54 protein-coding genes (2 of these 54 cut by a window edge) are annotated in these 56,204 nt (G+C 63.9%); 35 read left to right on the top strand and 19 right to left on the bottom strand.

The genetic code is table 11. From position 1 onward, the window contains the following. The 5 genes from GR138_RS06350 to olsB all read left to right on the top strand — a co-directional run. A protein-coding gene (locus GR138_RS06350) for a class I SAM-dependent methyltransferase (protein ID WP_420853614.1) crosses the window boundary here: on the top strand, positions 1–183 show its 3' portion. Its footprint begins 1,020 nt before the window's first position; 183 of the gene's 1,203 nt are visible here — the last part of the coding sequence; its start codon lies off the left edge, out of view; the stop codon is at positions 181–183. Beyond that, positions 180–1,034: a TrmH family RNA methyltransferase gene (locus GR138_RS06345; RefSeq protein ID WP_160857772.1), complete on the top strand. Its 855-nt coding sequence runs from the start codon at positions 180–182 to the stop codon at positions 1,032–1,034. Before GR138_RS06350 ends, GR138_RS06345 begins: the two co-directional genes overlap by 4 nt. After that, complete coding sequence (gene lspA, locus GR138_RS06340) at positions 1,031–1,522, top strand: signal peptidase II (protein WP_160857771.1); 492 nt, start codon at positions 1,031–1,033, stop codon at positions 1,520–1,522. The genes GR138_RS06345 and lspA overlap by 4 nt, the downstream gene beginning before the upstream one ends. A gap of 56 nt (positions 1,523–1,578) precedes the next feature. Further along, entirely contained in the window at positions 1,579–3,864 is a 2,286-nt protein-coding gene (locus tag GR138_RS06335) for a hybrid sensor histidine kinase/response regulator (RefSeq protein ID WP_160857770.1), read from the top strand. 105 nt (positions 3,865–3,969) lie between these two features. Then, a complete protein-coding gene (gene olsB / locus GR138_RS06330; RefSeq protein WP_160857769.1) occupies positions 3,970–4,848 on the top strand; it encodes a l-ornithine N(alpha)-acyltransferase in 879 nt (292 codons plus the stop codon). Between the two features lie 129 nt (positions 4,849–4,977). Here the strand turns inward: olsB and GR138_RS06325 are convergent, their stop codons facing one another. Then, positions 4,978–7,260 carry an NADP-dependent malic enzyme gene (locus GR138_RS06325; RefSeq protein ID WP_160857768.1) on the bottom strand — a complete coding sequence of 761 codons (2,283 nt, stop codon included), beginning with the start codon at positions 7,258–7,260 and terminating at the stop codon, positions 4,978–4,980. A 113-nt stretch (positions 7,261–7,373) separates the two neighbouring features. On the opposite strand from GR138_RS06325, the gene mutS reads away from it, so the two are divergent. The 3 genes from mutS (at position 7,374) to murJ (ending at position 14,646) form a co-directional block, all read left to right on the top strand. After that, positions 7,374–10,112, top strand: coding sequence for a DNA mismatch repair protein MutS (mutS, locus tag GR138_RS06320; RefSeq protein WP_338091043.1), 2,739 nt, complete (start codon positions 7,374–7,376; stop codon positions 10,110–10,112). 95 nt (positions 10,113–10,207) lie between these two features. Next, positions 10,208–13,051: a [protein-PII] uridylyltransferase gene (locus GR138_RS06315; RefSeq protein WP_246200313.1), complete on the top strand. Its 2,844-nt coding sequence runs from the start codon at positions 10,208–10,210 to the stop codon at positions 13,049–13,051. Then, positions 13,048–14,646 (top strand): murein biosynthesis integral membrane protein MurJ, encoded by a 1,599-nt coding sequence (gene murJ / locus GR138_RS06310; RefSeq protein WP_160857766.1) that lies wholly within the window; start codon positions 13,048–13,050, stop codon positions 14,644–14,646. The genes GR138_RS06315 and murJ overlap by 4 nt, the downstream gene beginning before the upstream one ends. A 6-nt stretch (positions 14,647–14,652) precedes the next feature. Here murJ and GR138_RS06305 read toward each other — a convergent pair whose 3' ends face one another. After that, positions 14,653–15,129 (bottom strand): YcbK family protein, encoded by a 477-nt coding sequence (locus GR138_RS06305; protein WP_160857765.1) that lies wholly within the window; start codon positions 15,127–15,129, stop codon positions 14,653–14,655. A 289-nt stretch (positions 15,130–15,418) separates the two neighbouring features. Here GR138_RS06305 and trpS point away from each other — a divergent pair, with 289 nt between their 5' ends. The 15 genes from trpS (at position 15,419) to trmB (ending at position 29,007) form a co-directional block, all read left to right on the top strand. Then, positions 15,419–16,486, top strand: coding sequence for a tryptophan--tRNA ligase (trpS, locus tag GR138_RS06300; protein ID WP_160857764.1), 1,068 nt, complete (start codon positions 15,419–15,421; stop codon positions 16,484–16,486). A gap of 89 nt (positions 16,487–16,575) precedes the next feature. Beyond that, on the top strand, positions 16,576–17,067 hold the full coding sequence (locus tag GR138_RS06295) for a universal stress protein (protein WP_069060190.1): 492 nt from the start codon (positions 16,576–16,578) through the stop codon (positions 17,065–17,067). A 159-nt stretch (positions 17,068–17,226) separates the two neighbouring features. Further along, positions 17,227–17,799, top strand: coding sequence for a NifU family protein (locus GR138_RS06290; RefSeq protein ID WP_160857763.1), 573 nt, complete (start codon positions 17,227–17,229; stop codon positions 17,797–17,799). A gap of 30 nt (positions 17,800–17,829) precedes the next feature. Further along, entirely contained in the window at positions 17,830–18,477 is a 648-nt protein-coding gene (gene tsaB, locus GR138_RS06285) for a tRNA (adenosine(37)-N6)-threonylcarbamoyltransferase complex dimerization subunit type 1 TsaB (RefSeq protein WP_160857762.1), read from the top strand. 3 nt (positions 18,478–18,480) lie between these two features. Further along, positions 18,481–18,975, top strand: a complete 495-nt coding sequence (locus tag GR138_RS06280; RefSeq protein WP_202402533.1) for a GNAT family N-acetyltransferase — start codon at positions 18,481–18,483, stop codon at positions 18,973–18,975. Between the two features lie 41 nt (positions 18,976–19,016). Further along, on the top strand, positions 19,017–19,442 hold the full coding sequence (locus GR138_RS06275) for a Fur family transcriptional regulator (RefSeq protein ID WP_160857761.1): 426 nt from the start codon (positions 19,017–19,019) through the stop codon (positions 19,440–19,442). A gap of 40 nt (positions 19,443–19,482) precedes the next feature. Beyond that, positions 19,483–20,271, top strand: a complete 789-nt coding sequence (olsA, locus tag GR138_RS06270) for a lyso-ornithine lipid O-acyltransferase (protein WP_160857760.1) — start codon at positions 19,483–19,485, stop codon at positions 20,269–20,271. 54 nt (positions 20,272–20,325) lie between these two features. Then, positions 20,326–21,714, top strand: coding sequence for a tRNA (N6-isopentenyl adenosine(37)-C2)-methylthiotransferase MiaB (gene miaB, locus GR138_RS06265; protein WP_246200312.1), 1,389 nt, complete (start codon positions 20,326–20,328; stop codon positions 21,712–21,714). Positions 21,715–21,740: 26 nt separating this feature from the next. Further along, the gene (locus GR138_RS06260) at positions 21,741–22,793 is read left to right on the top strand and encodes a PhoH family protein (protein ID WP_160857758.1); all 1,053 of its coding nucleotides are present in this window, start codon (positions 21,741–21,743) and stop codon (positions 22,791–22,793) included. Between the two features lie 18 nt (positions 22,794–22,811). Then, a complete protein-coding gene (ybeY, locus tag GR138_RS06255) occupies positions 22,812–23,321 on the top strand; it encodes an rRNA maturation RNase YbeY (protein ID WP_160857757.1) in 510 nt (169 codons plus the stop codon). 9 nt (positions 23,322–23,330) lie between these two features. Then, entirely contained in the window at positions 23,331–24,497 is a 1,167-nt protein-coding gene (locus GR138_RS06250) for a hemolysin family protein (protein ID WP_160857756.1), read from the top strand. Positions 24,498–24,701: 204 nt separating this feature from the next. Further along, positions 24,702–26,285, top strand: coding sequence for an apolipoprotein N-acyltransferase (gene lnt / locus GR138_RS06245; protein ID WP_160857755.1), 1,584 nt, complete (start codon positions 24,702–24,704; stop codon positions 26,283–26,285). A 149-nt stretch (positions 26,286–26,434) separates the two neighbouring features. Next, positions 26,435–26,854, top strand: a complete 420-nt coding sequence (locus GR138_RS06240; RefSeq protein WP_160857754.1) for a helix-turn-helix domain-containing protein — start codon at positions 26,435–26,437, stop codon at positions 26,852–26,854. 205 nt (positions 26,855–27,059) lie between these two features. Beyond that, complete coding sequence (gene metK / locus GR138_RS06235) at positions 27,060–28,298, top strand: methionine adenosyltransferase (protein ID WP_160857753.1); 1,239 nt, start codon at positions 27,060–27,062, stop codon at positions 28,296–28,298. A gap of 7 nt (positions 28,299–28,305) precedes the next feature. Further along, a complete protein-coding gene (gene trmB, locus GR138_RS06230) occupies positions 28,306–29,007 on the top strand; it encodes a tRNA (guanosine(46)-N7)-methyltransferase TrmB (protein ID WP_160857752.1) in 702 nt (233 codons plus the stop codon). 20 nt (positions 29,008–29,027) lie between these two features. On the opposite strand, the gene GR138_RS06225 is transcribed toward trmB, so the two are convergent. Beyond that, complete coding sequence (locus tag GR138_RS06225; RefSeq protein WP_069061543.1) at positions 29,028–29,285, bottom strand: BQ00720 family protein; 258 nt, start codon at positions 29,283–29,285, stop codon at positions 29,028–29,030. 132 nt (positions 29,286–29,417) lie between these two features. Continuing rightward, positions 29,418–29,849 (bottom strand): Hsp20 family protein, encoded by a 432-nt coding sequence (locus tag GR138_RS06220; RefSeq protein WP_160857751.1) that lies wholly within the window; start codon positions 29,847–29,849, stop codon positions 29,418–29,420. Positions 29,850–30,031: 182 nt separating this feature from the next. On the opposite strand from GR138_RS06220, the gene GR138_RS06215 reads away from it, so the two are divergent. Together GR138_RS06215 and GR138_RS06210 are read left to right on the top strand one after the other, a co-directional pair. Continuing rightward, positions 30,032–30,973, top strand: coding sequence for a nucleoside hydrolase (locus GR138_RS06215; RefSeq protein WP_160857750.1), 942 nt, complete (start codon positions 30,032–30,034; stop codon positions 30,971–30,973). Next, a complete protein-coding gene (locus GR138_RS06210) occupies positions 30,973–31,332 on the top strand; it encodes a hypothetical protein (protein WP_210253447.1) in 360 nt (119 codons plus the stop codon). Before GR138_RS06215 ends, GR138_RS06210 begins: the two co-directional genes overlap by 1 nt. 60 nt (positions 31,333–31,392) lie before the next feature. Here the strand turns inward: GR138_RS06210 and GR138_RS06205 are convergent, their stop codons facing one another. The 3 genes from GR138_RS06205 to GR138_RS06195 all read right to left on the bottom strand — a co-directional run bounded on the left by GR138_RS06205 (position 31,393) and on the right by GR138_RS06195 (position 36,142). After that, positions 31,393–33,723, bottom strand: coding sequence for a methyl-accepting chemotaxis protein (locus tag GR138_RS06205; RefSeq protein WP_160857748.1), 2,331 nt, complete (start codon positions 33,721–33,723; stop codon positions 31,393–31,395). 282 nt (positions 33,724–34,005) lie between these two features. Continuing rightward, positions 34,006–34,905: a ribokinase gene (locus GR138_RS06200; RefSeq protein ID WP_160857747.1), complete on the bottom strand. Its 900-nt coding sequence runs from the start codon at positions 34,903–34,905 to the stop codon at positions 34,006–34,008. 43 nt (positions 34,906–34,948) lie between these two features. Further along, complete coding sequence (locus GR138_RS06195; RefSeq protein ID WP_160857746.1) at positions 34,949–36,142, bottom strand: DNA recombination protein RmuC; 1,194 nt, start codon at positions 36,140–36,142, stop codon at positions 34,949–34,951. A gap of 123 nt (positions 36,143–36,265) precedes the next feature. Here GR138_RS06195 and def point away from each other — a divergent pair, with 123 nt between their 5' ends. Genes def through truA form a run of 3 tightly spaced genes read left to right on the top strand, consistent with a single transcriptional unit; the run spans position 36,266 to position 38,518 of the window. After that, entirely contained in the window at positions 36,266–36,790 is a 525-nt protein-coding gene (gene def, locus GR138_RS06190) for a peptide deformylase (protein WP_160857745.1), read from the top strand. A gap of 40 nt (positions 36,791–36,830) precedes the next feature. After that, positions 36,831–37,775 (top strand): methionyl-tRNA formyltransferase, encoded by a 945-nt coding sequence (gene fmt, locus GR138_RS06185; protein ID WP_160857744.1) that lies wholly within the window; start codon positions 36,831–36,833, stop codon positions 37,773–37,775. Beyond that, a complete protein-coding gene (gene truA / locus GR138_RS06180; RefSeq protein ID WP_160857743.1) occupies positions 37,775–38,518 on the top strand; it encodes a tRNA pseudouridine(38-40) synthase TruA in 744 nt (247 codons plus the stop codon). Before fmt ends, truA begins: the two co-directional genes overlap by 1 nt. 1 nt (position 38,519) lies before the next feature. On the opposite strand, the gene GR138_RS06175 is transcribed toward truA, so the two are convergent. The 4 genes from GR138_RS06175 to dapD all read right to left on the bottom strand — a co-directional run bounded on the left by GR138_RS06175 (position 38,520) and on the right by dapD (position 41,636). After that, positions 38,520–39,116 carry a hypothetical protein gene (locus tag GR138_RS06175; RefSeq protein WP_160857742.1) on the bottom strand — a complete coding sequence of 199 codons (597 nt, stop codon included), beginning with the start codon at positions 39,114–39,116 and terminating at the stop codon, positions 38,520–38,522. Further along, positions 39,103–40,296 (bottom strand): succinyl-diaminopimelate desuccinylase, encoded by a 1,194-nt coding sequence (gene dapE / locus GR138_RS06170; protein ID WP_160857741.1) that lies wholly within the window; start codon positions 40,294–40,296, stop codon positions 39,103–39,105. The genes GR138_RS06175 and dapE overlap by 14 nt, the downstream gene beginning before the upstream one ends. Positions 40,297–40,388: 92 nt before the next feature. After that, positions 40,389–40,775 carry a DUF805 domain-containing protein gene (locus GR138_RS06165; RefSeq protein ID WP_160857740.1) on the bottom strand — a complete coding sequence of 129 codons (387 nt, stop codon included), beginning with the start codon at positions 40,773–40,775 and terminating at the stop codon, positions 40,389–40,391. 3 nt (positions 40,776–40,778) lie between these two features. Further along, positions 40,779–41,636: a 2,3,4,5-tetrahydropyridine-2,6-dicarboxylate N-succinyltransferase gene (dapD, locus tag GR138_RS06160; protein ID WP_160857739.1), complete on the bottom strand. Its 858-nt coding sequence runs from the start codon at positions 41,634–41,636 to the stop codon at positions 40,779–40,781. A gap of 174 nt (positions 41,637–41,810) precedes the next feature. Between dapD and GR138_RS06155 the strand changes: the two genes are divergently transcribed. After that, positions 41,811–42,710: an LOG family protein gene (locus GR138_RS06155; RefSeq protein ID WP_160857738.1), complete on the top strand. Its 900-nt coding sequence runs from the start codon at positions 41,811–41,813 to the stop codon at positions 42,708–42,710. 77 nt (positions 42,711–42,787) lie between these two features. Here the strand turns inward: GR138_RS06155 and GR138_RS06150 are convergent, their stop codons facing one another. After that, positions 42,788–43,744, bottom strand: coding sequence for an EF-hand domain-containing protein (locus GR138_RS06150; RefSeq protein ID WP_160857737.1), 957 nt, complete (start codon positions 43,742–43,744; stop codon positions 42,788–42,790). Between the two features lie 128 nt (positions 43,745–43,872). Next, on the bottom strand, positions 43,873–44,568 hold the full coding sequence (locus tag GR138_RS06145) for a pyrimidine 5'-nucleotidase (protein ID WP_160857736.1): 696 nt from the start codon (positions 44,566–44,568) through the stop codon (positions 43,873–43,875). Between the two features lie 102 nt (positions 44,569–44,670). On the opposite strand from GR138_RS06145, the gene GR138_RS06140 reads away from it, so the two are divergent. After that, complete coding sequence (locus GR138_RS06140) at positions 44,671–45,573, top strand: DMT family transporter (RefSeq protein WP_160857735.1); 903 nt, start codon at positions 44,671–44,673, stop codon at positions 45,571–45,573. A gap of 33 nt (positions 45,574–45,606) precedes the next feature. Here the strand turns inward: GR138_RS06140 and argB are convergent, their stop codons facing one another. After that, complete coding sequence (argB, locus tag GR138_RS06135; RefSeq protein ID WP_160857734.1) at positions 45,607–46,494, bottom strand: acetylglutamate kinase; 888 nt, start codon at positions 46,492–46,494, stop codon at positions 45,607–45,609. Positions 46,495–46,625: 131 nt separating this feature from the next. Here argB and GR138_RS06130 point away from each other — a divergent pair, with 131 nt between their 5' ends. From GR138_RS06130 to GR138_RS06120, 3 genes are all read left to right on the top strand, one after another. Further along, on the top strand, positions 46,626–47,165 hold the full coding sequence (locus GR138_RS06130; RefSeq protein ID WP_160857733.1) for a sigma-70 family RNA polymerase sigma factor: 540 nt from the start codon (positions 46,626–46,628) through the stop codon (positions 47,163–47,165). After that, complete coding sequence (locus GR138_RS06125; RefSeq protein WP_160857732.1) at positions 47,162–47,896, top strand: anti-sigma factor; 735 nt, start codon at positions 47,162–47,164, stop codon at positions 47,894–47,896. The genes GR138_RS06130 and GR138_RS06125 overlap by 4 nt, the downstream gene beginning before the upstream one ends. Positions 47,897–48,082: 186 nt before the next feature. After that, positions 48,083–48,640: a fasciclin domain-containing protein gene (locus GR138_RS06120; protein WP_160857731.1), complete on the top strand. Its 558-nt coding sequence runs from the start codon at positions 48,083–48,085 to the stop codon at positions 48,638–48,640. Positions 48,641–48,722: 82 nt separating this feature from the next. On the opposite strand, the gene yihA is transcribed toward GR138_RS06120, so the two are convergent. The 5 genes from yihA to rpmH form a co-directional block, all read right to left on the bottom strand. Continuing rightward, the gene (gene yihA / locus GR138_RS06115) at positions 48,723–49,376 is read right to left on the bottom strand and encodes a ribosome biogenesis GTP-binding protein YihA/YsxC (RefSeq protein ID WP_160857730.1); all 654 of its coding nucleotides are present in this window, start codon (positions 49,374–49,376) and stop codon (positions 48,723–48,725) included. Positions 49,377–49,427: 51 nt separating this feature from the next. After that, positions 49,428–50,339 carry a DMT family transporter gene (locus GR138_RS06110; RefSeq protein WP_160857729.1) on the bottom strand — a complete coding sequence of 304 codons (912 nt, stop codon included), beginning with the start codon at positions 50,337–50,339 and terminating at the stop codon, positions 49,428–49,430. 165 nt (positions 50,340–50,504) lie between these two features. After that, positions 50,505–52,301, bottom strand: coding sequence for a membrane protein insertase YidC (yidC, locus tag GR138_RS06105; protein WP_160857728.1), 1,797 nt, complete (start codon positions 52,299–52,301; stop codon positions 50,505–50,507). Then, positions 52,301–52,693 (bottom strand): ribonuclease P protein component, encoded by a 393-nt coding sequence (gene rnpA / locus GR138_RS06100; protein ID WP_160857727.1) that lies wholly within the window; start codon positions 52,691–52,693, stop codon positions 52,301–52,303. Before rnpA ends, yidC begins: the two co-directional genes overlap by 1 nt. 33 nt (positions 52,694–52,726) lie before the next feature. Next, a complete protein-coding gene (rpmH, locus tag GR138_RS06095) occupies positions 52,727–52,864 on the bottom strand; it encodes a 50S ribosomal protein L34 (RefSeq protein ID WP_083242913.1) in 138 nt (45 codons plus the stop codon). Positions 52,865–53,287: 423 nt separating this feature from the next. Here rpmH and GR138_RS06090 point away from each other — a divergent pair, with 423 nt between their 5' ends. Together GR138_RS06090 and GR138_RS06085 are read left to right on the top strand one after the other, a co-directional pair. Continuing rightward, positions 53,288–55,294, top strand: a complete 2,007-nt coding sequence (locus GR138_RS06090; protein WP_160857726.1) for a methyl-accepting chemotaxis protein — start codon at positions 53,288–53,290, stop codon at positions 55,292–55,294. 187 nt (positions 55,295–55,481) lie between these two features. Continuing rightward, positions 55,482–56,204, top strand: partial view of a sensor histidine kinase gene (locus tag GR138_RS06085; protein WP_160857725.1) — the beginning only. The gene runs 747 nt beyond the window's last position; 723 of the gene's 1,470 nt are visible here — the first part of the coding sequence; its start codon is at positions 55,482–55,484; its stop codon lies beyond the right edge, outside the window.

Genomic DNA, 56,204 nt, shown 5'->3' with positions numbered 1-56,204 from the left:
CTGACGGCTTATTCGATCCGTGCGAGCTTCTATTCCATCCACGAGCTGATGCGCGAGACGATGCGCGGCGCTGGCGGCACGGTGGAATCGGGCGAACTCGTCATCCGCGAGAGCGGCACGGACGGCCGGCATGTCGGTCGCGCGCTTTCCACCTCCCTTTTCAGCCGATGGATCAGCGCATGAGCCAGGAACACCACGGAACGCGCCGCGTTGGGCAGGTGAAGGAGGTGACGAGCCTCGCAAACCCGATCATCAAGGACATCAAGGCGCTAGCCAACAAGAAGGACCGCGACGAGACGAAGAGTTTCATGGCCGAGGGCCTGAAGCTCGTCATCGATGCGCTGGAACTCGGCTTCGAGATCAAGACGCTCGTCTACGCCAAGAACGTCAAGGACAAGCCGCAGGTCGTGCAGGTCGCCACGAAGACGGTGGCGCGTGGCGGGCTGGTGCTGGAAGTCAGCGAGAAAGTGCTGTCCTCGATCACCCGGCGCGACAATCCGCAAATGGTCGTCGGCATCTTCACGCAGCGCTGGACGAACCTTCGGGATATCAAGCCGAAGACCGGCGAAACCTATATCGCGCTCGACCGCGTGCGTGACCCCGGCAATCTCGGCACGATCATCCGCACCGCGGATGCAGCGGGTGCGAGCGGCGTCATCCTGGTCGGCGAGAGCACCGATCCGTTCTCGATGGAAACCGTGCGCGCCACGATGGGTTCCGTCTTCGCCGTGCCGCTGGTGAAAACGAGCGTTGCCGATTTCCTCGGCTGGAAGAAGACGGCGGGTGTCCAGATCGTCGCGACCCATCTGGCCGGCGCCGTCGATTACCGCACCATCGACTACAAGAAAAAACCCGTCGTGCTGTTGATGGGCAACGAGCAGTCCGGCCTGCCGGAAGAGCTCGCCCGCGAGGCGGACGCCCTTGCCCGCATCCCGCAGACGGGCCGTGCGGATTCGCTGAACCTTGCGATCGCCACCGGCATCATGCTGTTCGAAGCGCGCCGTCACCTGCTGACACTGGACGAGCGCGGATGAACGAACGCATTCCGCTCATGTCCCGGCCGGTGCCGGTGATCGTCGTCATCCTGCTCGCGCTGCTGCTCGATCAGGCGGTGAAATTCGCCGTCGAGATGTGGCTTCCGTTCCAGGAAGCAGTGCATGTCGTGCCCATGCTGGCGCTCTACCGCACCTACAATTATGGCGTCGCCTTCTCCATGCTGTCGGGCATGGAGGGCTGGTTCATCGTGACGCTGCGCCTCTTCGTCGTCGGCTTCGTCGTCTGGCTGTGGCGGCAGACGCCGAAGGCACGGGGTTTTGCTCATGCCGGCTATGCCTTCATCATCGCCGGCGCCTTCGGCAACCTGATCGACCGGGCGCTGTTCGGCTATGTGATCGACTATATCCTGTTCTACACGGAGACCTGGTCGTTTGCGGTGTTCAACCTCGCCGACACGTTCATCACCATCGGCGCGGGCCTCGTCATCCTCGATGAGCTGCTGCTCCTGCGTCGCGCGAAACGTTAAATTTTTAGCGACTTGCTGAAGCCGATTTGAACGGTCCGTGTGTTAAGCGGATCGTCATGAGCGAACCCGTCAAGCTACAGAATCGGCTCAAGGCCGAATTTGCCGAAGCGCCGCAGCGGTCTGCGGGCGACCGTTTTGACGCGACAGACGATATCCACGATATCGATGCGGAGGGTTCGCCACGCCGGCCAGAGCCGGAAAGCCACGCGATGATCCGCAGCGTGATTGCCGGGGTTGGCCTGCTGTGCGGCGCGCTCGTGCTAGCGACCGGCATGGCGACCGGGTTCTATATCGCGGCGATCGGCCTCGGTCTTGCCGGCATCGCGGGGGCCGCTTTCCTCTTCTGGTCGCGGCGGCCGGCGGCCGGCGTCGAAGCGGCACATGACCGCTCCTGGGAACGCAGCGAGACCTCCGAAATCCTTTCCGCCATCCATGACGTGCTCGGCGATATCGTCGTCATGCGCACGCTCGATGGCCGCATCCTGCGCGCCAATGCCGTGCTCGGCGAGTTGACCGGCACCGCCGCTGCCGAAGGCAAGACCTGCGAGGCGCTTGGCCTGACCTTCCGCTCCCAGGCCATGGCGCATCGTTATGATGTCGACGTGGACGGTCCGGCCGGCAAGCGCATCTATTCCTGGCATGACGTGACGGTGCGCGATCCTGCTTCCGGCGATCTCGTGGTGCATTCCATCGCCCGCGACGTGACCGAGGAGCGTCGGGCCGAAGGCGAGCGCGAGCGCGCCCGGCAGCGCGCGGAGGAGGCGAGTGCCGCCAAGTCGCGCCTGCTCGCCACCGTCAGCCACGAAATCCGCACGCCGCTCTCTGGCATTCTCGGCATGTCGCACCTGATCGGCCAGACGCGGCTGACCGCCGAACAGAAGAATTATCTCGCCGGCATCCGCCAGTCCGGCCATGCACTCGTGCAGCTCGTCGACGACCTGCTCGATTTCTCGACCATCGAGGCCGGCCGTTTCCAGCTCCGCCCGTCGGAGGAGCCGGTGCGGCCGATGCTGGAAAGCGTCGTGGAGATGCTCTCGCACCGCGCCCATGAAAAGGGCATCGAGATCGGCTCCTTCGTTTCGCCGGACGTGCCGGGCCTGCTGCTTTACGATGCGCCGCGTTTGCGCCAGGTGCTCTACAATGTCGTCGGCAATGCCGTGAAATTCACCCATACCGGCGGCGTGTCGCTCGAAACCACGATGGATCGCGGCGCCGTCGTCATCCGCGTCACCGACACCGGCCCCGGCATGAATGCCGAGGAGCAGGCGCGCATCTTCCAGGAATTCGAGCAGACGGGAAGTGCTGCGCAGCGCAGCGGCGGCACCGGCCTCGGCCTTGCCATTTCCGCCCGTATTCTCAACGAGGCCGGCGGCGCGCTGACGCTGGAAAGCACGCCCGGCAAGGGCAGCACCTTCACCATCCGCATGCCGGTCGATCGGCGCAAGACGGCGGGGGCAGCCGGCGCGCGCAAGGGCGTGCTGAAGGGCAGCCTGGTCTTTGTGCTGGCGCCGGCCGGTCCGGCATCGAAGGCGCTGGTGCGCACCATCGATGCGCTCGGCGGCGCCTGCCATCTGGCCACATCCATCGATGAGGCGCTCGATCTCGTCCAGGAACTGGCCGGCCGCGGGGTCGAGCCGACCGACATCATCGTCGACAATCGCCTTGCCGGCGCCTTCCGCCGCGAGCTTGCCGACCTCGGCTACCTGCGCGACAGCCGCGCGCGCCGCATCTATCTCGTCAATCCGGAAGAGCGCAGCGGCCGGGCGATCGGCAATGGCGAGGGTTACGATTCCTGGCTCATCCGGCCGTTGCGCGAGCGCTCGCTGGTCGAGGTCTTGCGCGGCCGCATGAAGGGTATCGAGGTGCGTGATGCGATCAACGACAACCGTCCGATCCTGACGGAACTGCCGGACGTTGCCCCCGAGCCGACGCTCGCCGCGCCGACGGGCGCCCGCATCCTGCTTGCGGAGGATGACCCGGTGAACGCCATGCTGGTGCGTTCGGTGCTGGAGCGCGCGGGTCATGTCGTGCGCCATGTGCCGGATTACCCGGCGCTGGTTGCCGCGCTCGCCGGCGCCACGGATGCCGGACCCTTCGCGGCGGATCTGCTTGTCACCGACCTCGGCATGCCGGGCGGGGAGGGCAAGGACATGATCGCCCGCATCGTCCAGCGCGACTATGGCAATGCCCGCCTGCCGGTCGTGGTGCTGACGGCCGACAGCCGGCAGGGGCTGAGCGAGGAACTTCTGGCGATCGGTGCCGATGCGGTTCTGTCAAAACCGGCGGATCCCGTTCATCTGATTGCCGAAATCGCCCGTCTCGCCCGGCGTGCCACGGCCTGATCTTCGACGCTGGCCGCTTTTCGCTGGCCAGACCGGACGTGCGTCATTGTCCTGTTGCAGAATCGTGGTTAAAACCATGAAGTTTCGTTTGACGGATACAGTGCCATGACGCTCGACCTCGCCCAGACCATCGCTCCGGTGGAGATCGCCCAGAAGACGGTTGCGGTCGCGGGCCGTTCGGGAACGGCCGTGCTCGGCCGCATCGGCAATCTCGAGACGCGCATCGCCCGCTCGGTAACGGAAATCGACGCCGCCCAGGCCGTGCGCTACCGCGTCTTCGCCGAAGAGATGAACGCGAAACTTTCGCCCGACGCGGTGCGCCGCAAGCGCGACATCGACGCCTGGGACATGGTCTGCGACCACCTGCTCGTGCTCGACACCTCGATCGAGGGCGATGCCGAGGAGCAGATCGTCGGCACCTATCGCCTGCTGCGCCAGGATGTCGCCGCGGTGTCCGGGGGCTTCTATTCGCAATCCGAATTCGACGTCGACGCGCTGATCGCGCGCCATCCGGAAAAGCGCTTCATGGAGCTTGGCCGCTCCTGCGTGCTGCCGGCCTACCGCACCAAGCGCACGGTGGAACTGCTCTGGCAGGGCAACTGGGCCTATTCCCTGAAGCACGGCATCGACGTGATGTTCGGCTGCGCCTCCTTCCACGGCACCGTGCCGGAGGAACACGCGCTGGCGCTGTCCTTCCTGCACCACAATGTGCTGGCGAAGGACGAGTGGAGCGTTTCTGCCCGCCCGGAACTCTTCCGCACCATGGACCTGATGCCGTCGGAAGGTATCGATGCGCGCAAGGCGCTCTCCGCCATGCCGCCGCTGATCAAGGGGTACCTGCGCTTGGGTGCGACGGTTGGCAACGGCGCCGTCGTCGATCACGGTTTCAACACGACGGACGTACTGATCGTGTTGCCGATCGGCAAGATTTCCGGCCGCTATCTCAACTATTACGGCGCAGATGCCGGGCGTTTCGCCAGCTAAGCAATTCCGGGAAAGCGCGAAGCGGTTTCCCGTTCGGCGTTGCGTAACGCCAAAAGCAAATTACATGAAGGTCAGCATAGCTTGATTTGCCGCCCGTTCCCTCCGGGACGGGCGGCTTTTTATGTGCCGTCAGCCGGCATTGTAGGCGGCAAGGGCCGCCATGTTGACGATATCGGCGTCCTTCGCCCCCATCGAGACGATCTGCACGGACTTGTCGAGACCGACGAGCATCGGGCCGATGACCATCGCGCCGCCGAGTTCCTGCAGCATCTTCGTCGCGATCGAAGCCGAGTGGAACGCTGGCATCACGAGCACGTTGCCGGGGCCGGAAAGGCGGCAGAACGGGTACTGTTCCATGATGCGCGGATTGAGCGCCACATCGGCCGCCATTTCGCCGTCATATTCGAAATCAACGCGGCGCCGGTCGAGGATCTTGACGGCCTCGCGCACGCGCTCCGAGCGTTCGCCCGAGGGATGGCCGAAGGTCGAGTAGGCGAGCATCGCCACGCGCGGGTCGTAGCCGAGGCGGCGGGCGAGGCCGGCTGCTTCTTCCGCAATGTCGGCCAGCTCTTCCGACGACGGCATGTCGTGCACGGCCGTATCGGCAACCAGCACCGTGCGGCCGCGGCAAAGCGCCAGCGACGCGCCTATGACGCGATGGCCGGGCTTGGCGTCGATGCAGCGGCGCACGTCTTCCAGCGCGGTGGAATAGTTGCGGGTGAGGCCCGTCACCATCGCATCCGCATCACCGAGTGCCACCATGCAGGCGGCAAAGTGGTTGCGGTCGTTGTGGATCAGGCGTTGGGCATCGCGGTAGAGGTAACCCTTGCGCTGGATGCGCGCGTAGAGATAGTCGATATAGGCATCGTTGCGCGTCGAAATACGGGCGTTGAGCAGCTCGATGCCCGGCCGGTCGAGATCGATGCCGGCGCGTTCGGCCACTTCACGCATCCGGTCGTCGCGGCCGACGAGGATCGCCGTGCCGAGCTGCTGGTTGGCGTAGGACACGGCGGCGCGCATCATCTGCTCTTCCTCGCCCTCGGCGAAGACGACCCGCTTCGGGTGACGGCGCACGCGGGCGTAGATTTGCTGCAGGGTCGAGGCGATCGGGTCGCGCCGCGCCTTCAGATCGCGGGCATAGGCGTCGAGATCCGGGATGTCCTTGCGTGCGACACCCGTCTCCATCGCCGCCTTGGCAACGGCGACCGGGATGGCCGAGATCAGCCGCGGGTCGAACGGCACGGGGATGATGTACTGCGCGCCGAAACGCGGGCGCACACCCTGATAGGCGGCGGCGACGTCGTCCGGCACGTCTTCCTTGGCGAGATGGGCGAGCGCTTCGGCCGCCGCGATCTTCATCGCATCGTTGATCGTCGAAGCGCGCACATCGAGCGCGCCGCGGAAGATATAGGGGAAGCCGAGCACGTTGTTGACCTGGTTCGGATAGTCCGAACGGCCGGTAGCGACGATCGCGTCGTCACGGATGCGGGCGACCTCTTCCGGCGTGATTTCCGGGTCGGGATTGGCCATGGCGAAGATGATCGGCCGCGGCGCCATGGAGCGGATCATGTCTTCCGAGAAGGCGCCCTTGGCCGACAGGCCGAAGACGACGTCCGCGCCGTCCATGGCTTCGACGAGGGTGCGGCGGTCGGTCTTGACCGCATGCGCCGACTTCCACTGGTTCATGCCCTCTTCGCGGCCCTGGAAGATGACGCCCTTGGTGTCGCAGAGGATGACGTTCTCCGGCGCGAAACCCATCGACTTGATGAGCTCGATGCAGGCGATGGCGGCGGCACCCGCGCCATTGCAGACGAGCTTGGTCGTCTTGAAGTCGCGCCCGGTCAGTGCCAGCGCGTTGATGAGGCCGGCGGCGGCGATGATCGCGGTGCCGTGCTGGTCGTCGTGGAAGACGGGGATGTCCATCAATTCGCGCAGGCGCTGCTCGATGATGAAGCAGTCGGGGGCCTTGATGTCTTCAAGATTGATGCCGCCGAAGGAGGGGCCGAGATAGCGAACGCAGTTGATGAACTCGTCGACATTTTCCGTGTCGACCTCGAGGTCGATCGAATCGACGTCGGCGAAGCGCTTGAAGAGCACCGACTTGCCTTCCATCACGGGCTTGGAGGCGAGTGCGCCGAGATTGCCGAGGCCGAGGATCGCGGTGCCGTTCGAGATGACGGCGACCATGTTGCCACGCGTCGTGTAGTCATACGCCGTCGAGGGGTCTTCGGCGATGGCCTTCACCGGCACGGCGACGCCCGGTGAATAGGCGAGCGACAGGTCGCGCTGTGTCGCCATCGGCTTGGTCGGCGTGATTTCCAGTTTGCCGGGACGCCCGGACGAGTGGAAATCCAGCGCTTCCTTGTCGGTGACGGTTGCCCTCTGGTGATCGGTTTTGTCGGTACCCGGCATATTCCCCCCTTACACTCCTGTGGGCGATAGACCCATAGCTGCTCACAGCTGTTGTTTTCTATATCGCTGCATGGCTAGGGTGGCACCTCTTTTTTGGGAAGAACAGTCAATCCGTGAACGATCAGATCGCCCGCCAGACCGATATCCTGTCGACCGCCGAGCTTGCCAGCGACGAAAGCCGCGCATCGGCGACGCCGATGATGGAACAATATATCGAGATCAAGGCGAACAATCCCGATAGCGTGCTGTTCTATCGCATGGGTGATTTCTACGAGCTGTTCTTCCAGGACGCCGTGGAGACGTCGCGCGCGCTCGGGATCACCTTGACGAAGCGCGGCCAGCATATGGGGCTCGATATCCCGATGTGCGGCGTGCCCGTCCATGCCGCCGATGATTATCTGCAAAGGCTGATCGCGCTTGGCTTTCGCGTCGCGGTCTGCGAGCAGGTCGAGGACCCGGCGGAGGCGAAGAAGCGCGGTTCGAAATCCGTCGTGCGCCGCGATGTCGTACGTCTCGTGACCCCCGGCACGCTGACGGAAGAAAAGCTGCTCTCGCCGTCCGACGCCAACTACCTGATGGCCGTCGCCCGCATCCGTGGCGGCGCGGAACCGGCGATGGCGCTTGCCTGGATCGACATTTCGACCGGCATTTTTCGCCTGTCGGAAACCGCGCAGGGCCAGTTGCTCGCCGATATCCTGCGCATCGACCCGCGCGAACTGATCGTGCCGGACACACTGTTCCACGATCCGGAGTTCCGCCCGGTGCTGGATGTCGTCGGCCGCGTGGCGGTGCCGCAGCCGGCGGTGCTGTTCGACAGCGCAACGGCGGAAGGTCGTATTGCGCGCTATTTCGGCGTTTCGACACTGGACGGTTTCGGCACGTTCTCACGCGCCGAGCTGGCGGCAGCCTCCGCCGCCGTTGCCTATGTGGAAAAGACGCAGATCGCCGAGCGCCCGCCGCTTGGTCGGCCGGAGCGTGAAAGCTCCGCCTCCACGCTGTTCATCGATCCCGCCACGCGCGCCAATCTCGAACTGGTGCGCACGCTTTCCGGCGAACGCAGTGGCACGCTGTTGAAAGCCATCGACCGCACGGTGACGAGCGGCGGTGCGCGGCTTCTGGCCGAGCGCTTGATGTCGCCGCTGACCGATCCCGAGGCGATCAATGCACGGCTCGATTCGATTTCGGCTCTCGCCGAACGGCCTTCCTTTTGCGAAGACTTGCGACGGGCCCTGAAGCGGCTTCCCGACATGCCGCGTGCCCTGTCGCGCATCGCGCTCGGCCGCGGCGGCCCGCGCGATCTCGGCGCGATCTTCCAGGGTCTTTCCAGCTCCGCGGAAATCGCGCAATTGATGGCCGTGGAAGATCTCGACGGCGAGCTTTCCGAGGCCCGCAAGGCCATTGCAGCACTACCGATCGACCTTTCGCACCGCCTTGCCTTCATGCTCGCCGACGAACTGCCGCTTCTCAAGCGCGACGGCGGTTTCATCCGCGAAGGCGCGGATAGTGAACTCGATGAGATGCGCGCGCTGCGTGACCAGTCGCGCCGTGTCATCGCAGGCCTCCAGCTTCAATATGCCGAGGAGACTGGCGTCAAGTCGCTGAAGATCAAGCACAACAATGTGCTCGGCTACTTTATCGAGGTTTCTGCCGGCAACGCTTCGGCACTGACGGATGGCGACGAGGCGAAGGCGCGCTTCATCCACCGCCAGACCATGGCGGGCGCCATGCGGTTCACGACGACCGTGCTCTCCGAGCTGGAAACGAAGATCGCCAACGCCGCCGACCGCGCGCTCGCCATCGAGTTGAAAGCCTTCGACGGCCTCGTCGAGGCGGTCGTCGCCAAAGCCGAGGCCATCAAGGCGGCGGCGCGGGCGCTTGGCGTCGTCGACGTGTCCGTTGGGCTTGCGGCGCTGGCCGAGGAGCAGGCCTATTGCCGGCCGATCGTCGATCATTCCACGATGTTCGCCATCGTCGGCGGGCGGCATCCCGTCGTCGAGCAGGCGTTGCGCCGCCAACAGGGCGCCGCCTTCGTCGCGAACGCCTGCGATCTCTCGCCGGCGGATGGCAAGGGGCACGGCGCGATCTGGCTGCTCACCGGCCCGAACATGGGTGGTAAGTCGACCTTCCTGCGCCAGAACGCCCTGATCGCCATCCTTGCCCAGATGGGCGCCTACGTCCCGGCCGAAAGCGCCCATATCGGCATCGTCGACCGGCTGTTTTCGCGCGTCGGCGCCTCGGACGACCTGGCGCGCGGCCGCTCCACCTTCATGGTCGAGATGGTCGAGACGGCGGCGATCCTCAACCAGGCGACCGACCGGTCGCTTGTCATCCTCGACGAAATCGGCCGCGGCACCGCCACCTTCGACGGCCTGTCCATCGCCTGGGCGGCCGTGGAACATCTGCACGAAGCCAATCGCTGCCGCGGGCTTTTCGCCACGCATTTCCACGAATTGACGGTGCTGTCCGAAAAACTCGGGCGCCTTTCCAACGCCACAATGCGCGTCAAGGAGTGGGATGGCGACGTGATCTTCCTGCACGAGGTCGGGCCGGGTGCCGCGGACCGCTCCTACGGCATCCAGGTCGCGCGGCTTGCGGGTCTGCCGGCCTCCGTTGTGGCGCGCGCGAAAGACGTGCTGGCCAAGCTGGAGGATGCGGACCGCAAGAATCCGGCAAGCCAACTCATCGATGATCTGCCGCTGTTCCAGGTTGCGGTGCGTCGCGAGGAGGCGCGCCGGGATTCGGCCCCCTCCAAGGTCGAGGCGCTGGTCAAGGACATCAACCCGGACGACATGACGCCGCGCGAGGCACTCGATGCCCTTTATGCGCTGAAGAAAGAACTTGGCAATCGCTAGCGCCTAGGATGGCTGTTTTCCGGCGCTGAAAGGGTCTATAGCGCATGCGAACCGAACGGGCGGTGGAAGACAAGCGGGACGCAGGCCGGCATCCGATGGAACATAAGCTTTTGGCACCGGCCGATTCCGGTCTTCTCGATGTGCCGGCGTTGCGCGCCAGATGCGAATTCATCGCCAGCACCAATGCGGACTACCGCGACCGGCTGCGTCGCGAGCTTCTCGCCGAGTTCAAGAAGGTCAATGCGGCCGGCCGCGAGCGGGCGCGCGAACTGCTCTTTGCCGATGGCAGCGGCCTGCAATGCGCCGCCCGCATTTCCTGGCTGCAGGACCAGTTGATCGCCGTTCTGCACGATTTTGCCCTGAACCACGTTTTCAGCGCCGGCCAGGCCTCGCCTGCCAGCCGCATCACGGTCACGGCCGTCGGTGGTTATGGCCGCGGCACGCTGGCGCCGGGCTCGGATATCGACCTGCTGTTCCTGCTGCCGGCAAAACCCGCCGCCTGGAGCGAGCCGGCCATCGAGTTCATGCTCTACATTCTGTGGGATCTCGGCTTCAAGGTCGGCCACGCCACGCGCAATCTGGAAGAGTGCATCCAGCTCTCCAAGGGCGACATGACGATCCGCACCGCGATCCTCGAGGCGCGCTACATCTGCGGTTCGGTCGCGCTGTTCGAGGAGCTCGCCGTTCGCTTCGACCGCGAGATCATGCGCGGCACCGGCCCGGAATTCATCGCGGCGAAGCTTGCCGAGCGCGACGAGCGTCACCGCAAGGCAGGCGACACGCGCTATCTCGTTGAACCGAACGTCAAGGAAGGCAAGGGCGGGCTGCGCGACCTGCACACGCTGTTCTGGATCGCCAAGTATTTTTATCACATCCGCGATCCCGCCGAGCTGGTGAAGCTCGGGGTCTTGTCGCGCAAGGAATACAAGCTTTTCCAGAAGGCCGACGATTTCCTCTGGGCGGTGCGCTGCCACATGCATTTCCTGACGGGCAAGGCCGAGGAGCGGTTGTCCTTCGATATCCAGCGTGAGATCGCCGAATGCCTCGGCTACCAGCCGCATCCGGGTCTCTCCGCCGTCGAACGCTTCATGAAACACTATTTCCTCGTCGCGAAGGATATCGGCGACCTGACGCGCATCTTCTGCGCGACGCTGGAAGACCAGCAGGCGAAGGAAGCACCCGGCATCACCGCCGTCATCAGCCGCTTCACCCGCCGCACGCGGAAAATCGCCGGCACGCTGGATTTCCTCGAGGACCGCGGCCGCATCACCATTGCCGATGCGGAGGTCTTCAAGCGCGACCCCGTCAATCTCATCCGGCTGTTCCACATCGCCGATATCAACGGGCTGGAATTCCATCCCGACGCGCTGAAGCAGGTCACGCGCTCGCTGAAGCTCATCAATGCGGCGCTGCGTGAGAATGAGGAAGCGAATCGCCTCTTCCTGTCGATCCTCACCTCGCCGCGCGACCCGGCACTCATCCTGCGCCGCATGAACGAGGCCGGTGTGCTCGGCAAGTTCATCCCGGAATTCGGCAAGATCGTCGCGATGATGCAGTTCAACATGTATCACCACTACACGGTCGACGAGCACCTCATCCGCGCGGTGGGTGTGCTCGCCAATATCGACCAGGGCCGCGAGAAGGAAGCGCATCCGCTGAGCTATCAGGTGATGCCCGGCATCGAGGATCGTATCTCGCTCTATGTCGCGGTGCTGCTGCACGACATCGCCAAGGGCCGGCCGGAGGACCATTCCGAGGCGGGCGCCAAGGTGGCGCGCAAACTCTGCCCGCGCTTCGGCCTTTCGCCAAAGCAGACGGAACTGGTGGTTTGGCTGATCGAGGAACACCTCACCATGTCGATGGTCGCCCAGACGCGCGACCTCAACGACCGCAAGACCATCGTCGACTTTGCCGAGAAGGTGCAGTCGATGGAGCGGCTGAAGATGCTGCTGGTACTGACGGTCTGCGATATCCGCGCCGTCGGCCCCGGCGTGTGGAACGGCTGGAAGGGCCAGCTTTTGCGCACGCTCTATTACGAAACCGAGTTGTTGATTTCCGGCGGCTTCTCCGAATTGTCGCGCAAGGAACGCGCCCAGGCGGCGCGGGATGTCCTGTCCAATGCCCTGCCGGCCGACTGGAGCCAGAAGGACCGAAAGACCTATACGAAGCTGCACTACGATCCCTACCTGCTGACGGTGTCGCTGGAGGATCAGGTGCGCCATGCGAGCTTCATCCGCGAGTCGGACAAGGCCGGCAAGCCGCTCGCCACCATGGTGCGCACGCATTCCTTCCACGCCATCACCGAAATCACGGTTCTGTCGCCCGACCATCCGCGCCTGCTGACGGTGATCGCCGGCGCCTGTGCCGCGGCGGGTGCCAACATCGTCGATGCGCAGATCTTCACGACCTCCGACGGGCGGGCGCTCGACACCATCCTCGTCAACCGCGAATTCCCGAACGATGCCGACGAGACGCGCCGCGCCGGCACGATCGGCCGGATGATCGAGGACGTGCTCTCCGGCCGCAAGCGCCTGCCGGAGGTGATCGCGACGCGTACCAAGAGCCGCAAGCGCAGCCGCGCCTTTACCGTTTCCCCGGCCGTCACGATCTCCAACACGCTGTCGAACAAGTTCACGGTCATCGAGATCGAGTGCCTCGACCGGCCCGGCCTGCTGTCCGAAGTGACGGCGGTGCTGTCGGACCTGTCGCTCGACATCGCCTCGGCGCACATCACCACCTTCGGCGAAAAGGTCATCGATACGTTCTATGTCACTGACCTCGTCGGCCAGAAGGTCACCAACGACAACCGGCATACCAATATCATCGCCCGCTTGAAGGCTGTCATGGCGGACGAGGCGGATGAAGTGCGCGACCGCATGCCACCGGGCATGATCGCGCCGGTCGCCCCGGCGCCGAGAAGGGTCAAGGCACAACAATGAGTCTGGTCAAGAAATTCGCGACCGTCGGCGGCGCGACACTCGGCAGCCGTGTGCTCGGTTTTGCGCGCGAAACGCTGATGGCGGCGGCACTCGGCACCGGGCCGATGGCCGACGCCTTCTACGCCGCCTTCCGGTTCCCGAACCTCTTCCGTCGCCTGTTTGCCGAGGGTGCCTTCAACGCCGCCTTCGTGCCGCTTTTCGCCAAGGAGATCGAGGCCGGCGGCATCGAGGGGGCCAAGCGCTTCTCCGAAGAAGTGTTTGGCGTGCTCTTCACCGTGCTCTTGATGCTGACCATCGCGATGGAGCTGCTGATGCCGCTCATCGTCGCCTGGGTCATCGCGCCGGGCTTCGTGGGCGATGCGGAAAAGTTCGACGTGACGGTCAAGCTCGCCGTCGTTATGTTCCCTTATCTCATGTGCATGTCGCTGACGGCGATGCTGTCGGGCATGCTGAACTCGCTGCACCACTATTTCGCCGCCGCCATCGCCCCGGTCTTCCTCAATGTCGTGTTGATCGGCGCACTTGGTTACGGCCTCTGGCAGGGCGCGTCGCCGCTCCAGGTGGCCTGGTATCTCTCCTGGGGCGTGCTTGTCGCCGGCCTGTTGCAGATGGCGGTGCTCTATGCCGGTGTTCGCCAGGCGGGCATGAAGATCGGTTTCCGCCGCCCGCGCATGACACCGAACGTCAAGCGCCTGCTGTGGCTCGCCTTCCCCGCGGCCATCACAGGCGGCATCACCCAGATCAACCAGATCATCGGCCAGATGATCGCCTCCACCAAGGACGGCGCGATTTCCGTGCTGCAATATGCCGACCGCGTCTACCAGCTGCCGCTCGGCGTCGTCGGCATCGCCGTCGGCGTCGTGCTGTTGCCGGAACTGGCGCGGGCGCTGAAGGGCGGGCAGGAGCGGGAAGCCGGCAACCTGCAGAACCGTTCGCTGGAATTCGTGCTGTTCCTCACCCTGCCGGCCGCCGGCGCCCTCTGGGTGATTTCCGATGAGATCGTGCGCGTGCTTTACGAGCGCGGCGCCTTCAGCCCGGAAACCACGTCCGTCGTGGCTGGTACGCTTGCCATCTACGGTCTCGGCCTGCCGGGCTTCGTGATGATCAAAGCGCTGAACCCCGGTTTCTTCGCCCGCGAGGACACCAAGACGCCGATGCGCATCACGCTTATGTCGGTTGTCATCAACTGTGTGCTCGCGGTCTCGCTTTTCCCGTTGTTCTACGAGCGCGGCATCGCCACCGCGGAAGCCGTGTCCGGCTGGCTGACGGCCGTGCTGCTTTTCGTGACGCTGGTGCGTCGTGGCCACTGGCCATTGGAAAAGGCGCTGCTCTGGCGTGTCGCCCGGCTGTTGATCGCGACGGTCATCATGGCCGTGGCGCTCGACTATGCCTCCGACTATCTCGCCGGTCGCCTCGCGCCCTCGTCACCCCTCTACGAACAGTTGCTGGCGCTTGGTCTGCTCATCGGCCTTGCCATGGTCGTCTATTTCTCCGTCGCCTTCCTGATCGGCGGCGCCAACCTCGGCATGATCCGCCGCAACATCAAGCGCAAGCCCAAGGCTGCGGCAGCGCCCACCGACGAGCAGTCGCAATAGGCTTTCTCAGCGTGCGGCAAGCGTCGTGCGCCGTCCAAGCCGGGCCAGTCCGCCGCAATGGTGCCAGCGCCGTTTCGGCCCGACATCGACATGGACGATGCCGTTACAATAGGTGCCGATGCCGCCGATCGATGGCGCGGACCGCGCGGCGGCAATGATCCGCTTCACGGAAACGCCCGGCACGCGGATATCGGCAGCAAGGCATTTGCGATGCAGCGATCCGCGGCGCCCGCCGGAGCGATGGCCGGAGGTGACGAGTGGGCGACGCCCGACCTGGCGCGCGATATGGGAGAGGATCACCCGCAATTTGCCCGGAAAACATCGGTGCCGCACACGCGTCGTCTGGACGGTATAGACCTTGGCGACGCCGCCTTTTTCGCTCTTGGCGATATGTTTGTGATTGCCGCCTGCCGAGGCTTCGGCCGCGAAAATCGATGAAAGGGCGATCACACAGGCAAGCAGGGTCGAGCAATTGTTGCGCATGGCACACTCCGGTTTGCACCGCTGCGTCGAAACGCGGCCGATCGAAATCCGACTGCCCCTTTCCCCGCCGGGACCAGAGGCCCGGAAAGTGTCATTTATGAGGAGTTTCTGATGAGAGGCCGAATCGGGCCTCTGCCGACGATGCGCGCTGCCTCCGCCCCTCTTGATCGACATGCCCGCGCCGTGCATAAGCGCCCACATATTTTTCGTGCAATTCCGGACGGAAAACCGCCCTGGAACGGCTTCAGCAACAGGATCAGGCCCTCCACCCGCCTGAAGGAACACCGTCATGAGCGCATTCAAGCCTCTCGTCTTTTCCGGCGTCCAGCCGACCGGCAATCTCCATCTCGGCAACTATCTCGGCGCGATCCGCAAGTTCGTGGCCCTTCAAGCCGACAACGACTGCATCTACTGCGTCGTCGACCTGCACGCGCTCACTGCGCAGCTGGTACACGAGGACATGCGCGGCCAGATCCGCTCGATTGCCGCGGCGTTCATCGCCTCCGGTATCGATCCGACGAAGCACATCGTCTTCAACCAGTCCGCCGTGCCGCAGCATGCCGAGCTTGCCTGGATCTTCAACTGCGTGGCGCGCATCGGCTGGATGGAGCGCATGACCCAGTTCAAGGACAAGACAGGCGGCAAGAATGCCGAACAGGTCTCGCTCGGCCTGCTCGCCTATCCAAGCCTGATGGCGGCCGACATCCTGGTCTACCGCGCCACCCACGTACCGGTCGGCGACGACCAGAAACAGCACCTGGAACTGACCCGCGATATCGCCCAGAAATTCAACATCGACTTCGGCAGCCACATCCGCAGCGCCGGTACCGGCGTCGATATCGTTGTCGGCGAGGAGCCGGTGCACGCCTATTTCCCGATGGTGGAGCCGCTGATCGGCGGCCCGGCGCCGCGCGTCATGTCGCTGCGAGACGGCACGAAGAAGATGTCGAAGTCGGATGCCTCCGATCTTTCGCGCATCAATCTCACCGACGATGCCGACACGATTTCCAAGAAGATCCGCAAGGCGAAGACCGACCCGGACGCGTTGCCGAGCGAGGTCGACGGCCTGAAGGGCCGCCCCGAGGCGGATAACCTTGTCGGCATCTACGCGGCACTCTCCGACAAGAGCAAGGCCGAGATCCTGTCCCAGTTCGGTGGCCAGCAGTTCTCTGCCTTCAAGCCGGCGCTGGTCGACCTCGCCGTCACCGTGCTGTCGCCGATCACCGACGAGATGCGCCGCCTGATGGACGACACGACCCATATCGACGCCATCCTGCGCGACGGCGGCGAACGGGCGCGGGCACGGGCCGAAAAAACCATGAAGGAAGTTCGCGACATCGTCGGTTTTGTGCAGTAAGGTCGCCGCGAAACGTCCCGACGCAATTCAGCAAAAGTGTGCGCGGTTTTGCGCCTGGAATTACGTCGGAAATAGAGAAAAGGGGCCGTATGGTTTCTCGACGACTTTCCCGCCTTGAAGGCCACCGCCGGAAATTTCTGGCGGTCATCGACGACACGCCGGAATGCCAGCGCGCCGTCCACTATGCGGGAAGTCGGGCGAAGAACTCCAATGGCGGCGTCGTGCTGCTCTATGTGATCGCCAATGCCGATTTTCAGCAATGGCTGGGTGTCGAGGAGATCATGCGGGCGGAAGCGCGCGAGGAGGCGGAAGCCGTGCTCGCCAAGGCCGCACAGGCCTTGCGCGAAGCGGTCGGCATCGAGGCGGAAATGGTCATCCGCGAAGGTGTCGCGAGCGAAGCCATCAACGGGCTGATCGAGGAGGACCGCGATATCGCGATCCTCGTTCTGGCGGCCGGATCCGCCAAGGAAGGGCCGGGGCCATTGGTCTCGTCGCTCGCCAGCCGCGCGCAGGCCTTCCCGATCCCGGTCACAGTCATTCCAGACCAGCTCAGCGACGAGGAACTGGACGCGCTGAGTTAAGGCAATTCCAGCAAGCGTGCGCAGCGGTTTTGCGTGTCGCGAATTGCGCAGGTGAAGGACTGACTGGTCTTGAAGACGGGCGTGGAAAAGCCTATCTTCTTTTGAATTATTCTAAATGTCTTGGCCGGCCGGCAAGCGCCGTGCCGCACGGAGAGAAAGATGTTCATCCAGACCGAAGCGACGCCGAACCCGGCGACCCTGAAGTTCCTGCCGGGCAAGATCGTGCTGGAGAGCGGCACGGCCGAGTTCCGCGACGAGACGGAAGCGCGCGCCGCTTCGCCGCTGGCCGCCCGCCTGTTCGGTGTGCCGGGCGTCACCGGCGTGTTCCTCGGCTATGATTTCATCACCGTCACCAAGGACAGCGCCGACTGGCAGCACATGAAGCCGGCCATCCTCGGCAACATCATGGAACACTTCATGTCCGGCCAGCCGGTCGTGGCGAGCGGCGCGCTTGCCGGCAGCGACCAGCCGGAAGAGGGCGAGTTCTTCAACGAAGGCGATGAAACCATCGTCGCGACCATCAAGGAACTGCTCGACACTCGCGTCCGCCCGGCCGTGGCGCAGGACGGTGGAGACATCACCTTCAAGGGTTTCCGCGACGGCGTCGTCTATCTCAACATGAAGGGTGCCTGCTCGGGTTGCCCGTCTTCGACGGCGACGCTGAAACACGGCGTGCAGAACCTTCTTCGCCATTTCGTACCGGAAGTGCAGGAAGTTGAAGCCGTCATGTAACGCCTGCCCCGCGAACCGCCGGTCGCCGACATGATCGTTCTTGCGATCGATACGGCGGGCACGGGCTGTTACGCGGCGCTCTATGACACGGATCAGGACACGATCCTCGGCGCCGCCGGCGCCGATATCGGCCGCGGCCATGCCGAGCAGCTGATGGATTTCGTCGATGCGGCACTCGATGCCGCCGGCATGACCTTGCAGGACATCGGCCGCATCGCGGTCACCGTCGGCCCCGGCTCGTTCACCGGCATCCGCGTCGGTGTTGCGGCCGCGCGCGGCCTTTCGCTGGCGCTTGGTGTTCCGGCCGTCGGCGTCTCGACGCTTGCGGCGATCGCCGCCGACCACCAGACAGGAAGCCCTGTTATGGTCGCGATGGATGCCAAGCGCGATGAGGTCTATTGGCAGCGGTTTGCAGCCGATGGTTCGGCAGCCTCGACGCCGGCGATCGCTTCCCTCGACGAGGCGCGCGGCATTGCCGCCGGACATGACGGTGAACTCGTCGGCTTCGCCGCCGCCTTGCTGCGCGACGGTGCGCCCCAGGCGGGCGACGGCGTCTCTATCGCCACCGTGGCGCGCCTCGGTGCAAGCCTCGATCCGCAAGCTCACTTGCCGAAACCGCTCTATCTGCGCGGCCCCGATGCCAAGCCGCAGGCGGGATTCGCGATCCGGAGGGCGTGATCTATGGTGCTCACCGACTATTTCACCCGCAAGCCGACCTTCGATATTTTCCCGCTCGAAACCGCCGATGCCGGCATGGCCGCGATGTTGCATCGTGCGCGGTTTGCCCAGCCGTGGAACGATGGCGAATTCCATTCCCTGCTGTCGCAGCCGCCGGTCTACGGCTTCGTCGCGCTGCGTGAAGGCGTGCTCGGCCGGACCGCCGGCGGCTTCGTGCTGGGCCGCGCCGTGGCGGGAGAGGCGGAAATCCTGACGATCGGCGTCGACCTGCGCTTCGAGCGTGCCGGCCTCGGCTGGCGGCTGATGCAGGCCGCGCTGCGCGAGGCGAAGATGCGCGGTGCGGAGGATGTTTTCCTCGAGGTCGACGACGGCAATGTCGCGGCCTGCGGGCTTTACGCCAAGCTCGGCTTCCTCAAGGTGGGCGAGCGCAAGGCCTATTATGCCGCGGCCGATGGCCGCCGCTCCACGGCGCTTGTCATGCGGCGTGATCTTCGCTAGTTCCCCTGTATTGGGAGGCTGAACGAACAAGGGCGGGTCGTATGACGGAAGTGGAGAAATCGCTGGAAGAGCTTTGTGTCGAGCGCGGCATGCGCATGACGGAGCAGCGCCGAATCATCGCGCGCGTGCTGGAAGGCTCTGCCGATCATCCTGATGTCGAGGAGCTCTACCGCCGTTCGTCCGCCGTCGATGCGCGCATTTCCATCTCGACCGTCTATCGCACCGTCAAACTCTTCGAGGATGCCGGCATCATCGAGCGGCACGATTTCCGCGATGGCCGCTCGCGCTACGAGACGGTGCCGGACGAGCACCATGACCACCTGATCGACCTCAAGACCGGCCAGGTCATCGAGTTCCATTCGCCGGAAATCGAGGCCCTGCAGGAACGCATCGCGCGCGAGCACGGCTTTCGTCTCGTCGATCACCGCCTGGAACTCTACGGCGTTCCCCTCAAGGAGGGCGAGTGAGGCCAACCCTTGCTCCCTCTGAATGCCTGCCGGTGATCCTTTGATCACCTGGCTGCGCCTTGCCATAGGGCTGATCGTTCTCGTCACGGTGACGCTGGTCCTGCTGCCGATCCAGCTTGTCGGCCTGCGCTTCAATCTGAAGATCCGCCGCCGTCTGCCGCGGCTCTGGCATCGGGTCGCCTGCCGTGTCCTCGGCCTGAAGGTGCGCGTGCATGGTACGCCGGAGCCCAGCCGCCCGCTGCTGATCGCCGCCAATCATGCCTCCTGGAAGGACATCATGGTGCTCGGTTCGGTGGCCGATGTCGTCTACATCGCCAAGGCCGAGGTGCGCGGCTGGCCGGTCTTCGGCCTGCTCGCCCGCCTGCAGGCGACGATCTTCGTGGAGCGTGAACAGCGCCAGAAGACGGGCGACCAGGTGGACGAGATCGCGCGCCGCCTGACCGATGGCGAAATCGTCGTGCTCTTCCCGGAAGGCACGACCTCGGACGGCAACCGCCTCCTGGAGATGAAGACCTCGCTGTTCGGCGCCGCTGCGTCCGCCGTGCCGCATGCGCCGGGCGGCGTCGTGCATATCCAGCCGGTGTCGATTGCCTATACCGGCGTGCACGGCATGGCGATGGGGCGCTTCCACCGGCCGCTTGCCGCCTGGCCGGGCGATATTGAACTCCTGCCGCATCTTCTCGGCGTGGCGCGCGAGGGCGCGGTCGATGTCGACGTCGATTTTGGCGAGCGCGTGGACTACACCCGGGCCAGCAACCGCAAGCAGGTGAGCCGAGAGGTAGAGGCGCGCATCCGCGCCATGCTGGGGGCGCGGCTGCGCGGCCGGTAGATCCACAGCAGACGGGGCTTCATTTTCCGGGGTTTTTCCACTATGGAAGCGGCCATGAGCGAACAATCCCTCTCCACGCCTGTCGTAATCGCCACGCCGAACACCCGCAAGGTCTTCGTGAAGACCTATGGCTGTCAGATGAACGTCTATGACAGCGAGCGCATGACGGATGCGCTGTCGAAGGACGGCTATCAGGCGACGGACGTGCTGGAAGAGGCCGATCTCGTCCTTCTTAACACCTGTCATATCCGCGAGAAAGCAGCGGAAAAGGTCTATTCCGAACTCGGCCGCCTGCGCGACATGAAGAAGGCCCGCGCCAAGGATGGCCGCGAGATGGTGATCGGCGTCACTGGCTGCGTCGCCCAGGCGGAGGGCAAGGAAATCCTGCGCCGCGCGCCCGCCGTCGATCTGGTGATCGGCCCGCAGACCTATCACCGCCTGCCCGACGCCCTGCGTCGCGCCAAGGGCGGTGAGCGCGTCGTCGAGACGGACTACGCGCTTGAGGACAAGTTCGAGCACTTGCCGGCGCCGGAAAAGGCAAAGACCCGCGCCCGTGGCGTCACCGCTTTCCTCACCGTGCAGGAAGGCTGCGACAAGTTCTGTACGTTCTGCGTCGTGCCTTACACGCGCGGATCGGAAGTGTCCCGCCCCGTCTCGCAGATCGTCGCCGAAGCCGAGCGCCTCGTAGATGGCGGCGTGCGCGAAATCACGCTGCTCGGCCAGAACGTCAATGCCTGGCACGGAATCGGCCCGGATGGCACCGAATGGGGCCTCGGCGACCTGCTCTACCGCTTGGCCGAGATCGAGGGCCTCGCGCGGCTGCGCTACACGACGAGCCATCCGCGCGACATGGACGACCGGCTGGTTGAGGCGCACCGCGACCTGCCGGCGCTGATGCCTTACCTGCATCTGCCGGTCCAGTCGGGCTCGGACCGCATCCTGAAAGCCATGAACCGCCGACACACCGCGGCAGAATACATCGCCCTCATCGAACGCATCCGCGCGATCCAGCCGGAGCTGGCGATCTCGGGTGATTTCATCGTCGGTTTCCCCGGCGAGACCGATCAGGACTTCGAGGACACCATGCGTCTCATTGAGACGGTCGGTTATGCACAGGCATTTTCGTTCAAATATTCCATTCGTCCCGGCACGCCGGGCGCGGAAATGGACGGCCATGTCGACGAGGCCGTGAAGTCGGAACGCCTTGAAAGATTGCAAGCTTTGCTGTTTCGCCAGCAGCGCGAATTCGCCCGCACCTGCATCGGCAAGGAGATCGACCTGCTTCTGGAGAAGCCCGGCCGCATGCCGGGACAGCTCGTTGGCCGCTCGCCCTGGCTGCAGCCTGTGAATGTTGATGCAAAAACGTCGGAAATCGGTGACATTATCAGGGTACGAATCACCGATGCCGGGCCCAACAGCCTCTTCGCAGAAGCGATCAGGTGACGGGCGGACCCAAGGAGCTTGACCGCTTGAACGGACACGAACTGATGACGTCATCGCCGCGCCAGTCGAAAACCCAGACCGACGCAAATCACTTCGTGCTCACTTTCGAGAACAATCGATACGCAAGCGAGCTCTTCGGCCAGTTCGACCAGCACCTCAAGCTTATCGAACAGCGCCTTGGCATCGACGCGCGGGCGCGCGGCAATTCCGTCTCGATCTCCGGTGAAATCGCGGCCACCAACCAGGCCCGCCGTGCGCTCGACTATCTCTATGGGCGCCTGCAAAGCGGCGGCTCGATCGAGCTTTCCGATGTCGAAGGCGCGATCCGCATGGCGATCGCCGCCGATGACCAGCTTTCGCTGCCGACCATGGAGCGCAAGGCCAAGCTCTCCATGTCGCAGATCTCCACACGCAAGAAGACCATCGTCGCCCGCACGCCGATGCAGGATACCTATATCCGCGCGCTGGAGCGGTCCGAACTCGTCTTCGGTGTCGGCCCGGCCGGCACCGGCAAGACCTACCTCGCCGTCGCCCATGCCGCCCAGCTTCTGGAGCGTGGCGCGGTCGATCGCATCATCCTGTCGCGTCCGGCCGTCGAAGCCGGCGAACGCCTCGGCTTCCTGCCGGGTGACATGAAGGAGAAAGTCGACCCCTATCTGCGGCCGCTCTATGACGCGCTCTATGACATGATGCCGGGTGACAAGGTGGAACGTGCGATTGCCGCCGGCGTCATCGAAATCGCACCGCTCGCCTTCATGCGCGGCCGCACGCTGGCCAATGCCGCGGTCATCCTCGACGAGGCGCAGAACACCACCTCGATGCAGATGAAGATGTTTTTGACGCGTCTTGGTGAAAACGGCCGCATGATCGTCACCGGCGACCCCAGCCAGGTCGACCTGCCGCGCGGCGTCAAGTCGGGCCTCGTCGAGGCGCTGCAGATCCTCAAGGGTGTCGAAGGCGTCGCGGTCGCCCGCTTCAAGGATGTCGACGTCGTGCGCCATCCGATGGTCGCCCGCATCGTCCGGGCCTATGAAGCCCAGACGGCCGTGCAGGACGAAAGCGAGCAGATCGACCGCTGAGGTGGTCCTCCTAATCTTATGAGCGAACTCGACATACAGATTTCCGTGGAGGAGGGCGCATGGCCCTCCGAAGAGCGCCTGCGCGAGACGAGCGAACGCGTTCTGGGTGTCGCGGCACGATTTCTCGCAAGAGAGGAAAAACAGCCGTTCCCCAAGTCGGGTGCGCCCGAAGTCTCGCTGGTCTTCACCAGCGACGACGAGATCCGCGGCATCAATGCGGAGTGGCGCAGCCAGGACAAGCCGACCAACGTTCTGTCCTTCCCGGCTTTCCCGCTGACGCCCGGAAAAATGCCGGGGCCGATGCTCGGCGATATCATCTTTGCCGAGGAAACGCTGACCCGCGAGGCGGGCGAACTCGGTAAGCCTTTTGGCGATCATCTCACGCACCTCCTGGTGCATGGATTTCTGCATCTCTTCGGCTATGATCACATGGACGACGAAGAAGCAGAAAAAATGGAAGGGCTGGAGACTCGCATTCTTGCCGAGCTTGGCCTATCTGACCCATACGGGGATGGCCCCGATGAATAGTTTGGACCAATGAGCGACTTCAGAAACCAGTCCGTAGCGACGGAAAAGAGCGAGGCGGACGCCTCAAGTCAGGACGAGGCGGGCAGTAGTAGCAGCGCGCCGAAGCACGAAAGCGGGGGCCGGTCATCGTTCTGGTCCCGTGCGACACGGCTTTGGCGCATGACGGGCGCCTCCTCGCTGCGCAAGGACCTCACCGAGGCCCTGATGACGGAAGACACTGGCAGTGAGCCGGCCTTTCTGCCCGAAGAACGGGCGATGCTGCACAACATTCTTCGTTTCCGCGAGGTGCGGGTCGAGGACGTCATGGTGCCGCGGGCCGATATCGAGGCCGTCGACCAGGACATCACGATTGCCGAACTGATGGTGATCTTCGAGGATTCCGGCCGCTCGCGCATGCCGGTCTATAATGAGAGCCTCGACGATCCGCGCGGCATGGTGCACATCCGCGACCTTCTCGCCTATGTCACCAAGCAGGCCCGCAACAAGCGCCGCACCCGGGCGAAGAACGGCACGGCCGCCGCTGCTGTCGCCGTCGCCGAGAAGCCGGCGCGGACACCCAAGCCGGAATTCGACCTTGGACGTGTCGATCTTTCCAAGACCGTCGCCGAAGCCGGCATCATTCGCCAGGTTCTCTTCGTGCCGCCCTCAATGCTTGCCGCCGACCTGATGGCGCGCATGCAGGCCGATCGCACGCAGATGGCGCTCGTCATCGACGAATATGGCGGCACCGACGGTCTCGCCTCGCTGGAAGACATCGTCGAGATGGTCGTTGGCGATATCGAGGACGAACACGACGACGACGAAGTGATGATCCAGCGTGTCAGCGACGACGTGTTTATCGCCGATGCCCGTGTCGAACTCGAGGAACTGGCCGAAGCGATCGGCCGGGATTTCGATATCCGCGACCAGCTCGAGGACGCCGATACGCTGGGCGGCCTGATCTTCGCCTCGCTCGGTCGCATTCCGGTGCGCGGCGAGGTCGTGCAGGCGGTGCCGGGCTTCGAGTTCCATGTGCTCGATGCCGATCCGCGTCGCGTCAAGCGCGTGCGTGTCACGCGCAAGCGCGCCGGCTCAGTCCGTCGCCGCGAGCGCCGGCCGGAAGGCGAAGGCACGACCATACCCGCCGACCGTGCAGCGCTGCCTGAACAGCAGAATGACGGGGCGAGTGCCGAATAGGCCGCGTCTGCCATTCCTCTAAAATGATCTGCGCCTTGTGCCGCCGTGAAGCGGGACAAGGCGTTGGTTTTTTGGAAGACTGGCGCGGGCTGATTCGGGCAGCAATTCCAGCGCGGCGCGCAGGGGGCGTCCGGAACTGCGAAAAACAAGGGGACAGAGCGTTTGCGCGCTTTGAAACGCGCGGGCTCGAGCAAAGGGGACGGCATGGAGCGGCTTGCGAGCACGGTCATGCTCCTGTCTGGAACGAGACGGGCGCTTGTGGCATTTCTTGCGGGCTTGATCGGCGTGCTGGCGCTGCCGCCCTTCGGCTTCTTTGCGGCCTTCTTCGTGTCCTTCACCCTGCTTGTCTGGCTGCTCGACGGTGCGAGCGCCGCGCCGGAGGCCGGCTTCCTGCGGCGCCTCGCGCCGGCCTTCCGTATCGGCTGGTTCTTTGGCTTCGGCTACTTCGTCGGCGGGCTCTGGTGGCTCGGCAATGCACTGCTGGTGGAGGCCGATGCCTTTGCCTGGGCTATACCGATCGCCGTGCTCGGCCTGCCGGCCTTCCTTGCATTCTTCTACGGTTTTGCGACGGCGCTCGCCCGTCTCCTGTGGTCCGATGGCATGGGCCGCATCGCCGCGCTCGCCCTCGCCTTCGGGATCGGCGAGTGGCTGCGCAGCACGCTTTTCACCGGCTTTCCCTGGAACGCCGTCGGTTATGGCGCGATGCCGGTGCCGCTGCTCATGCAATCATCCGGTCTTCTCGGCATCGCGAGCATGAATGCGCTCGCGGTTTTCGTCTTCGCCGCGCCGGCACTGCTCGGCACGCACCGAGGCAGGGTTCCCGGTCTTTCGCTCGCCGTGCTGCTCTTTGGCGCCCATGTCGGTTACGGCTATTATGCCCTGACCATGGTGCCGGCGCCCGAAAGCCAGACGACGGTCATCCGCCTCGTCCAGCCGGTGATCGACCAGGCGACGAAACTCGATGATTCCGCCCGGGCCGAAATTTTCGAGCGGCACCTTTCCCTGAGCGCGGCAAAGCCGGAAGAGGGGGGCAAGCGCCCCGATATCGTCGTCTGGCCGGAAACCTCCATTCCCTTCATCCTGACGGACAATCCGGATGCCCTGGTGCGCATTGCCGATGTGCTGGAGGACGATCAGGTGCTGATCGCCGGCGCGGTGCGCATGGAGAGTGCCGGCTCCGGCAAGGCGCCGCGCTACTATAATTCCATCTACGCGATCGACGGCAAGGGGCAGATCATTGGCGCGGCCGACAAGGTTCACCTGGTGCCCTTCGGCGAATACATGCCCTTTGCCGAGGTCTTTGAGAGTTTTGGCGTGAGCGCGGTCGCCATGCCGGGCGGGTTTTCCGCCGCCCGCGAACACCAGCTCCTCAAAGCGTTCGGCAAGGGTTTTTATCCGCTGGTCTGCTACGAGGCGATCTTCCCGCAGGAGATCAACGCTGCCGCCGACGACGCGGCCGCCTTGCTGAACGTGACCAACGATGCCTGGTTCGGCAACACGCCCGGCCCCTACCAGCACTTCCAGCAGGCGCGTCTACGGGCCGTCGAGCGTGGCCTCCCACTGATTCGCGCTGCCAACAATGGCATTTCGGCCATCATCGATGCGAAAGGACAGGTCGTGGCCGGTCTGGCGCACGACGTACCGGGCTTCGTGGACGCAACTCTACCGGGAAGGTTTACGCTAGGGGAGGGGGTAAAGTGGCGAAACTGGTCATTTCCGATCGTTCTCGGCTTTCTCCTCGTTATGGTGAGCATTTCTCGCATTGGTTTTAGAAACAGGGTGAATTGACCAAAAACCCCTAAAATAGCATAGTGCACGCCGCCGGCCGTTGTACTGTATTGTGGGGACCTTCAGAGGTTACGCATACAACGTGACGTTAAGTCATGGTTAAGGCTGCCGGATGGGTGGGGCCAATTCCGCGCGTTAGGACGAAAGTGATGATGGAAAACAAAAAGAAGCCGAATCCGATCGATATTCATGTCGGCAGCCGGGTCCGGCTTCGCAGGACCATGCTCGGCATGAGCCAGGAGAAGTTGGGGGAAAGCCTCGGCATCACCTTCCAGCAGATCCAGAAATACGAAAAGGGCACGAACCGCGTCGGCGCAAGCCGGCTGCAGAACATTTCGAGCATCCTGAACGTCCCCGTCTCCTTCTTCTTCGAGGACGCGCCCGGCGACCAGGCAAACACGCAGGCCGGGTTCGCGGAAGCCTCGAGCTCCAATTATGTGGTCGATTTCCTGTCGTCCTCCGAGGGTCTTCAGCTCAACCGCGCGTTTGTCCGGATCGGCGATCCGAAGGTGCGCCGCAAGCTCGTCGACCTCGTCAAGGCGCTGGCGGCGGAAGCCGAGCTTGAGTGATTAATCGTTCTGGCAACGGATGAAAGGGCGGTCCCTCGGGGCCGCCTTTCCTGTTTTTGGCGACCCGTATCGCACCGTTGGACGACGCCGGACAGCACCCCAAATCACGGGACATAAACATATTCTTATGTCCTTCTGTGCTTGTCTTTCCCCCGCGAACTGAATAACAACGTCGAAGTCTATTTTCTTTGAGGGGAATTCCCGCATGCGCAGCAGTTATCTCTTCACCAGCGAGTCCGTCGCCGAAGGCCATCCGGACAAGGTTTGCGACCGTATCTCCGACGAAATCGTCGATCTGGTCTATCGCGAAGCCGTGAAGTCGAAGGTCGATCCCTGGTCGGTCCGTATTGCCTGCGAGACGCTTGCCACGACCAACCGCGTCGTCATTGCCGGTGAAGTGCGCCTGCCGCCGAGCCTGCTCAAGAAGGACAAGGACGGCAACGACGTCATCAACCCCTCCAAGTTCAAGTCGGCGGCCCGCAAGGCGATCCGCGACATCGGCTACGAGCAGGACGGCTTCCACTGGAAGACGGCGAAGATCGACGTGCTGCTGCACTCGCAGTCTGCCGATATTGCCCAGGGCGTCGACAACGCCGCCGACAAGCAGGGTGACGAGGGCGCCGGCGACCAGGGCATCATGTTCGGTTACGCCTGCCGTGAGACGTCGGAACTCATGCCGGCGCCGCTCTACTATTCGCACCGTATCCTTGCCCTCCTCGCCGACGCCCGCAAGAAGGGCGAAGGTGACGCGGGCAAGCTCGGCCCCGACGCCAAGAGCCAGGTGACGGTGCGCTACGTCGACGGCAAGCCGGCCGACGTCGCCTCAATCGTGCTGTCTACCCAGCATCTCGATGAAAGCTGGGATTCCAAGAAGGTGCGCCAGGTCGTCGAGCCTTACATCCGCGAGGCCCTGCACGACATCAAGATCGCCGACGATTGCGTTTGGTACATCAACCCGACGGGCAAGTTCGTCATCGGCGGCCCGGATGGTGATGCCGGCCTCACTGGCCGCAAGATCATCGTCGACACCTACGGTGGTGCGGCCCCGCACGGCGGCGGCGCGTTTTCCGGCAAGGACACGACCAAGGTCGATCGTTCGGCCGCCTATGCCGCCCGCTACCTCGCCAAGAACGTCGTTGCCGCCGGCTTTGCCGATCGCTGCACGATCCAGCTGTCCTACGCCATCGGCGTCGCCCAGCCGCTGTCGGTCTATGTCGACCTGCACGGCACCGGCAAGGTCAGCGAAGATGCCGTCGAAGAGGCCGTCCGCAAGGTCATGGACCTCTCGCCGTCGGGCATCCGCCGCCATCTCGATCTCAACAAGCCGATCTATGCCAAGACCGCCGCTTACGGCCATTTCGGCCGCAAGGCAGGCCGTGACGGTTCGTTTGCCTGGGAGCGCCTCGACCTCGTCAAGGCCCTCAAGGACGCGCTGAAGAACTGAGGACGACATGAGCGATGCAGAGCGCCGCAGCCGGGCGACCGAGGCCTTTTTCGGCCGCCGCAAGGGAAAGCCGTTGCGCGAACGGCAGGTGCAGCATCTGGAAACATTGCTGCCGGAGCTGAAGGTCGATCTTTCGAACCCGGCCCCGGTGGATATCACGACGCTTTATGACGCGAAGCCCGCGCGCCTGCGCCTCGAAATCGGTTTCGGCGGTGGCGAGCATCTCATCCACCGCGCGGTGGAGCAGCCGGAGACCGGCTTCATCGGCGTCGAGCCGTTCGTCAACTCGATGGCGAAGCTGATTGGCCGCGTCGAGGAGACGGGTGCGAAGAATATCCGGCTCTATGATGATGATGCGACGGAGCTTCTGGACTGGCTGCCGGCGGCCTCGCTCGATCAGATCGACCTGCTCTATCCGGATCCGTGGCCGAAGAAGAAGCACTGGAAGAGGCGGTTTGTCTCCAGGGTCAATCTGGACCGCTTTGCCCGGGTGCTGAAGCCGGGCGGGCTCTTCTGCTTTGCGTCCGACATCGACACCTATGTCAACTGGACGCTTATGCACTGCGGGGCTCATCCCGCTTTCGTGTGGACCGCGGAAAATGCGGCCGATTGGCTGACGCCGTTTGCCGGCTGGCCAGGCACGCGCTACGAGGCCAAGGCCAAGCGCGAAGGCCGGAGCTCGGCCTATCTCACCTTCCGCCGTCTCTGACGGAAGGATTCAATTCGGTATCAGTGCAGGCTGACGGTGCGCAGCTCGTCTTCGGCGGCCTTGTAGAAGGTGCTCGAACGGTTGTCGGTGAGCAGGATCGGCGTGCCGTCGGCGCCGAACAGCGCCCAGAGGTCGAGGCTCGGGTCGATTTCGGGGGCTTCCGGGAAGACGCGCGACACTTCGTCCGCCTTCATCTTGCGGATATAGCCGACTTCACCTGCGCCGAGATGCGCAAGGTCTGCCTTCGAGACGGTGTGGATTGCAGTTTTCAGTCCCATCTTTGCCTCCATGGCAATGCCGGCATATGCCGGCCGCTGGACGCCTTTGGCCACAATGGCCCATCGGTGCGTCAGCGATCAGGTTACGCTCGAGACGGTCCGGCGGGTGTTCCCGCAGGAACGGCTCATGACCTAGTCTGATACGGAAATGTTAATTTTCTTTACCATTCGCTGCGGCTCCGGACGGACGAGATCGACCGCCAAGAGACCGTTCTTCAGTTCGGCGCCCTGAACGCGCATGCCATCGGCAAGCACGAAGGTGCGCTGGAACTGGCGGGCGGCAATGCCGCGGTAAAGATAGTCCCGCTCGCCGCTATCGATCTGGCGGCCGCGAATGACGAGCTGGTTTTCCTCCGTCGTCACATCGAGCTCCTCGTCGGAGAAGCCTGCGACGGCAAGCGTGATGCGCAGGCGCTCGGGAGCGCCGCTCTCGCCATCCGGCCGCAGCCGCTCGATATTGTACGGTGGGTAGCCATCATTGCCCTTGGCGATGCGCTCAAGGGTCTTCTCCATGGCGTCGAAACCCAGGAGCAATGGGCTCGTAAAAGGGGTCATGCGTGTCATGCGTCTAGTCCTTGGCTTCAAGCGACTGTAAGGGGACCCGACATCGGCATCCCATTGGCTGCAATATGGTGATTGCGCGCGCATGACGCAAGACGCTTGCGAAAGGCGATTTCGCAAATATAGTCGCCGCTTCGCCTGCGCCGCGCGGGCAGAATCATAAGAAACAAGGGACGGAAACGGGCATGTCTGAGCCACGGAAAATCATCATCGACACGGATCCCGGCCAGGACGACGCCGCCGCGATCATGCTGGCGCTCGGCAGCCCCGAACTCGATATCCTCGGCATCACCACGGTCGCCGGCAATGTGCCGCTGACGCTCACCTCCCGCAACGCCCGCATCATCCTGGAATTCTGCGGCCGGCCCGATGTGAAGGTTTTTGCCGGCGCCGACAAGCCCGTCGCCCGGCCGCTCATCACGGCCGAACATGTGCACGGCAAGACCGGCCTCGATGGCCCGGAACTGCATGACCCGCAAATGCCGCTGCAGGCGCAGCACGCCGTCGATTTCATCATCGAGACGTTGAAGCGCGAGCCGGCCGGCACCGTGACGCTCTGCACCCTCGGCCCGCTGAGCAACATCGCCACGGCACTGGAGAAGGCACCGGAGATTGCCGGGCGCGTGCGCGAACTGGTCATGATGGGGGGTGGTTTCTTCGAGGGCGGTAACATCACGCCGGCCGCCGAATTCAACATCTATGTCGACCCGGAAGCCGCCGCCACCGTCTTCAAATCCGGCATCCCGATCGTCATGATGCCGCTCGATGTGACCCACAAGGTGCTGACGCTGAAAAGCCGTGTCGCGAAACTGCGCGAAATCGGCAGCCGACCGGCCATCGCGCTGGTCGAGATGCTGGATTTCTTCGAGCGCTTCGACATCGAGAAATACGGCTCCGATGGCGGCCCGCTGCATGATCCGACGGTCATTGCCTATCTGTTGAAGCCGGAGCTGTTTTCCGGCCGCGACTGCAATGTCGAGGTGGAAGCCGCCTCACCGCTCACCGTCGGCATGACGGTGGTCGACTGGTGGCAGGTCACCGGGCGCAAGCACAATGCGCGGGTCATGAAAGATGTCGACGCCGACGGCTTCTTCGCTCTGCTCACCGAGCGCGTCGGTCGCCTCTGATGCGCGGGCCGCGCAACGCCGCCCCGGGCGCGGAGGGTCGCTTCCACAAGGAGATGATGAGCCTCTACGATCGCTTCGCCGAGCTTGGCTTCCGCCCGGTCCTGTTGCGCCGTTTCGTGCTGTTGAACGGCGGCGTGGCAGCGGCAAAGGAGCTCGTCTTCAAGCCCGGCACGACGGGTCTGGAGCGCCTGCTCGATGCCGGCAAGGCGGAGCTTTCGATGGAGGCGATGATGCTTCGGCCCGAATATCGGGGCCTGTTTTCCGAGCTGGAGCTGAAGGAGGCAACACAGCGCCTGGCCAATGCCAGCCGCTCCCGCTCGCGTGGCAGGCTTCAGGCGCAGCCGACCGAACCGAAGTAATTACCCGCAAACAAAAAGGCCGGCGTTTCCGCCGGCCTTTTTGTTGGTCTCTATCCTGGCTCAGAATTCTTCCCATTCGTCGCGGGCGAGTGCCGTGTTGCCGGCGACCTGCGGTATGGAGCGTGCGGTCGTGCGCGGTGCCTGGTAGCTTGGGCGCTGGGCAGTCTGCGTGCGGGCCACCTGCTGCACCGGCTGGGCGGCCATGCTGGCGGCGCCGGCGCGGAAGCGGGCGACGAGCGACTTCAGCGTCTGGGCCTCGTCGTTCAGGGCCATCGAGGCGGCGGTGGTTTCCTCCACCATCGCGGCGTTCTGCTGGGTCACCTGGTCCATCTGGTTGACGGCCGAGTTGATCTCCTTGAGGCCGACGGCCTGTTCGGAAGCCGAGCCGGAGATCTGGCGGATGAGGCCGTTGATCTGGATGACCTGGTCGGCGATATTTTCCAATGCACCACCGGCCTTACCGACAAGATCCACACCCTCGCGGACCTGCACCTCGGAGGTGTTGATCAGCGTCTTGATCTCCTTGGCCGCATTGGCGGAGCGCTGGGCGAGTTCGCGCACTTCCTGGGCGACGACGGCAAAACCCTTGCCGGCTTCACCGGCACGCGCCGCTTCAACGCCGGCATTGAGCGCCAGCAGGTTGGTCTGGAAGGCGATGTCGTCGATCACGCCGATGATGTTGGAGATTTCGCGCGAGGAATGCTCGATGCCGTGCATTGCGGCAATGGCCTTCTGAACGACCTCGCCGGACTTGCTGGCATCCTGGCTCGCCGTTTCCACCGACTTGGCGGCGACGCGGGCATTTTCCGCGCTGGAATTGACCTGCGAGGTGAGCTGGTCGAGCGCTGCTGCGGTCTCTTCCAGGCTGGCGGCCTGCTGCTCGGTGCGGTGCGACAGGTCTGCCGCGCCCTTGGAGATTTCGCCGGTGCCGCCGCCGATATTGCCGACCGAGGCGTTGACCGTCTGGATCGTCTCTTCGAGGCTGGCGATTGCCGAGTTGAAGTCGGTCTTGAGCTTGCCGTATTCGCCGGGGAAGTCGCCGGAGAGACGGAAGGTCAGGTTGCCGGAGGAAAGCTGCGCCAGGCCATCGCCAAGGCGGGCGACGATATCGCGCTGGAGCGCGGTCGATTCCGCGCGTTCGGCTTCCGAACGGCCGCGCTCGGCTTCGGTCATCTGGCGCTGGCTGTCGGCCTCGGCTTCGAGGCGCTTGGTGTCGGCGAGCTGGTGACGGAAACCCTCCAGCGCCTTGGCGACCGAGCCGGTTTCATCCGAACGCTGCTGGCCGGCGATCGGCTGGGTATAGACGCCGTTGCTGAGCGTTGCCACGTCGCTGACGAGGCCGGCAAGCGGCTTCTGCACGAAGAAACGAACGGCGAGGTAGAGACCGGCGAGCACAGCGCCGAGCACGATCAGGCCGCCGATAACCATCACAGTGGTCTGTTCGTTGACCGGAGCGTTGATCGCGGTGTGCGGCACATCGACGAGAACCGCCCAGGTCGTGTTGATGTCCGGCAGGGCGAACGGATAGACGACGCGGTCGAAGGAGGCGAGTTCGTCGAACGAAAGGTCTCGGATATGGCCGATCTTGCCGGTGGTGAGCGCATCTTTGACGATCTCGTGACCCTGGCCGTCATAGTCTGTCATGAGGAGATCGGCGGTCGGTGCGACGATCCATTTGCCGGTCTGCGAGACCAGCATGACGCGGCCTTCGCCGAACGGCTTCAACTGGCTGAGCTGGTCGTAGAGCGTCTTCAGCGAGACGTCGACGCCCGTGACGCCGATGAGCTTACCGCCGGAATTGACGGGGTAGGCGATGGAGGCCATGGTCAGGCCTTCGCCGGTCGAGGTTTCTGCATAGGGCGAGCTCATGGCGCCCTTGCCGCTCTTGGCGGCCAGTGCGTACCATTCCGCCTTGTAATCGGATTCGAAGGTCGACAGCGTGATCGAACCGTCCTTGCGCTTCGTCCAGTAGGGGTTGAACGAGCCGTCCTTGAACGTGCCGCTCTCCAGTTGCTCCGCCGTCTCGCGCGACTTGCCGTCGAAGGCGTTCGGCTCTTCGGCAAACCAGCTGCCAAGGGCGAAACTGTTCTTTTCGGTGTTCGCCTTGATGATGTTGACCACCGCCTTGCGGTCCAGCAGGCCGTTGGCATGCCCCTGTTCGATCACCCCGCCCATGGCGCGGGCGGCACCTGCAAGCGCGCCGATGTCGGCAGCGATATCGGCCGCAATCGCCTTCGCCTCGGTATCCGCTGCGGTATAGACGAGGTCTGAGACGCGGGTCTGGGTCTCGGAGATCAGAACGGTGTTGGAGGCGAGCATCACCAGGGCGATCGTGCCGCCGGTGACCGCTATAAGCTTCGTCGCGAGCGACTTGGCCTGGAACTTGAACATGAAATCCTCACGATGAAAGACGTCCGCGGCGACCGGCCGCGATAGGGCAGATTCATTTGCGGGGGTCTCCATCATGGAGGGCGGGGCGCGCGACCAGCGCCAGAGACGAGCGGCGCTTCAGCAGGCCGGTGTCTAAGACTTCAGTAACCGATAAAATATTAATAAAGAGCCAAATTTCGCCGCCACATATGCGCTCAACAGACTGAATTATCGGGCATCGCAAGCAGAGCGACGCCTGATATGCCATTTGCGAAATGACGGACGGTCACTGCCGTGTCGCGTTTAGACTTTGGCGTCGACGGCGGCAGCGAAAGGAATGGACGGCTGGGCGCCCGGCTTGAGGCAGGCGAGCGAACCGGCGACTGCCGCACGGCGCAGCGCCTCCTTGAAACCGAGCCCGGCGTCGAGCGAGGCGGCAAGATAGCCGCAGAACGTGTCACCGGCACCGACCGTATCGATCGGTTCGATGGCAAGGCCGGCAGCACGGAAAATCTCGTTCTTGCGAATGGCGACGACACCGTCGGCACCGAGCGTCACGATGATCGTCTGGCCGTTTTCAGCATGCAGCGCACGCATGGTCGCCTCTCGGGCCTCGTCGGAGAGTTCCCCCTTGCCGACGAAAAGGTCGAATTCCGTCTCGTTGGCAACGAGGATATCCGCCATCCCGCCGAGGCGCTTCGCATCGGCACCGAAGGGGGCGATGTTGATGATGGAGGTGACGCCCTTCTGCTTCGCGCTGGCAAGGGCTGCCTCGATCGCGGCGTTGGGGATTTCGAACTGCAGCATCAGGTAGTCGCCGCGCGACATGGCGCCAACGACGCGCTTGGCGTCCTCATCCGTAACCGTACCGTTGGCGCCGGGCACGACCACGATGACGTTTTCGCCGTCATCGGCAACGAGGATATGCGCGGTTCCGGTCGCTTCGGCTGCGGAGCGCACGGAGTTGAGGTCGACGGCGGCGTCGGCGAGCAGCGCCAGGGCCTGGCTTCCCAGGCGGTCGTCACCCACGGCGCCGGCCATGCGCACGATGGAGCCGGCGCGTCGCGCCGCGAGCGCCTGGTTGGCGCCCTTGCCGCCGGCGGCGGTGGTGAAGCTGCTGCCGATCACGGTTTCACCCGGCTTCGGCAGGCGGTCTGGCGTGGCGATGAGGTCCATGTTGATGGAGCCGAAGACGGTGATCATGAGAGTGCCTCTTGTCGTTTCCGCCGGACACTGCCCGAGGCGATCAGTCTTCGTCAACTACTCTCAGACGTAACGGCCCGCTTCGGCTCTCGACAGCCTTCTCCGCCGGCTCGGAGGGCGCCGTAACCATCTCGAATTCCATGTCGCCGATACGCGCTCCGCGCCGCGCAAGCTTCTCGGTCGAGGTCAGAATCTGGTCGACATCCTTCTGCGCGGCGGTGAAGTGGCCGTGCAGCTTGCGCACCCGGTCGTCGAGCCGCGTCAAATCGTCCATCAGGCGCGCGACTTCGCCCTGGATGACATGCGCCTGCTCGCGCATGCGCTGATCCTTGAGCAGCGCCTGGAGCACCTGCACGGAGAGCATCAGCAGCGAGGGTGATACGATGACGATCCGTGCGCGGTGCGCGCGCTGCACCACCGCCTCGAAATGTTCGTGGATGCTGGCGAAGATCGATTCCGACGGCACGAAGAGGAAGGCGGTGTCCTGCGTCTCGCCGGCAATCAGGTATTTCTCGGCGACATCGCGGATATGGATTTCCATGTCGCGGCGGAATTGCTGGGCGGCAACCTTGGCGGCCTCCGGCGGTCGCCCGTCCGACATGGCGTTCCACGCCTCCAGCGGGAACTTGGCGTCGACCACCAGCGGCGGCTGGCCGTTGGGCATGCGGATGGTGCAGTCGGGGCGCACGCCGTTGGAAAGCTGGGCCTGGAACTGGTAGGCGCCGTGCGGCAGCGCGTCGGCGATGATCGTCTCCATGCGCGATTGCCCGAAGGCGCCGCGCGTCTGCTTGTTGGACAGGATCGCCTGGAGGCCGACGACATCCTTCGCCAGCGACTGGATGTTGGTCTGTGCCGTATCGATGACGGCGAGCCTCTCCTGCAGGCGCCGCAGGTTCTCATGCGTCGAGCGTGTCTGCTCGGAGATCGACTGGCCGAGCCGCTGCGTCAGCCCGTCGAGACGCGTATTGAGCGCCTGGTTCGTTTCGGATTGTTTGCTGCCGAACACTTCTGCCATGGCGGCGACGCGGCCCTGCATCTCGGTTTGCGCCTTCAGGAGTTCGGCGAAGTGCAGCTCCGCCACCCTGCCTGCTTCCTGCTGGCGGGCCTGGCTGCGGCGGGCCGAGATGAGGCTGAACACGGCCAGGAAAACCGTGGCGAGCAGCACCAGCGCGGGGCCGGGGCCGCCCAGTCGGGCAAGAAGAGAGGCGAGCAGGGCGTCGAAGGTCGGGTCGATCATACCGCGACCATACCATGGTTTGCCGCGGAAACCAGATCATAACGTGAACAAATTATCGGCAGGTCCGAAATGCGGCAGCCCAAAGCCGATTGAAAGCGCAAAAAAACCGCGCTAAGGAGGCGCATGACCATCAAGCCGCTGATTATTCTTCCCGATCCGATCCTCCGCGAGGTCTCGAAGCCCATCGAGACCATCGACAGCGAGGTGAAGAAGCTCGCCGACGACATGCTGGAAACCATGTACGATGCGCCGGGTATCGGGCTGGCTGCCATCCAGATCGGTGTCGCCCGCCGCATGCTTGTGCTGGACGTCTCGAAGGACGGCGAAGACAAGAAGCCGCTCGTCTTCATCAATCCTGAGGTCGTTGCGTCGTCGGATGCACGCTCGGTCTATGAAGAAGGCTGCCTGTCGATCCCGGATTATTATGCCGAGGTCGAACGCCCTGCCGCCATCACCGTGAAGCACCTCGACCGCGATGGCAAGGAGCAGATCGTGGAGGCCGACGGCCTGCTCGCTACCTGCCTCCAGCATGAAATCGACCACCTGAACGGCGTGCTGTTCATCGACCATATTTCCAAGCTGAAGCGCGAAATGGTGATCCGCAAGTTCACCAAGGCGGCCAAGATGCGCGGCAGCAAGGCGCTCTGAGCGGAGACGCTCCGCTCTATCCTCTCACGGAGGCTGACCGATGGCCCTTCGCATCATCTTCATGGGCACGCCGGATTTCTCCGTTCCGACGCTGACGGCGCTTGCCAAGACCGGTCACGAGATCGTCGCCGTCTATTCGCAGCCGCCGCGTCCGGCCGGCCGCCGCGGCCTCGAACTGGTGAAATCGCCCGTGCACCAGAAAGCCGAAGCGCTCGGCATTGCCGTCTTCACACCGGTCAATTTTCGCGATGAGGCCGATCGAGACGCTTTCCTTGCGCTGAAGGCGGATGTTGCCGTCGTCGTCGCCTACGGCCTGCTGCTGCCGGAAGCCATTCTCTCCGGCACGCGGCTCGGCTGCTACAACGGGCATGCCTCGCTTTTGCCGCGCTGGCGTGGTGCCGCCCCCATCCAGCGGGCGATCATGGCGGGCGACACGCAAACCGGCATGATGGTCATGAAGATGGACAAGGGCCTCGACACCGGCCCCGTCGCGCTGACCGCGCGCGTGGCGATTGGTGAGACCATGACCGCCGGCGAACTGCACGACGCGCTGATGCAGGCCGGTGGTGCACTGATGGTGGACGCCATGGCGAAGCTCGAAGCCGGCGACCTGCCGCTGACGGAGCAGGCGCAGGAGGGCGTGCTCTATGCCGCCAAGATCGACAAGGCCGAGACGCGCATCGATTTTTCCCGCCCGGCGACGGACGTGCACAACCATATCCGTGGCCTCTCGCCGTTCCCCGGCGCCTGGTTCGAGCTGCCGGTCGTCGGCAAGCCCGAGCGGGTGAAGGGTTTGGCAAGCGAACGGGTGGATGAGGTTTCGGTCAAACCCGCCGGTACCGTGCTCGACGACCGGCTGACGATCGCCTGCGGCACTGGCGGTGCCGTCCGGCTCGTTCGCCTGCAGAAGGCCGGCGGCAAGCCGCTCGATGCAGCGGATTTCCTGCGCGGCACGCCGGTTCCCGCGGGTCAGGTCCTCGCCTGATGCCGCGCTACCGGCTCCGTATCGAATATGATGGCACGCCCTATGTCGGCTGGCAGCGGCAGACGAACGGTCATTCCGTCCAGGGCGCCATCGAGGCGGCAATCCTCTCGCTGACCGGCGAGACGGTGTCGGTCCGGGGTGCGGGACGCACCGATTCCGGCGTGCATGCCATGGGGCAGGTCGCCCACGCCGATCTCACGCGCGCGTGGCCGGAACACACGCTCCGCAATGCCCTCAACGCCCATCTTGGCCAGGCGCACGAGCGCATTGCGATCCTCGATGCGGCGCAGGTGCCGGAGGATTTTGACGCCCGTTTCTCGGCGCTGAAGCGGCATTATCTCTACCGTATCATCTCGCGCCCTGCGCCGCTGGCGCTGGAGGCGAACCGCGCCTGGTTCGTCACCAGGGCACTCGACCACGAGGCCATGCATGCGGCGGGGCAGATGCTGGTCGGCAAACACGATTTTACCACCTTCCGCGCGACCCACTGCCAGGCGAACAGCCCCATCCGCACCATCGACCGGCTGGATGTGACGCGCAGCGGTGATCTCATCGAGATGCGCGTTTCGGCACAGAGTTTCCTGCACAACCAGATCCGCTCCTTTGCCGGCACGCTGAAACTGGTCGGGGAAGGCAAATGGACGGTCGAGGACGTGCGCGCCGCCCTCGAAGCGCGTGACCGCAAGGCCTGCGGCCCCGTGGCGCCGCCGGACGGGCTTTATTTCATGGCGGTCGATTACTGACTCACGCCGGCAGCGTGCCGAGGATGCGCTGCAATTCCTGCCCGACGATCATCGGCGGCAACACGAAGATCGCCGTCATGGCAGAGGCCAGAAGCGTCTGTTTGCCGACACACATCCAGACGAGCCGGAACTGCAGCACGACGCTCGCGCCGAACACGGCATAGAGCAGCAGGCCGGCAAAGGGCGCGCTTGTCGGCAAAACGAGGGTCAGCGCGAAGGGGATTGCCGCCGCATAGGAGAACGGAACTGCCACCCAGTTGCTCGCCGTCACCACGGTTGCCAGATATTTGCCATAGCCGAGGGGACGGGCCAGCCCGACAAGCACCACCAGCGGCAGCAGCCAGCCCACGACGTCGATCACCAGGAGTTTGACGAAGAAGCCGACACCGGCGGGTGTTTCCGCCGGCATGCTGCCGAGATAATAGAGCCGCCAGGATGCCCAGATGACCGCGAAGGCCGGCAGGCACCAGACGAAGGCCCAGAACGAGCGAAAGAGCCCGCGCAAGGTCAGGTCCAGCCAGCCGAACCCCTCCTGCTTCTGCCGAAGCAGCAGGAAGATGCCGGTCAGGTAGTACAGGACCTCATCAAGCTTGGGCATCGCCGAACCAGCGTTCGATGAAGGTCTGGTAGATCATGGTCAGCGTCTCGAGGTCGGCGACCGCCACCCGCTCGTCCACCATGTGCATGGTCTGGCCGACGAGGCCGAATTCCACCACGGGGCAATAATCCTTGATGAAGCGCGCGTCGGACGTACCGCCCGTCGTCGACAGTTTTGGCGCCCGGCCGGTGACGGCCTCGATGGCGCCCGACAGCGAGGCGATCAGGTTGTTGTTGCGCGTCAGAAAGACGTGGCTCGGCCTCTCGGCCCATTTGATGTCGTAGTGAAGGGGCGCACGGCCGGGTCGCAGCTTCTCGTCGTGCGCGGCGGCATCGAGCCGGCGCACGATCTCGGCCATCACGGTTTCGGCCGTCCACGTATCGTTGAAGCGGATATTGAAGGCGGCGCGCGCTTCGGCGGGCACGACATTGGTGGCGGGGTTGCCGACGTCGATCGTCGTCACCTCTAGGTTCGACGGCTGGAAGCTTTCCGTGCCGGCATCGAAGGGCGGATGCATCAGCGCATCGGTGAGCGCGATCACGCCGCGAACGGCATTGTCGGCAAGGTGCGGATAGGCCGCATGGCCCTGCACGCCATGCACGGTGATGGTCCCGGAGACGGAACCGCGCCGGCCGATCTTGATCATGTCGCCGAGCTGATCCGGATTGGTCGGCTCACCGACCAGGCAGGCGTCCCAGCGTTCGCCACGCTCGGCCGCCCACTGCAGGAGTTTGATGGTGCCGTTGACGGCCGGGCCTTCCTCGTCGCCAGTGATCAGAAAGGAGAGAGAGCCCTTCGACGGGCCGTTCTTCGCGATCTGGCGCGCAACGGCGGCGACGAAGCAGGCAATGCCGCCCTTCATGTCGACAGCGCCGCGACCGAACATCTCGCCATTGGCAATCTCGGCGCCGAAGGGTGCATGCGTCCAGGCAGCCTCATTGCCGACCGGCACGACATCCGTATGGCCGGCGAACATCAGGTGCGGGCCCTCGGTGCCGATACGGGCGTAGAGGTTCTCGATATCCGGCATGCCGGGCTCGCTGGCCGTCACGCGCTCCACGCTGAAGCCGAGCGGCTCCAGCATGGCGGCAAGTGCCCTCAGCGCGCCGCCTTCTGCAGGCGTCACGGAGGGGCAGCGGATGAGCGTTGCGAGATTTTCGATCGGATCGGCAGAGGTCATAGGTATGCGGTCACAACGACGAGAGGGAGGTATGGAATCGAGGTTTAGCCGATCGTCCGGGGCCTGTCACGAGCGGCGCGTGGCCGCGGCTCTCAGTCTTTCGGACGATTGGGCAGCAGGCCATACTGGTTCGGGCCGCTGGTGCCGGGCCAGACCAAGAAGACGATCAGCGCGAAGAGGGAAATGGCCGGCACGAAAAGGCAGATGATCAGCGGTACCGGCAGGTTCATGTCATGCAGCCGCTTGACCGTCATGAGGACAGAGGAAACGGTGGAGACAATGGCGGCGCCGACGAAGACGAAGGACCAGAGGAGGAAGGTCGGATCCTCCTTTGGCACGATGATGATGCGGGCCAAGGCTGCCGACAGCAGCATGAGCCAGAAGGCCCAGCCGAGCGCGAAAGGCACGCGGCTGACCCGGCCGGACCAGCCGAAGAAGAACCAGGCGAGGCTTGGCCTCTGCTCTTCCACGGCTGCCATGGTTTAGTCCCGCAGCAGTTCGTTGATGCCGGTCTTGGAGCGGGTCTGTGCATCGACGCGCTTGACGATGACGGCGCAATAGAGACCGGGCGCCGGCAGGCCGTTCGGCATGGTCTTGTCCGATGGCATGGAGCCGGCAACGACGACGGAATAGGGCGGCACTTCGCCGTAAGTCACTTCGCCAGTCGCGCGGTCGACGATTTTGGTGGACTTTCCGATGAAGACGCCCATGCCGAGCACCGAGCCTTCACGCACGATGCAGCCTTCGACGACTTCCGAGCGGGCGCCGATAAAGCAATTGTCCTCGATGATCGTCGGGCCGGCCTGCATGGGCTCCAGCACGCCGCCAATGCCGACGCCGCCGGAGAGATGCACATGCTTGCCAATCTGCGCGCAGGATCCGACCGTCGCCCAGGTGTCGACCATCGTGCCTTCGCCGACATAGGCGCCGAGATTGACGAAGGAGGGCATCAGGATGGCGTTCGGTGCGATATAGGCCGAGCGGCGCACGACGCAGTTCGGTACGGCGCGGAAGCCGGCCTTCTCGAATTCGTTGACGCTCCAGCCGTCGAACTTGGAGGGCACCTTGTCCCACCAGGACGATTCGCCGGGGCCGCCCTTGACGATTTCCATCGGGTTGAGGCGGAAGGAGAGCAGAACGGCCTTCTTCAGCCACTGGTTGACCGTCCAGTTGCCATCCTCGCCGCGTTCGGCGACGCGCACCTTGCCGGTGTCGAGCAGGTTCAGCGACGTCTCCACCGCATCGCGGATTTCGCCGCGTGTGGAGGTCGAGATGCGTTCCCGTTCCTCGAAGGCGCGGTCGATGGTTGCGGACAATGCGGACAGGTTGGACGTGCTCATCGGAATTCCTTAAACTTCGACGCTTATTTTCGATGGTCGGGATGCCGGAAGGTTGATTTCATCAATCTTGAAAATGCTCTAGAGCAAGTGCCGGGAAAGATGAAGCCCCTTTCCGGCAGATACTGTCGCACGGGCGAAATGGTAATCCCGTGAGACTTGAAAGCAGGACGTGACATGGCAAGACTGAAGAAGAAGAGCCTGCGCCGCAAGGATGGCGTATGGGACCCGTTGGCCGATAGCGCGCAGGACAAGCACCGCGCCGCCGTGGTGCCGCAGACGCCGCAATCGGCGCACCCCGCTTACCGCCTTGCCTATGTGGATGATGATTTCCTCTGCCGCGAGGAGCTGCGCCCGGTGCGCCTCCAGCTCGAATTGCTGAAGGTCGAGATGATGCTTGCCGAGCGCGGCATCAAGTCGACCGTGGTGATGTTCGGCGGCGCACGCATTCCCGCCCCCGGCATGGATGCCTGGGCCGCGCGCAACGAAACGCAGCGCGCCAATCTCGAAGCGGCCTCGGTCTATTACGAGGAAGCGAGGAAATTCGCGCGCATGTGCTCCGAGCGGTCCGCCGAGCTGGACTACAAGGAATATGTCGTGGTCACCGGCGGTGGGCCGGGTGTGATGGAAGCGGGCAATCGCGGGGCGGCCGATGTCGGCGCGCCGTCGATCGGCCTCAACATCGTACTGCCGCACGAGCAGGCGCCGAACCCCTATGTCACGCCGGAGCTGAGCTTCAACTTCCATTATTTCGCGATCCGCAAGATGCATTTCCTGCTGCGCGCCAAGGCCGTCACGGTGTTTCCGGGCGGTTTCGGCACGCTGGACGAACTGTTCGAGACGGTGACGTTGATGCAGACCGGGCGCATGGCGCTGGTGCCACTCATCCTGTTCGGCAAGGACTTCTGGCACAAGATCATCGATTTCGACGCACTCGCCGCCTTCGGTACGATCGCGCCGGGCGACGTCGAACTGATGCAGTTCGTCGAGACGGCGGATGAGGCCTGGGAGATCATCGTCGATTTCTACGACAAGATGGAAGCGGAAAACGTCGCGGCTGCTGCCGCGCACGGCTGACGCGGCCCAGCGAAACCCATCACAAAAAACGCCCCGGCGGACCGGGGCGTTTCAGTTGGACGTGCTGTGAGGAACGCTTACTTCTTGTGGCGCTTGCCGACTTCATCGGCGGTGATGAAGCCGTCGCCGTTGCTGTCGCGCTGCTTGAACATCGCGTTCGCGGCCGTTTCCATTTCCGCCTTGGTCAGCGTGCCGTTCTTGTCGGCGTCCGCGCGCTCGAACATGCGGGCGCCCATGCGGTCCATGCGGGCGTCGCGCAGGGCCTCGCGGGCTGCCTGCCTGGCTTCGCCATCGGTCGCCTTCACCTCGCGAAACGCCTTGCGGGCATCACGGAAGGCCTCGCGCTTGGCATCGACTTCCGCCTTCGCCACCTCGCCGTTCTTATCCGCGTCGAAGCGCTCGAAGGTCTGCGTGGCACCGGCCAGCATCTCGTCCTGCGAGACCTTGCCGTCGTTGTTGGTGTCGAGGCGCTTCAGCATTCGCTCGGCGCGTTCTTCGCCCCCGCCCTTGCCGTGATGGCCCTTGCCCTTCATCGGGCGGGCATCCGCCGTGTCGATGGCACCGTCCTTGTTGGTGTCGCGGCGCTCGAAGATTTTCTCCGCCGAGGCGAGCACTTCGGCTTCGGAAAGCGTGCCGTTCTTGTCGGTATCGGCGCGGTCGAACATCCTGCCGGCGCCCGGCAGCATGAAGGGGGCGGCCGCCTGGAGCGCTTCGCGGGCCGTGGCCTTGTCGGCGTCGGCCGCATCGCGAACAGCCTTGCGGGCATCCTTGAAGGCATCGCGGCGTGCCTTGATCTCGTCCTTCGTCACCTGGCCGTTGCTATCGGCGTCGAAGGTCTCGAAGGTAGCGGAGATGTTCGTCTTGAACTCGTCGAGCGAGACCTTGCCGTCCTTGTTGGCGTCGAGGCGCTCGATCATCGCGGCGCCACGCTCGCCATGTCTGCCTTCGCCCTTGGCGGCGAAGGCGGGGGCGGCAATGCTCGAAAGAAGAAGGCTGGCTGCAACGGCGCCGAGGAGAAGGTCTTTTCTAGCCATGGTCGTTTCCTTTTATCCATCTTGTCCCTGAGGGCAGGATAGGCAGAACGCCGGCTTTCACCAGTTACAAATTGGTAATTCAACCTTTTGACGAATAAGGGTTTTTTCCGTGTCCGGAATGTGGCCGTCTAGAGCAGGGCGTTGAGGAACCCGACGAGATCCGACGTCATGTAGTCGATATGCCGGTCGTCGTCGGTACGCTTTTCCCAGGCATCGACGAACTCGTGGTTCTCGTCGCGCGGGGTGAGCAGTACCGTCTTCATGCCGAGCGTCTTCGGCACGAGAAGGTTGCGCGGCAGGTCCTCGAACATCACGGCATGCTTGGTGTCCACCCGGTGCAGCGCCATGAACTTGTCATAGGTCGCCCCCGCCGGCTTCGGCACATATTCGGCCGCGACGATATCGAAGACGTCGTCGAAATGGTGGAAGATGCCGAGGGCCCTGGCGGCCATTTCGGCGTGCTTCACGCTGCCATTGGTGAAGATGAATTTCCGGCCCGGCAGCGCCTGGATCGCCTCGCCGAGCGACAGGTCCTCCGACAGCACGCCGTAATTGATGGCATGCGCCTTTTCCAGAAAGTCGGCCGGATCGATCTTGTGGTGGATCATCAGGCCGTTCAGCGTCGTGCCGTGATCGTAATAATATTGCTTCTGCAGGGCTCGCGCGTCCTCGCGCGACAGGCCGAGCAGCGCCGAGACATAAGCCGTCATGTTCTGGTCGATCTGGGCGAAGAGATCGATGTGATGCGGGTAGAGCGTGTTGTCGAGGTCGAAGACCCAGTCACGCACATGTGCGAAGTCGGCTTTGTTCGGAAGATCGGTCATGGGGCGTCTTATGACATGGCCGATTGCCGAGGGAAACGGAATTTTCAGCGCCCGCCTCCGCGAGTGATGGATTTGCCCCGGCCCGCATGCTAGCGGCAGGGCATGGAACTCTGGATCCCCATCACCATCGCCGCCGCCTTCATGCAAAACCTGCGCTCGGCCCTGCAAAAGCACCTGCAGGGCAAGCTCGGCACACGCGGCGCAAGCTTCGTGCGCTTCGGCTACGGCTTTCCGCTGGCGATCCTCTATGTGCTGGTTCTGCATTGGATCGTCGGATTGCCCTTCCCGACGCTCAACGGAACCTTCGCCTTCTGGGCGGTGATCGGCGGTCTGGCGCAGATCTATGCGACCATGCTGCTGGTCTACCTGTTTTCGCTGAGGAACTTCGCCGTCGGTACGGCCTATTCCAAGACCGAACCGGTGCAGGCGGCGATCTTCGGTTTCGTGCTGCTCGGCGAGCACATCACCTTCGGCGCCGTCATCGCCATCATTGTCGGCGTCATCGGGGTGATGCTGATCTCTGTCGCCCGCGCGCCGCTGTCCTGGCGCAACACCTTCGCCGCGCTCACCAGCCGCACCGCCCTGATCGGCATCGCGTCGGGCGCCGTCTTCGGCGTTTCGGCGGTCGCCTATCGCAGCGCGTCGCTGTCGCTCGATGGCCCCGGCCCGATCATGAACGCCGCCGTCACACTGGCCTGCGTCACGACCTTCCAGACGGCCTTCATGCTGGTCTGGATGCTGTGGAAGGACAAAAACGAGATCGTGCAGGTGCTGAAGAGCTGGCGGTCATCATCGCTGGTGGGCATTGCCGGCGTGCTGGGCTCGGCCTGCTGGTTCACGGCCATGAGCCTTCAGCAGGTCGCCTATGTGCGCGCACTCGGCCAGATCGAACTGGTCTTCACCTTCATGGCCTCCTACTTCCTCTTCCACGAGCGGGTGAACCGCACGGAAGTGGCGGGGTGCCTGCTGATCGTCTGCGGCATCCTCGGCCTGCTGTTCTGGTAGAGGAGCCGGCGGCCGTAACCGCCGGCAAAAGCATCAGGGCACGATCAGCGTGCCGGCGCCGTGTTCGGTGAAGATTTCGAGCAGCACGGAATGGGCGGTCTTGCCGTTCAGGATGACGACGCCCTGCACGCCGGCTTTGATGGCGTCGATGCAGGTTTCGACCTTGGGGATCATGCCGCCGGAAATCGTGCCGTCCTTGATGAGCGCACGGGCTTCAGCGACCGAAAGCTCCTTGATGAGCTGGCCTTGTCTGTCGAGCACGCCCGGCACGTCGGTGAGGAACAGCAGGCGCGTGGCGTTCAGCGCGCCGGCGATCGCCCCGGCAAAGGTGTCGGCATTGATGTTGTAGGTATGGCCGTCGCGGCCGGGCGCCACCGGTGCGATGACCGGGATCATCTCCGACTTGGCGAGCAGGTCGATCAGCGTGCGGTCGACCTCGACCACCTCGCCGACGAAACCGAGATCGAGGATGCGCTCGATATTGCTGTCCGGGTCGATCACGGTCTTCTTGGCCTTTTCGGCGAAGACCATGTTGCCGTCCTTGCCGCACAGGCCGATTGCCCATTCGCCCGTCTGGTTGATCAGCGCGACGATTTCCTTGTTGATCGAGCCGGCCAGCACCATCTCCACGATCTCGACTGTCTTCTGGTCGGTGACGCGCAGGCCGCCTTCGAACTTCGATTCGATGCCCATCTTGGTCAGCATGGCGCCGATCTGCGGGCCGCCGCCGTGCACGACGATCGGGTTGACGCCCGACTGCTTGAGCAGCGCCACGTCGCTTGCGAAAGCCTTGCCGAGTTCCGCATTGCCCATGGCGTGGCCGCCATATTTCACCACGATGGTCTTGTTCTCGTAGCGCTGCATATAGGGCAGGGCCTGGGCGAGAAGGCGGGCTTGGGTTTCGCTTTCGGATAGGGACATGGCGGCCTCTTGGGACTTTGATGGCGGCCTGTTTAACGCATGTTTTGTGACGATGGAATGATTTGCATACGAGATTGCGCGCAGCATGACAAAAAGACTAGGTTGCGGGCGCGACAGGCAAGGAGCGGCGCGTGATCGGCAATGACATCTCCTACCTCATCGGCCGCGTGTCCCTGAAGGACCGCAAGGCCTTCGCCGCGCTCTATGAAACGAGCGCCCCGAAACTTTTTGGGATCTGCTTGCGTATCCTCAGAGACAGAAGTGAAGCGGAAGAGGCGTTGCAGGAGGTCTATGTCAAGATCTGGCAGCGCGCCGACCGCTACGTGCCTGGAAATGTGCATCCGATGGCCTGGCTTGCCGCGATCGCGCGCAACCACTCCATCGACGTCATCCGCGCGCGAAGACCGGTGGCAACGGACATCGATGAGGCCTATGATATCGCCGACCCGCTCATGTCGCCGGAGGAGGCGGTCGTGCTCAGGTCGGAGGGCCGCCGGATCGATATTTGTATGGATGAGCTGGAGCCCGACCGGGCATCGGCCGTCCGGCATGCCTATATAGAGGGCCTGAGCTACGAAGAGCTTGCCGAAATCCACGGCGTGCCGCTGAACACGATGAGAACCTGGCTTCGCAGAAGCCTGTTGAAACTGAGAGAGTGCATGAGCCGATGACGGCGTCCGACAAAGACATGAGAGACCCCCGCCGCGACGAGGTGATCGCCGGCGAATATGTGCTCGGGGTGCTTTCCGCCGAAGACCGCCGCAAGGTGGAGGCGCGGCTTGCGCAAGACCGGCAGTTCGCCGCCATGGTGAACCGCTGGGAGGAAAACCTCTCCACCTTCAACGACGACTATGAGGCGCTGCAACCGCCGCCGCGCACCTACTCCGCCATCGAACAGCGCATTCTCGGCACGGCACCGCCGGATGCCGCCTTTTCCGGCAAGGTTTCCGGCGGTTTCTGGAATTCGCTGGCGCTCTGGCGCTCGCTTGCCTTTGCCTCGCTCGCGGTCGCTGCCGGGCTTGCCTTCTCGATGAGCTCGCTCCTGGCGCCGCGCCCGGTAAGTGGCGGAAGACTGGTCGCGGACCTGTCTGGCGAAAACGCCACGATCAATCTGGTGGCGCGCTACGACGAGGCCAATGGCGCGCTGCGCGTCACCCCGGTCGCGGCCGGCAAGGAGAAGGAAAAATCGCTCGAGCTCTGGCTCGTCGAGGATGGCAAGGCGCCGGTCTCGCTCGGCGTGCTGCCACAGACGGGTGAGGGGGAAGTGGTGGTGCCGGCGGTCATGCGCGGGCGCATCGTGCAAGGCGCGGTGCTCGCCGTCAGTATCGAACCGTTCGGCGGATCGCCGACCGGCAGCGCGACCGGCCCGGTCATCGCATCCGGCGCCACGCGCTTCGATTGATGCTGACCGTTCGATGCCAAAAGCCGCGCTTTGCGCGGCTTTTTTGTTTCCGATCAAGGGTTTGTAAAAAAGACCGGCGGTCCTGAAACTCTTTTTCCAAAGCTCCCGTTGCTTGCAATGATCGCCCGTTGGGCATCGCACCGGGAGGACCCGCATAATGCGGGCCGAAAAGGAAGGACCCACCCCATGAGCCGTTTCACCCTTCGCACCGCCGCCCTTGCCACGGCCTTTGCGCTCGGCGCCTTTGCTGCGCATGCCGAAAATCCGATGGTCGGCGGCGCACCGATGCTGGAGACCAAGAACATCGTCGAAAACGCCGTCAATTCGAAGGACCACACGACGCTGGTCGCCGCCGTCAAGGCCGCCGGCCTGGTCGAAACGCTCTCGGGCGCTGGCCCGTTCACCGTGTTCGCGCCGACCAACGAAGCGTTCGAAGCGCTGCCGGCCGGCACGGTCGATACGCTGCTGAAACCGGAAAACAAGGAGCAACTCACCAAGGTGCTGACCTGCCATGTGGTCGCGGCGAATGCGCTTTCCGAGGCGATCGGCAAGATGATCGCCGATGATGGCGGCAACCATCCGGTCAAGACCGTCGGCGGCTGCATGCTTTCGGCCAAGATGGACGGCGACAAGATCACGCTGACGGATGAGATGGGCGGCGTTGCGACGGTGACGATCGCCGACGTCAAGCAGTCGAACGGCGTCATTCACGTCATCGACAAGGTTCTGCTGCCGAAGGCCTGACCTCAAGTCCGCGCCCGCCTCGAAACCTCGCGCGGATCAGCCTTCGTCAGCCTTTGGCCGCCGGTTCCAGCCGGCGGCCTTTTTATCGCGCGATCGCGGTGATGATGGCGTTGCGCACGTCGTCGAGACCACGGCCCTTTTCCGACGAGGTCGACAGCACTTCGGGATAGGCCGCCGGGCGCTTGACGATCTTCAGGCGCGTTTCTTCGATGAGGCGCGGCACGGCGACGTCCTTGATCTTGTCGGTCTTGGTCAGAATGACCTGATAGGAGACCGCGGCCTTGTCGAGCAGGCCAAACACCTCGTCGTCATTGGGCTTGATGCCGTGGCGGCTGTCGATCAGCACATAGACGCGCTTCAGCGTGGAACGGCCGCGCAGGTAGTCGAAGACGAGCTTCGTCCAGGCATCGACCTGGTCCTTCGGCGCCTGCGCATAGCCGTAGCCGGGCATGTCGACGAGCGCCATCGGTGGCAGATCGTCTTCCGCGCCGGAATAGCCGTCCGGAACGAAGTAGTTGAGTTCCTGCGTGCGGCCCGGCGTATTCGAGGTACGCGCCAGACCCTTGTGACCGACGAGCGCGTTGATCAGCGACGACTTTCCGACATTCGAGCGCCCGGCAAACGCGATCTCCGGCGGGCCCTCCGGCGGCAGGAATTTCATGGCCGGCACGCCGCGGATGAAGATCCACGGCCTGCCGAACAGCGGCTTGTCGCCCAGAGGCGTCGTCTCGGTCATAAGTCTGGCCTTTGTTGTCAGCCCCCGGCTTCCCGGTTTTGGCCGTGAAAGTCAAGCGCGCCGCTGCCGCCAGAGTTCGACGCCGAGGTAACAGAGCAGGGCCGCGAGCACGATGAAGCCGCCGATCACGGTGCGGGCGCCCGGCACCTCGCCATGGATGACGGCGACCCAGAGTGGTGCGAGCACCGTCTCGGCGGTACCGAGCAGGGCGGCGAGCGCCGAGGGGATGAGCCGTGCGCCGGTGACGAAGAGCGCCAGGCCAAGGCCGAAATTGAGCGCGCCGAAGACGATGAGGACGCCGAGTTCCTGCGCGGTGATGGCGAAGCCGGAGGCCTGGCTTGCCGCCGTGGCGCAGGCGATCACGGTGCCGAGGAAGACGGCCGGCGTCATGCGCACATGGGCAAAACGCCGGGTGATGATCGTCGCGGTGGCGAAGGCAAAGGCGATAAGGATGGCGAGCGCATCGCCCATCATCGAGACGCTGCCGCCGAGCGATTCCGAGACCATGATGGCAACGCCGCCGATCACCGCCGCGATGGCGAGCCAGGTATGGATCGCGATCCTTTCGCGGAAGAGCAGCCAGGCCATCAGCGCGGCGATCAGCGGCACGCCGGCCTGGATCAGCACGACATTGGCGACAGTGGTATAGGCGAGTGCGAGGATGAAGGACGTCGAGGCCGTGGCGAAACAGACGCCGACGGCGACGCCGGCAAGCCCCATGCCTTTGAAGAGCTGGACCGTGCCGCGTGGTCCGTCGCGCACCAGCATGAAGGCCAAAAGGAAGAGGGCTGCGAAAAGCGAGCGCCAGAAGACGACCGTCCAGCCATCTTCGATATGCAGGAAGCGCGCTAGCGTGCCGCCAAAGCTCCAGACGACGGCGGATCCGAGCACGAGCGCCGCGCCATAACCTTGTCCCCGGCTGTCCGGGAGGGTGGGGGTGACCGGAAGCGATGAGGCGGACATGGGGCGCTCGCAGCAAGGGATATTGGCGAGCATGCCACCGGCCTGTCCGCCACGCTTCCATGCCAGCGACGGAGCGATGTCGCAAGCGGGCCGTGCGCAAACAATAGGGCAAAAGAAAACCCCGGCGCGAAGGCCGGGGTTTCATGTGGTTTGCTGGAAGCGTCGTCAGGATGATCCGGCTTTCTTTCCGAACAATCCCTTGAGATTGTCGAAGAGCTCGATCTTCACGCCCTGGCGCTTCATGATGATCGCCTGCTGGATGATCGACAGCGTGTTGTTCCAGGCCCAGTAGATCACGAGACCGGCCGGGAAGGTCGCCAGCATGAAGGTGAAGATCAGCGGCATCCAGGTGAAGATCATCGCCTGGGTCGGATCCGGCGGTGTCGGGTTCATGCGCATCTGCAGGAACATGGTTATGCCCATGATGATGGGCCAGACGCCGATCATCAGGAAGTGCGGCACGTCATAGGGCAGCAGGCCGAACAGGTTGAACAGCGACGTCGGATCGGGTGCCGAGAGGTCCTGGATCCAGCCGAAGAACGGCGCGTGGCGCATTTCGATCGTGACGTAGATCACCTTGTAGAGTGCGAAGAAGACCGGGATCTGCAGCAGGATCGGCCAGCACCCCGCCAGCGGATTGATCTTCTCTTCCTTGTAGAGCTGCATCATCGCCTGCTGCAGTGCCATGCGGTCGTCGCCGTGTTTGGCCTTCAGCTCCTCCATCTTCGGCTGCATCTTCTTCATGTTCGCCATGGAGGCGTACTGCTTGTTGGCAAGCGGGAAGAACAGGCCCTTGACGACGATCGTGGTGATCAGGATCGCGATGCCGAAATTGCCGAAGTAGCGGAAGAAGAAGTCCATCAGCTGGAACATCGGCTTGGTGAAGAACCAGAACCAGCCCCAGTCGATCATCAGGTCGAACTGCGGGATCGAATAGGCCGTCTCGTACTGGTCGATGATCGGCACTTCCTTGGCGCCGCCGAAGAACAGGTTCTTGACGTCGGCCTTCTGGCCGGGCGCGATGGTAATGTCGTCCTGGCGGTAGTCCGCCTGGTAGCGCGGACGGCCATCCGTGAAGTAGGAGAAGCGCGTCTCGTAGGGCGTCGCCTGCGGCGGCACGAGCGCGGTCGCCCAGTATTTGTCGGTGATGCCGAGCCAGCCGCCGGTCGCCTTGCCGGGCGCGACGGTCGTGTCGTCTTCGGTCGTCGTGTACTTCACCTCATGCAGGCCGAGATCGCCGAGCACGCCGATGAAGCCTTCATGCAGCACGTAGACCGACGGATCCTTCGGCTTGAAGAAACGCGTGGCGCGGCCATAGGGCGAAAGGGCGATCGCCGCGTCCGTGCGGTTCTCGATGCTGTCGGCGACGGTGAACATGTAATGTTCATCGACGGAGATGGTGCGGGTGAAGGTGACGCCTTTGTCATTGGTGAAGGCCAGCTTCACCGGGGTCGTCTGCGTCAGCTTGCCGGTGCCGTCCTGGGTCCAGACCGTCTGCGGGTTCGGCACCTGGCCGGTCGCATCGCTGCCGACATAGCCGATTTCGGCAAAATAGCCGTGTTCGGTCTCGGCCGGGCTGAGCAGCGTGATGATCGGGCTCGTCTTGTCGACGGTCTCGTGGAAGCCCTTGAGCTTCAGGTCGTCGAAGCGAGCGCCCGTCAGGTTGATCGAACCGGAAAGCGAAGGCGTGTCGATTTCGACGCGAGCGGACTTGGCAAGGGCTGCCTCGCGCGTCTCGGTCGTGGTGCCCGTTGCTGCGCCGCCAGGCAGGGTGCCGCTCGTGCCGGTCGCGGTGGTCGTCGTGCCACCGGCCGTCGTCGTTGTCTGCTGCGTCTGGGCCTGCTGCGCCTCGAGCGCGGCGCGGTCCTTCTCCAGCTTGGGGTTCACATAGAGGAACTGCCAGGCAATGAGGATCACGACGGACAGCGCGATCGCCACGAAATAATTGCGGTTGTTTTCCATCACTCTTTCCCGGGAGCAGCAGGGCGCTGCTGCTGCTTCTGTTTGTGCCTTGTCGCGATCCTCTCCTTGAGACCGGCCACAAGGGTTTTGAAGGGCGCGTTCAACACGTCTCTTCTCGCGACAACCACATAGTCGTGTCCGGGCTCCATTGCAAACCCGGCGGATAGCCGCACCGCCTCTTTCAGGCGCCGCCGCATGCGATTGCGTTCCACGGCATTGCCGTGTTTCTTGGTAACGGTGAAGCCGACGCGGGGCTGTTCGTCCGGCGCCTGCCGGTCGCGCACTTCGAGAAGGAACAAGGGTCCCCGGCGTTTCTCGCCCTCGCGCACAAAAAGAAACTGCGGACGGCTTTTCAGCCGTCCGACAGCAGATTGTCTAACAGTCTTCGTCATTGCCCGTCGCCTCTGTTCCGGGCAGGCACGGCCTTAGGCCGAGAGGCTTGCGCGGCCACGTGCACGGCGTGCGGACAGGACCTTGCGGCCGCCCTTGGTAGCCATGCGGGCACGGAAGCCGTGACGACGCTTGCGAACAAGCTTGGAGGGTTGGTAGGTACGCTTCGTCATTTATTTAATACCGCGGTGTGCGGCCCTTCTTGGTTTGCATCTAGCAAGCATTTTTGGAAGCCCGGCACAGCCACTTCCTCGCGGGAAGGCGGCTTTCCAGACGTGCGCGGCTTATAAGGGCAAAACCGGCGGAAAGTCAATTGCGGCTTTATGGCGTGCCGGATTGTCACAATTCTTAACGGATTTGGCAATCAATGGTTGTGAATGACGAGGTGAAAGCAGACTACCCTTACGTCATGCAAGCGGAGGTGTTTGATTTTCTTCAAGAATTTTTTGCGTCGCAATATTAGGGGGCGATCACTTTCAACGGCCTTGCGTAGTTGTATCAAAGTCTAATTAACCTTTAGCGTTTATCGTCCGCATCAAAGGACGAGGCGGCCTGTGCGGTCTTGTCGGTTCTCAAGCATGGCTTTGGAGTTTGACGTGAAGATACGCGGCAGGATTTACCTCATCGTGGGTTTGATGGGGCTCATCTCCGTCCTCATTGGCGGCATCGCCGTCCATGTGGTCTCGGAATACAGCGAGAAGCTCCACCAGTACGAGAATGCCGCCGACCGCGCCTTCCTCGGCGAGCACCTGAACCGCCAGGTCACGGCCGTCGTCATGGAAGCCCGCGGCGTCTACGCGTCCAAGGATACGGATGGCGCGAAGAAGTTCGCCGACGGTATTGTCAAGGAACTCGACGGTATCGACGAAACGCTGAGCAAGTGGCGCCCGAGCGTGCCGGATGCGCAGAAGGCCACCTTTGACGCGGTGGTCGCCCGTGCTGCGGAGTTCCGCACCTTCCGCACGGAAACCGCCCGTCTTGGCACGACCGTCTCGATTGCCGCCGCCAACGAGCAGGGCAACAACGAGCTCAATCGCGCCAACCGCAAGGCCTTCCAGAAGGAAATCGATGCCGTCGTCCAGACGGACAGCGAAAACCTGACGGCAATCAAGGCCGAGATCTCCGCCTTCGAAACGCTCATGCTGACGCTTGTGCTCGGCACGGTCGGTGTTGGCCTGGTGCTCGGCGGCGGTGTTGCCTTCTATATCGCGACCAACCAGCTCAGCCGCCCGATCCAGGATGTCACCGAAACGATGAAGCGTCTCGCTGGCGGCGACCTCGACACAGAGGTGCCCTATGCCGGCCGCAAGGACGAGATCGGCGACATGGCTGCCGCCGTGGCGATCTTCCGCCAGAACGCCATCACCGTGCGCGACCTCAATGCCCAGGAGCAGATCCTGCGCGAGAAGAGCGCCGATCTGCAGTCCTCGATCGCGACCGTCGTGCATGCCGCCGCCGCCGGCGATTTCAGCTCGCGCATCAGCAAGGACTACCAGAACGAGGATCTCAACCGCTTTGCCCGCAGCGTCAACGAGCTCGTCGCCGGCGTCGAAGAGGGTATTGCCGAAACCCGCCGCGTCATCGGCTCGCTGGCAGACGGCGACCTGACGCAGACCATGGACGGCGCGTTCCGCGGCGCCTTCGCGGAATTGCAGCAGAACGTCAACACGACGCTCGCCACGCTCCAGCGCACCATGCGCGAAGTGCGCGGTTCGACCGATGCGATCAACGCCAATTCCGGCGAGCTGCGCACGGCCTCCGACGATCTCTCCAAGCGCACGGAGCAACAGGCCGCAGCGCTTGAGGAAACCTCCGCCGCACTTGAGGAAATCACCGCCGCCGTCAAGAATTCGACGGAGCGGGCCAACGAGGCGAGCATGATGGTCGGCGAGGCGACACAGAGCGCCAAGCAGTCCGGCGCCATCGTGCGCAACGCCATCGATGCCATGGGCCGCATCGAACAGGCTTCCAGCGAGATCAGCCAGATCATCTCGGTGATCGACGAGATCGCCTTCCAGACCAACCTGCTGGCGCTGAACGCTGGCGTCGAGGCCGCGCGTGCCGGGGAGGCCGGCAAGGGCTTTGCCGTCGTCGCCCAGGAAGTGCGCGAACTCGCACAGCGTGCCGCCAGTGCTGCCAAGGACATCAAGGGTCTCATCACCAAGTCGGGCAGCGAAGTGTCGGTCGGCGTGAAATATGTGCAGGAGACCGGCTCGGCCCTCTCCGACATCGAAACCCGCGTCGTCACCATCAACGAGCGCATCCACGCGATCGCCACCGCCGCGCGCGAGCAGGCGACGGGTCTCCAGGAAATCAGCACCGCCATCAACCAGATGGACCAGGTCACCCAGCACAATGCCGCCATGGTCGAGGAGACCTCGGCTGCGACGCACAAGCTGAAAGGCGAGGCGGACAGCCTGGCCGACCTCGTCGCGCGCTTCCGCACCGGAGATGTCGTCCAGCGGGTGGCCGCCGTGCGGGCTGAAACCCGCCCGGTTGAATCGCCGGCGCGCCGCATGATGGGCAATGTCGCCCGGGCCTTCGGCGGCAACCGTGCGACCGCGACGGCGGCCGTTGCCCAGGAGAGCTGGGAAGAGTTCTGATCGATAGCCGGATTCCCGCAAAACCGGCGCGGCGGTCACAAGATCGCCGCGCTTTTGCGTTTGCGGCGACCGCGTTGGAAAAATTGCCGTAATCTCCTATAATTGGCTGTCGGACGTGAACCGAAGGTGCGTCGATCCTTCGTCACGATCTGTGTGCCGCGCCGCGACCTGTCCGGGAGTTTTGCAGATGGTGGACAGAGACGGGACACCGTCCTTGACCGAGAAGCCGGTACCGGCGGTCAGTTTCCTGTCCGGCCTGTCGGGCAGGCTTCTCCTGTTGACCGCCGTGTTCGTGCTGATCGCCGAAGTGCTGATCTTCGTGCCCTCGGTTGCCAACATGCGCCTGCAATGGCTGCGTGACAGGCTGAACACGGCCGCCGCCGCCAGCGTCGTCATCGAGGGCCTGCCGGATCAGGAGTTGCCGCGCGCCGTGCAGGCAGAGACCCTGATGGCGACCGGCGCCAAGGCCATCGTGCTAAAGAAGCAGGATGCCTCGCGCATCGTCGCCGCCGCCGATATGCCGCCGAGCGTCGATGCGCAATACGACCTCTCCGACGTCTCGACGCTCACCTCCATCTACGACGCCTTCGATACGCTGGTCTTCGGCGGTGACCGCATCATCCGCGTCTTTGGGCCGGTCGGCGAATCGAGCACACGCATCGAATTGCTGCTCGATGAATACAAGCTTCGCCGCGCCATGCTCGGCTATGCGCGCAACGTCTTCATCCTGTCGATGATCATCTCGCTGGTTACGGCGAGCCCGATTTTCTTCGCGCTCAATCGCCTGCTGATCCGCCCGATCCGCCGCATGACGGCGAACATCCAGGAATTCACCGCCGACCCGTCCAATCCGAGCCGCGTGCTGGAGCCATCCGGTGGGCGCGACGAGATTGCCGTCGCCGGCGTCCAC

It is taken from the genome of Shinella kummerowiae (assembly GCF_009827055.1).
GTDB classification, from domain to species: Bacteria; Pseudomonadota; Alphaproteobacteria; order Rhizobiales; family Rhizobiaceae; genus Shinella; species Shinella kummerowiae.
This window is presented reverse-complemented; position numbering and strand designations above follow the sequence as displayed.

What these genes read in the sequence shown, in the direction of transcription:
- GR138_RS06345 (WP_160857772.1), top strand. Translation starts at nt 180, where the DNA reads ATGAGCCAGGAACACCACGGAACGCGCCGCGTTGGGCAGGTGAAGGAG.
- lspA (WP_160857771.1), top strand. Translation starts at nt 1,031, where the DNA reads ATGAACGAACGCATTCCGCTCATGTCCCGGCCGGTGCCGGTGATCGTC.
- GR138_RS06335 (WP_160857770.1), top strand. Translation starts at nt 1,579, where the DNA reads ATGAGCGAACCCGTCAAGCTACAGAATCGGCTCAAGGCCGAATTTGCC.
- olsB (WP_160857769.1), top strand. Translation starts at nt 3,970, where the DNA reads ATGACGCTCGACCTCGCCCAGACCATCGCTCCGGTGGAGATCGCCCAG.
- GR138_RS06325 (WP_160857768.1), bottom strand. Translation starts at nt 7,260, where the DNA reads ATGCCGGGTACCGACAAAACCGATCACCAGAGGGCAACCGTCACCGAC.
- GR138_RS06315 (WP_246200313.1), top strand. Translation starts at nt 10,208, where the DNA reads ATGGAACATAAGCTTTTGGCACCGGCCGATTCCGGTCTTCTCGATGTG.
- murJ (WP_160857766.1), top strand. Translation starts at nt 13,048, where the DNA reads ATGAGTCTGGTCAAGAAATTCGCGACCGTCGGCGGCGCGACACTCGGC.
- GR138_RS06305 (WP_160857765.1), bottom strand. Translation starts at nt 15,129, where the DNA reads ATGCGCAACAATTGCTCGACCCTGCTTGCCTGTGTGATCGCCCTTTCA.
- trpS (WP_160857764.1), top strand. Translation starts at nt 15,419, where the DNA reads ATGAGCGCATTCAAGCCTCTCGTCTTTTCCGGCGTCCAGCCGACCGGC.
- GR138_RS06295 (WP_069060190.1), top strand. Translation starts at nt 16,576, where the DNA reads ATGGTTTCTCGACGACTTTCCCGCCTTGAAGGCCACCGCCGGAAATTT.
- GR138_RS06290 (WP_160857763.1), top strand. Translation starts at nt 17,227, where the DNA reads ATGTTCATCCAGACCGAAGCGACGCCGAACCCGGCGACCCTGAAGTTC.
- tsaB (WP_160857762.1), top strand. Translation starts at nt 17,830, where the DNA reads ATGATCGTTCTTGCGATCGATACGGCGGGCACGGGCTGTTACGCGGCG.
- GR138_RS06280 (WP_202402533.1), top strand. Translation starts at nt 18,481, where the DNA reads ATGGTGCTCACCGACTATTTCACCCGCAAGCCGACCTTCGATATTTTC.
- GR138_RS06275 (WP_160857761.1), top strand. Translation starts at nt 19,017, where the DNA reads ATGACGGAAGTGGAGAAATCGCTGGAAGAGCTTTGTGTCGAGCGCGGC.
- miaB (WP_246200312.1), top strand. Translation starts at nt 20,326, where the DNA reads ATGAGCGAACAATCCCTCTCCACGCCTGTCGTAATCGCCACGCCGAAC.
- ybeY (WP_160857757.1), top strand. Translation starts at nt 22,812, where the DNA reads ATGAGCGAACTCGACATACAGATTTCCGTGGAGGAGGGCGCATGGCCC.
- GR138_RS06250 (WP_160857756.1), top strand. Translation starts at nt 23,331, where the DNA reads ATGAGCGACTTCAGAAACCAGTCCGTAGCGACGGAAAAGAGCGAGGCG.
- lnt (WP_160857755.1), top strand. Translation starts at nt 24,702, where the DNA reads ATGGAGCGGCTTGCGAGCACGGTCATGCTCCTGTCTGGAACGAGACGG.
- GR138_RS06240 (WP_160857754.1), top strand. Translation starts at nt 26,435, where the DNA reads ATGATGGAAAACAAAAAGAAGCCGAATCCGATCGATATTCATGTCGGC.
- metK (WP_160857753.1), top strand. Translation starts at nt 27,060, where the DNA reads ATGCGCAGCAGTTATCTCTTCACCAGCGAGTCCGTCGCCGAAGGCCAT.
- trmB (WP_160857752.1), top strand. Translation starts at nt 28,306, where the DNA reads ATGAGCGATGCAGAGCGCCGCAGCCGGGCGACCGAGGCCTTTTTCGGC.
- GR138_RS06225 (WP_069061543.1), bottom strand. Translation starts at nt 29,285, where the DNA reads ATGGGACTGAAAACTGCAATCCACACCGTCTCGAAGGCAGACCTTGCG.
- GR138_RS06220 (WP_160857751.1), bottom strand. Translation starts at nt 29,849, where the DNA reads ATGACACGCATGACCCCTTTTACGAGCCCATTGCTCCTGGGTTTCGAC.
- GR138_RS06215 (WP_160857750.1), top strand. Translation starts at nt 30,032, where the DNA reads ATGTCTGAGCCACGGAAAATCATCATCGACACGGATCCCGGCCAGGAC.
- GR138_RS06210 (WP_210253447.1), top strand. Translation starts at nt 30,973, where the DNA reads ATGCGCGGGCCGCGCAACGCCGCCCCGGGCGCGGAGGGTCGCTTCCAC.
- GR138_RS06205 (WP_160857748.1), bottom strand. Translation starts at nt 33,723, where the DNA reads ATGTTCAAGTTCCAGGCCAAGTCGCTCGCGACGAAGCTTATAGCGGTC.
- GR138_RS06200 (WP_160857747.1), bottom strand. Translation starts at nt 34,905, where the DNA reads ATGATCACCGTCTTCGGCTCCATCAACATGGACCTCATCGCCACGCCA.
- GR138_RS06195 (WP_160857746.1), bottom strand. Translation starts at nt 36,142, where the DNA reads ATGATCGACCCGACCTTCGACGCCCTGCTCGCCTCTCTTCTTGCCCGA.
- def (WP_160857745.1), top strand. Translation starts at nt 36,266, where the DNA reads ATGACCATCAAGCCGCTGATTATTCTTCCCGATCCGATCCTCCGCGAG.
- fmt (WP_160857744.1), top strand. Translation starts at nt 36,831, where the DNA reads ATGGCCCTTCGCATCATCTTCATGGGCACGCCGGATTTCTCCGTTCCG.
- truA (WP_160857743.1), top strand. Translation starts at nt 37,775, where the DNA reads ATGCCGCGCTACCGGCTCCGTATCGAATATGATGGCACGCCCTATGTC.
- GR138_RS06175 (WP_160857742.1), bottom strand. Translation starts at nt 39,116, where the DNA reads ATGCCCAAGCTTGATGAGGTCCTGTACTACCTGACCGGCATCTTCCTG.
- dapE (WP_160857741.1), bottom strand. Translation starts at nt 40,296, where the DNA reads ATGACCTCTGCCGATCCGATCGAAAATCTCGCAACGCTCATCCGCTGC.
- GR138_RS06165 (WP_160857740.1), bottom strand. Translation starts at nt 40,775, where the DNA reads ATGGCAGCCGTGGAAGAGCAGAGGCCAAGCCTCGCCTGGTTCTTCTTC.
- dapD (WP_160857739.1), bottom strand. Translation starts at nt 41,636, where the DNA reads ATGAGCACGTCCAACCTGTCCGCATTGTCCGCAACCATCGACCGCGCC.
- GR138_RS06155 (WP_160857738.1), top strand. Translation starts at nt 41,811, where the DNA reads ATGGCAAGACTGAAGAAGAAGAGCCTGCGCCGCAAGGATGGCGTATGG.
- GR138_RS06150 (WP_160857737.1), bottom strand. Translation starts at nt 43,744, where the DNA reads ATGGCTAGAAAAGACCTTCTCCTCGGCGCCGTTGCAGCCAGCCTTCTT.
- GR138_RS06145 (WP_160857736.1), bottom strand. Translation starts at nt 44,568, where the DNA reads ATGACCGATCTTCCGAACAAAGCCGACTTCGCACATGTGCGTGACTGG.
- GR138_RS06140 (WP_160857735.1), top strand. Translation starts at nt 44,671, where the DNA reads ATGGAACTCTGGATCCCCATCACCATCGCCGCCGCCTTCATGCAAAAC.
- argB (WP_160857734.1), bottom strand. Translation starts at nt 46,494, where the DNA reads ATGTCCCTATCCGAAAGCGAAACCCAAGCCCGCCTTCTCGCCCAGGCC.
- GR138_RS06125 (WP_160857732.1), top strand. Translation starts at nt 47,162, where the DNA reads ATGACGGCGTCCGACAAAGACATGAGAGACCCCCGCCGCGACGAGGTG.
- GR138_RS06120 (WP_160857731.1), top strand. Translation starts at nt 48,083, where the DNA reads ATGAGCCGTTTCACCCTTCGCACCGCCGCCCTTGCCACGGCCTTTGCG.
- yihA (WP_160857730.1), bottom strand. Translation starts at nt 49,376, where the DNA reads ATGACCGAGACGACGCCTCTGGGCGACAAGCCGCTGTTCGGCAGGCCG.
- GR138_RS06110 (WP_160857729.1), bottom strand. Translation starts at nt 50,339, where the DNA reads ATGTCCGCCTCATCGCTTCCGGTCACCCCCACCCTCCCGGACAGCCGG.
- yidC (WP_160857728.1), bottom strand. Translation starts at nt 52,301, where the DNA reads ATGGAAAACAACCGCAATTATTTCGTGGCGATCGCGCTGTCCGTCGTG.
- rnpA (WP_160857727.1), bottom strand. Translation starts at nt 52,693, where the DNA reads ATGACGAAGACTGTTAGACAATCTGCTGTCGGACGGCTGAAAAGCCGT.
- rpmH (WP_083242913.1), bottom strand. Translation starts at nt 52,864, where the DNA reads ATGACGAAGCGTACCTACCAACCCTCCAAGCTTGTTCGCAAGCGTCGT.